Origin of the sequence: Micromonospora sp. NPDC005298 (assembly GCF_040607375.1) — a bacterium.
Taxonomy (GTDB): Bacteria; Actinomycetota; Actinomycetes; order Mycobacteriales; family Micromonosporaceae; genus Micromonospora.
Genome location: NZ_JBEXGP010000004.1, coordinates 226,811 through 282,421 on the forward strand (window position 1 = coordinate 226,811; position 55,611 = coordinate 282,421).

General features: G+C 73.3%; 56 protein-coding genes (1 of these 56 running past the window's edge). 25 read left to right on the plus strand and 31 right to left on the minus strand.

The genetic code is table 11. The features are described from left to right. Positions 1–317, plus strand: the 3' portion of a protein-coding gene (locus tag ABZS77_RS11695; RefSeq protein ID WP_354821035.1) for a VOC family protein. It extends 88 nt beyond the left edge of the window; only the last 317 of its 405 coding nucleotides appear in the window; the start codon falls outside the window, past its left edge; its stop codon occupies positions 315–317. Here ABZS77_RS11695 and ABZS77_RS11700 read toward each other — a convergent pair. The 3 genes from ABZS77_RS11700 to ABZS77_RS11710 all read right to left on the minus strand — a co-directional run bounded on the left by ABZS77_RS11700 (position 314) and on the right by ABZS77_RS11710 (position 3,640). Further along, on the minus strand, positions 314–1,372 hold the full coding sequence (locus tag ABZS77_RS11700) for a GNAT family N-acetyltransferase (RefSeq protein ID WP_354821038.1): 1,059 nt from the start codon (positions 1,370–1,372) through the stop codon (positions 314–316). The two genes, ABZS77_RS11695 and ABZS77_RS11700, sit on opposite strands and share 4 nt — an antisense overlap. 106 nt (positions 1,373–1,478) lie before the next feature. Beyond that, positions 1,479–2,876: a DM9 repeat-containing protein gene (locus tag ABZS77_RS11705; RefSeq protein ID WP_354821041.1), complete on the minus strand. Its 1,398-nt coding sequence runs from the start codon at positions 2,874–2,876 to the stop codon at positions 1,479–1,481. 62 nt (positions 2,877–2,938) lie between these two features. Further along, positions 2,939–3,640 (minus strand): amino acid-binding protein, encoded by a 702-nt coding sequence (locus tag ABZS77_RS11710; protein WP_354821044.1) that lies wholly within the window; start codon positions 3,638–3,640, stop codon positions 2,939–2,941. Between the two features lie 145 nt (positions 3,641–3,785). Here ABZS77_RS11710 and ABZS77_RS11715 point away from each other — a divergent pair, with 145 nt between their 5' ends. Continuing rightward, the gene (locus ABZS77_RS11715; protein ID WP_354821047.1) at positions 3,786–4,856 is read left to right on the plus strand and encodes a phosphotransferase family protein; all 1,071 of its coding nucleotides are present in this window, start codon (positions 3,786–3,788) and stop codon (positions 4,854–4,856) included. Beyond that, positions 4,856–6,076, plus strand: coding sequence for an acyl-CoA dehydrogenase family protein (locus ABZS77_RS11720; protein WP_354821050.1), 1,221 nt, complete (start codon positions 4,856–4,858; stop codon positions 6,074–6,076). Before ABZS77_RS11715 ends, ABZS77_RS11720 begins: the two co-directional genes overlap by 1 nt. Positions 6,077–6,280: 204 nt before the next feature. Here ABZS77_RS11720 and ABZS77_RS11725 read toward each other — a convergent pair whose 3' ends face one another. From ABZS77_RS11725 to ABZS77_RS11750, 6 genes are all read right to left on the minus strand, one after another. Continuing rightward, complete coding sequence (locus ABZS77_RS11725) at positions 6,281–7,327, minus strand: LacI family DNA-binding transcriptional regulator (RefSeq protein WP_354821053.1); 1,047 nt, start codon at positions 7,325–7,327, stop codon at positions 6,281–6,283. Between the two features lie 82 nt (positions 7,328–7,409). Further along, the gene (locus tag ABZS77_RS11730; RefSeq protein ID WP_354821056.1) at positions 7,410–8,834 is read right to left on the minus strand and encodes a GH1 family beta-glucosidase; all 1,425 of its coding nucleotides are present in this window, start codon (positions 8,832–8,834) and stop codon (positions 7,410–7,412) included. Further along, a complete protein-coding gene (locus ABZS77_RS11735) occupies positions 8,831–9,676 on the minus strand; it encodes a carbohydrate ABC transporter permease (RefSeq protein ID WP_354821312.1) in 846 nt (281 codons plus the stop codon). Before ABZS77_RS11735 ends, ABZS77_RS11730 begins: the two co-directional genes overlap by 4 nt. A gap of 70 nt (positions 9,677–9,746) precedes the next feature. Further along, the gene (locus ABZS77_RS11740; RefSeq protein ID WP_354821059.1) at positions 9,747–10,733 is read right to left on the minus strand and encodes a sugar ABC transporter permease; all 987 of its coding nucleotides are present in this window, start codon (positions 10,731–10,733) and stop codon (positions 9,747–9,749) included. A gap of 115 nt (positions 10,734–10,848) precedes the next feature. After that, the gene (locus ABZS77_RS11745) at positions 10,849–12,159 is read right to left on the minus strand and encodes an extracellular solute-binding protein (RefSeq protein ID WP_354821061.1); all 1,311 of its coding nucleotides are present in this window, start codon (positions 12,157–12,159) and stop codon (positions 10,849–10,851) included. A gap of 266 nt (positions 12,160–12,425) precedes the next feature. Next, positions 12,426–12,980 (minus strand): plasmid pRiA4b ORF-3 family protein, encoded by a 555-nt coding sequence (locus ABZS77_RS11750; RefSeq protein ID WP_354821064.1) that lies wholly within the window; start codon positions 12,978–12,980, stop codon positions 12,426–12,428. 150 nt (positions 12,981–13,130) lie between these two features. Between ABZS77_RS11750 and ABZS77_RS11755 the strand changes: the two genes are divergently transcribed. From ABZS77_RS11755 to ABZS77_RS11800, 10 genes are all read left to right on the plus strand, one after another. Beyond that, a complete protein-coding gene (locus ABZS77_RS11755) occupies positions 13,131–13,877 on the plus strand; it encodes a pyrimidine reductase family protein (protein ID WP_354821067.1) in 747 nt (248 codons plus the stop codon). A 148-nt stretch (positions 13,878–14,025) separates the two neighbouring features. Next, on the plus strand, positions 14,026–15,777 hold the full coding sequence (locus tag ABZS77_RS11760; protein WP_354821070.1) for an ATP-binding protein: 1,752 nt from the start codon (positions 14,026–14,028) through the stop codon (positions 15,775–15,777). Positions 15,778–15,797: 20 nt separating this feature from the next. After that, positions 15,798–16,946, plus strand: a complete 1,149-nt coding sequence (locus ABZS77_RS11765; RefSeq protein ID WP_354821073.1) for an exonuclease SbcCD subunit D — start codon at positions 15,798–15,800, stop codon at positions 16,944–16,946. Beyond that, complete coding sequence (locus tag ABZS77_RS11770) at positions 16,946–19,420, plus strand: SMC family ATPase (RefSeq protein WP_354821076.1); 2,475 nt, start codon at positions 16,946–16,948, stop codon at positions 19,418–19,420. Before ABZS77_RS11765 ends, ABZS77_RS11770 begins: the two co-directional genes overlap by 1 nt. After that, the gene (locus ABZS77_RS11775) at positions 19,417–20,379 is read left to right on the plus strand and encodes a hypothetical protein (RefSeq protein WP_354821079.1); all 963 of its coding nucleotides are present in this window, start codon (positions 19,417–19,419) and stop codon (positions 20,377–20,379) included. Before ABZS77_RS11770 ends, ABZS77_RS11775 begins: the two co-directional genes overlap by 4 nt. A 14-nt stretch (positions 20,380–20,393) precedes the next feature. After that, complete coding sequence (locus ABZS77_RS11780) at positions 20,394–21,251, plus strand: fused MFS/spermidine synthase (protein WP_354821082.1); 858 nt, start codon at positions 20,394–20,396, stop codon at positions 21,249–21,251. Between the two features lie 113 nt (positions 21,252–21,364). Next, positions 21,365–22,057, plus strand: coding sequence for a sigma-70 family RNA polymerase sigma factor (locus tag ABZS77_RS11785; RefSeq protein ID WP_354821085.1), 693 nt, complete (start codon positions 21,365–21,367; stop codon positions 22,055–22,057). Then, complete coding sequence (locus tag ABZS77_RS11790; protein ID WP_354821088.1) at positions 22,054–22,836, plus strand: zf-HC2 domain-containing protein; 783 nt, start codon at positions 22,054–22,056, stop codon at positions 22,834–22,836. Before ABZS77_RS11785 ends, ABZS77_RS11790 begins: the two co-directional genes overlap by 4 nt. Positions 22,837–23,041: 205 nt before the next feature. Next, on the plus strand, positions 23,042–23,689 hold the full coding sequence (locus ABZS77_RS11795) for a hypothetical protein (RefSeq protein ID WP_354821091.1): 648 nt from the start codon (positions 23,042–23,044) through the stop codon (positions 23,687–23,689). A gap of 113 nt (positions 23,690–23,802) precedes the next feature. Continuing rightward, positions 23,803–24,723, plus strand: a complete 921-nt coding sequence (locus tag ABZS77_RS11800) for a DNA-3-methyladenine glycosylase 2 family protein (protein ID WP_354821094.1) — start codon at positions 23,803–23,805, stop codon at positions 24,721–24,723. Positions 24,724–24,742: 19 nt separating this feature from the next. Here the strand turns inward: ABZS77_RS11800 and ABZS77_RS11805 are convergent, their stop codons facing one another. Next, the gene (locus ABZS77_RS11805) at positions 24,743–25,240 is read right to left on the minus strand and encodes a DUF1990 domain-containing protein (protein WP_354821097.1); all 498 of its coding nucleotides are present in this window, start codon (positions 25,238–25,240) and stop codon (positions 24,743–24,745) included. A gap of 95 nt (positions 25,241–25,335) precedes the next feature. Between ABZS77_RS11805 and ABZS77_RS11810 the strand changes: the two genes are divergently transcribed. Continuing rightward, positions 25,336–25,830, plus strand: a complete 495-nt coding sequence (locus tag ABZS77_RS11810) for a GNAT family N-acetyltransferase (RefSeq protein WP_354821100.1) — start codon at positions 25,336–25,338, stop codon at positions 25,828–25,830. Here the strand turns inward: ABZS77_RS11810 and ABZS77_RS11815 are convergent. Both ABZS77_RS11815 and ABZS77_RS11820 read right to left on the minus strand, forming a co-directional pair. Continuing rightward, positions 25,805–26,227, minus strand: coding sequence for an SRPBCC family protein (locus tag ABZS77_RS11815; RefSeq protein WP_354821102.1), 423 nt, complete (start codon positions 26,225–26,227; stop codon positions 25,805–25,807). The genes ABZS77_RS11810 and ABZS77_RS11815 overlap by 26 nt on opposite strands. Before the next feature lie 94 nt (positions 26,228–26,321). Then, the gene (locus tag ABZS77_RS11820) at positions 26,322–26,534 is read right to left on the minus strand and encodes a hypothetical protein (protein WP_099851492.1); all 213 of its coding nucleotides are present in this window, start codon (positions 26,532–26,534) and stop codon (positions 26,322–26,324) included. A gap of 135 nt (positions 26,535–26,669) precedes the next feature. On the opposite strand from ABZS77_RS11820, the gene ABZS77_RS11825 reads away from it, so the two are divergent. Together ABZS77_RS11825 and ABZS77_RS11830 are read left to right on the plus strand one after the other, a co-directional pair. Continuing rightward, positions 26,670–27,776, plus strand: a complete 1,107-nt coding sequence (locus ABZS77_RS11825; protein WP_354821105.1) for an ATP-dependent DNA ligase — start codon at positions 26,670–26,672, stop codon at positions 27,774–27,776. A 62-nt stretch (positions 27,777–27,838) separates the two neighbouring features. Beyond that, entirely contained in the window at positions 27,839–29,356 is a 1,518-nt protein-coding gene (locus ABZS77_RS11830) for an alpha/beta hydrolase (protein WP_354821315.1), read from the plus strand. On the opposite strand, the gene ABZS77_RS11835 is transcribed toward ABZS77_RS11830, so the two are convergent. Continuing rightward, positions 29,283–29,795, minus strand: a complete 513-nt coding sequence (locus ABZS77_RS11835) for a potassium channel family protein (protein ID WP_354821108.1) — start codon at positions 29,793–29,795, stop codon at positions 29,283–29,285. The genes ABZS77_RS11830 and ABZS77_RS11835 overlap by 74 nt on opposite strands. A gap of 73 nt (positions 29,796–29,868) precedes the next feature. Here ABZS77_RS11835 and ABZS77_RS11840 point away from each other — a divergent pair, with 73 nt between their 5' ends. Then, positions 29,869–30,321, plus strand: a complete 453-nt coding sequence (locus ABZS77_RS11840; RefSeq protein WP_354821111.1) for a GNAT family N-acetyltransferase — start codon at positions 29,869–29,871, stop codon at positions 30,319–30,321. 34 nt (positions 30,322–30,355) lie between these two features. Here the strand turns inward: ABZS77_RS11840 and ABZS77_RS11845 are convergent, their stop codons facing one another. Further along, positions 30,356–31,633, minus strand: a complete 1,278-nt coding sequence (locus tag ABZS77_RS11845; protein WP_354821114.1) for a YncE family protein — start codon at positions 31,631–31,633, stop codon at positions 30,356–30,358. 171 nt (positions 31,634–31,804) lie between these two features. Here ABZS77_RS11845 and ABZS77_RS11850 point away from each other — a divergent pair, with 171 nt between their 5' ends. Continuing rightward, a complete protein-coding gene (locus ABZS77_RS11850; RefSeq protein WP_354821117.1) occupies positions 31,805–32,953 on the plus strand; it encodes a helix-turn-helix domain-containing protein in 1,149 nt (382 codons plus the stop codon). Between the two features lie 42 nt (positions 32,954–32,995). Here the strand turns inward: ABZS77_RS11850 and ABZS77_RS11855 are convergent, their stop codons facing one another. From ABZS77_RS11855 to ABZS77_RS11890, 8 genes are all read right to left on the minus strand, one after another. Then, complete coding sequence (locus tag ABZS77_RS11855) at positions 32,996–33,721, minus strand: ABC transporter ATP-binding protein (RefSeq protein WP_354821318.1); 726 nt, start codon at positions 33,719–33,721, stop codon at positions 32,996–32,998. An 11-nt stretch (positions 33,722–33,732) separates the two neighbouring features. Further along, positions 33,733–34,728, minus strand: a complete 996-nt coding sequence (locus tag ABZS77_RS11860) for an ABC transporter ATP-binding protein (protein ID WP_354821120.1) — start codon at positions 34,726–34,728, stop codon at positions 33,733–33,735. Between the two features lies 1 nt (position 34,729). Then, a complete protein-coding gene (locus ABZS77_RS11865; protein WP_354821123.1) occupies positions 34,730–37,438 on the minus strand; it encodes an FtsX-like permease family protein in 2,709 nt (902 codons plus the stop codon). Beyond that, entirely contained in the window at positions 37,435–40,620 is a 3,186-nt protein-coding gene (locus tag ABZS77_RS11870) for an ABC transporter permease (protein ID WP_354821126.1), read from the minus strand. The genes ABZS77_RS11865 and ABZS77_RS11870 overlap by 4 nt, the downstream gene beginning before the upstream one ends. Positions 40,621–40,728: 108 nt before the next feature. After that, entirely contained in the window at positions 40,729–40,884 is a 156-nt protein-coding gene (locus tag ABZS77_RS11875) for a hypothetical protein (protein ID WP_354821129.1), read from the minus strand. Beyond that, positions 40,881–41,096, minus strand: a complete 216-nt coding sequence (locus ABZS77_RS11880; RefSeq protein ID WP_030336216.1) for a helix-turn-helix transcriptional regulator — start codon at positions 41,094–41,096, stop codon at positions 40,881–40,883. The genes ABZS77_RS11875 and ABZS77_RS11880 overlap by 4 nt, the downstream gene beginning before the upstream one ends. Next, positions 41,096–41,575 carry a DUF2975 domain-containing protein gene (locus ABZS77_RS11885; protein WP_354821132.1) on the minus strand — a complete coding sequence of 160 codons (480 nt, stop codon included), beginning with the start codon at positions 41,573–41,575 and terminating at the stop codon, positions 41,096–41,098. The genes ABZS77_RS11880 and ABZS77_RS11885 overlap by 1 nt, the downstream gene beginning before the upstream one ends. 31 nt (positions 41,576–41,606) lie before the next feature. Beyond that, the gene (locus ABZS77_RS11890) at positions 41,607–42,233 is read right to left on the minus strand and encodes a YdeI/OmpD-associated family protein (protein WP_354821135.1); all 627 of its coding nucleotides are present in this window, start codon (positions 42,231–42,233) and stop codon (positions 41,607–41,609) included. 162 nt (positions 42,234–42,395) lie between these two features. On the opposite strand from ABZS77_RS11890, the gene ABZS77_RS11895 reads away from it, so the two are divergent. Beyond that, entirely contained in the window at positions 42,396–42,779 is a 384-nt protein-coding gene (locus ABZS77_RS11895) for a nuclear transport factor 2 family protein (protein ID WP_354821138.1), read from the plus strand. Between the two features lie 4 nt (positions 42,780–42,783). Here ABZS77_RS11895 and ABZS77_RS11900 read toward each other — a convergent pair whose 3' ends face one another. After that, entirely contained in the window at positions 42,784–44,034 is a 1,251-nt protein-coding gene (locus ABZS77_RS11900) for a DUF222 domain-containing protein (protein WP_354821141.1), read from the minus strand. Between the two features lie 63 nt (positions 44,035–44,097). Next, the gene (gene ligD, locus ABZS77_RS11905) at positions 44,098–45,129 is read right to left on the minus strand and encodes a non-homologous end-joining DNA ligase (RefSeq protein ID WP_354821144.1); all 1,032 of its coding nucleotides are present in this window, start codon (positions 45,127–45,129) and stop codon (positions 44,098–44,100) included. A gap of 47 nt (positions 45,130–45,176) precedes the next feature. Between ligD and msrB the strand changes: the two genes are divergently transcribed. Continuing rightward, positions 45,177–45,581 carry a peptide-methionine (R)-S-oxide reductase MsrB gene (gene msrB, locus ABZS77_RS11910; protein ID WP_088990835.1) on the plus strand — a complete coding sequence of 135 codons (405 nt, stop codon included), beginning with the start codon at positions 45,177–45,179 and terminating at the stop codon, positions 45,579–45,581. Here msrB and ABZS77_RS11915 read toward each other — a convergent pair. The 3 genes from ABZS77_RS11915 to ABZS77_RS11925 all read right to left on the minus strand — a co-directional run bounded on the left by ABZS77_RS11915 (position 45,547) and on the right by ABZS77_RS11925 (position 47,357). Further along, on the minus strand, positions 45,547–46,158 hold the full coding sequence (locus ABZS77_RS11915) for a DUF305 domain-containing protein (RefSeq protein ID WP_354821147.1): 612 nt from the start codon (positions 46,156–46,158) through the stop codon (positions 45,547–45,549). The genes msrB and ABZS77_RS11915 overlap by 35 nt on opposite strands. A gap of 63 nt (positions 46,159–46,221) precedes the next feature. Further along, the gene (locus ABZS77_RS11920; protein ID WP_354821150.1) at positions 46,222–46,974 is read right to left on the minus strand and encodes a lytic polysaccharide monooxygenase; all 753 of its coding nucleotides are present in this window, start codon (positions 46,972–46,974) and stop codon (positions 46,222–46,224) included. Between the two features lie 107 nt (positions 46,975–47,081). Beyond that, positions 47,082–47,357 (minus strand): isoamylase early set domain-containing protein, encoded by a 276-nt coding sequence (locus ABZS77_RS11925; protein ID WP_354821153.1) that lies wholly within the window; start codon positions 47,355–47,357, stop codon positions 47,082–47,084. Between the two features lie 157 nt (positions 47,358–47,514). Here ABZS77_RS11925 and ABZS77_RS11930 point away from each other — a divergent pair, with 157 nt between their 5' ends. From ABZS77_RS11930 to ABZS77_RS11945, 4 genes are all read left to right on the plus strand, one after another. Beyond that, positions 47,515–47,775 carry a Prokaryotic metallothionein gene (locus ABZS77_RS11930; RefSeq protein ID WP_354821160.1) on the plus strand — a complete coding sequence of 87 codons (261 nt, stop codon included), beginning with the start codon at positions 47,515–47,517 and terminating at the stop codon, positions 47,773–47,775. A 178-nt stretch (positions 47,776–47,953) separates the two neighbouring features. Then, positions 47,954–48,892, plus strand: coding sequence for a DMT family transporter (locus tag ABZS77_RS11935; RefSeq protein WP_354821163.1), 939 nt, complete (start codon positions 47,954–47,956; stop codon positions 48,890–48,892). Positions 48,893–48,916: 24 nt separating this feature from the next. After that, the gene (locus ABZS77_RS11940; RefSeq protein WP_354821166.1) at positions 48,917–49,372 is read left to right on the plus strand and encodes a GNAT family N-acetyltransferase; all 456 of its coding nucleotides are present in this window, start codon (positions 48,917–48,919) and stop codon (positions 49,370–49,372) included. Positions 49,373–49,491: 119 nt separating this feature from the next. Further along, the gene (locus tag ABZS77_RS11945) at positions 49,492–50,595 is read left to right on the plus strand and encodes a lytic polysaccharide monooxygenase (RefSeq protein WP_354821169.1); all 1,104 of its coding nucleotides are present in this window, start codon (positions 49,492–49,494) and stop codon (positions 50,593–50,595) included. Between the two features lie 51 nt (positions 50,596–50,646). On the opposite strand, the gene hemQ is transcribed toward ABZS77_RS11945, so the two are convergent. Genes hemQ through hemE form a run of 3 tightly spaced genes read right to left on the minus strand, consistent with a single transcriptional unit; the run spans position 50,647 to position 53,912 of the window. Continuing rightward, positions 50,647–51,348, minus strand: coding sequence for a hydrogen peroxide-dependent heme synthase (gene hemQ / locus ABZS77_RS11950; protein WP_354821172.1), 702 nt, complete (start codon positions 51,346–51,348; stop codon positions 50,647–50,649). Further along, the gene (gene hemG / locus ABZS77_RS11955) at positions 51,345–52,754 is read right to left on the minus strand and encodes a protoporphyrinogen oxidase (protein WP_354821175.1); all 1,410 of its coding nucleotides are present in this window, start codon (positions 52,752–52,754) and stop codon (positions 51,345–51,347) included. Before hemG ends, hemQ begins: the two co-directional genes overlap by 4 nt. A gap of 6 nt (positions 52,755–52,760) precedes the next feature. Further along, positions 52,761–53,912, minus strand: a complete 1,152-nt coding sequence (gene hemE, locus ABZS77_RS11960) for a uroporphyrinogen decarboxylase (protein ID WP_354821178.1) — start codon at positions 53,910–53,912, stop codon at positions 52,761–52,763. Positions 53,913–54,039: 127 nt separating this feature from the next. On the opposite strand from hemE, the gene ABZS77_RS11965 reads away from it, so the two are divergent. After that, entirely contained in the window at positions 54,040–54,612 is a 573-nt protein-coding gene (locus tag ABZS77_RS11965) for a DUF3000 domain-containing protein (protein ID WP_354821181.1), read from the plus strand. 29 nt (positions 54,613–54,641) lie between these two features. Here ABZS77_RS11965 and ABZS77_RS11970 read toward each other — a convergent pair whose 3' ends face one another. Next, positions 54,642–55,502: a hypothetical protein gene (locus ABZS77_RS11970; RefSeq protein WP_354821184.1), complete on the minus strand. Its 861-nt coding sequence runs from the start codon at positions 55,500–55,502 to the stop codon at positions 54,642–54,644. Positions 55,503–55,611 lie beyond the last annotated feature (109 nt).

Sequence of the window (55,611 nt, forward strand, 5' to 3'; positions counted from 1 at the left end):
GCCCGCCCCGCCACCCCGGCGACGAGTGGATCGTGCTGGAGCCGCCGCCCGGGATGCCCGGCGCGGCCATCGCGATGGACCTCAGCGACAGCCCGGTCGAGGAGTTTCCCCGCGTCCACCTCGACCTGGACGCCGGCGAACGCACCCTCGACGAGGAGGTCGACAGGCTCCTGGCCCTCGGCGCCCGACAGGTCGACTGGCGGCACTACCCGACCGATCCACTCCCGACCGAGCCGCCGTACGTGGTGCTCGCCGACCCGGAGGGCAACCGGTTCTGCGTGTCCGGCCGCCGCAAACCAGCCGAGGGCCCTCGCTAGACCCCCGGTACCGTCACGGTGGCCGGGGCGGTGAGGGGCACGGTGAGGCTGAGCAGGGTGCCGTCGCGGTCCGTGACCGTAGGCCGATCCAGCCGACGTAGGGTACGCAGCATCGGGGCGTTCTCGGCCTGCACGTGCAGCACGAGCGCCGCGTAGCCGGCCACGTCGGCGTGCCGGGCCAGCCGGCGCAGGAGCGCCGACCCGAGCCCACGGCGCTGCCAGTCGTCGCGCACCAGCAACGCCACCTCGGCCTCGTCGCCCTCGCCGAGCAGGTTGGCCATGGCGACCACCGACTCCGACGCACCGTCGACGCCGGTGGCCGTGGCGACGAGCGCCAACCCGCGCCCCGGCTCCAACAGTCGACGCAGCCGGGCCGGCCGCGGCACCGCGGCACCGCTGAGGTACCGCCGCTGCCGGCTCCGCGGGGAACAGCCCTCGTGCAGCTCCAGCACGCCCGACAGGTCGTCCACGCAGGCCGGCCGGACGGCCACCTCGGCGCCGTCGGGCAGCACCAGGGTGACCTGCTCGGCGGCGCGCCGCGCCACGGTGGCGGCCAACTCGACAAGGGCCTGCGCCCGGGCGTACTCCGCAGGGGTGAACGCGGGCGCCGCCCGGCGCAGCGCGAACGATCCGCCCGCCGGGTCGGCCAACGACATGGTGGCGCCGGTGACGCCCCGCTCGACGCCTGTCGACGCCGGACGCCAGCTGACCGAGTCGGCGCCGAGCAGCGTCCGCAGCGCCTCGCCCGTCGCGTCCGGGTCACGCACCAGCCGGTTGGCCAACCCGAGCACCCGGGTCGGCTGGTCGATCAGGCCGCGCGCCTCGCTGCGCGCCACCCAGCAGTCCCGCCCGCGACCCCGCTCGACCGCCGCGATCAGCTCGGCCTCGTCGAGCGTGTCAGGTGCGTCGACCAGGAAGTCGTCCACCGCGCCCCGCTCGGTCGGCTGCACCTGCACGGTGAGGATGTTGACCCCGCGCAGCGCGAGGCTCGCGGTGAGCACCGACAGGTAGCCCGGCCGGTCGTCCACGGTCGCTCGGATCCGCCACAACGTCATGGTTGGCTCCCTTCCCCGGGTACCACCCTCGTCCCCCGCTGTTGCCGCCCGATTGCCCGGCGGTGACGGGTTGCGCTCAGGCCGATGTCCCCGCCCGGGTCCGTCGCTACGCGGGACGGCCGCGGTAGCCGATGGGGCCCTCCCCGACCCGCTGGTAGGTGCCCAGGAATCCACGGTCGCCGAAGGCGACAGTGCCGTTGTTGCCCCGCAGGTGTCGCCAGGCCAGCCTGGTGGCCGGGCGGCCGGCCACGTCCACCGCGACGAGCAGGTCGCCCGAACGGTGCCACCCACCGGCCCAGCCCTCCTGGGTGGAGAAGCGCCGCGCCTCCTTGGCGACGGTGCCGCGTTGGGTCAGCCGGCCACGGAACTCCGTCGGCTCCCCACCCGGCTGCCGCCGCCAGCCGTAGAAGGCGGCCTGCCGCTTCTCGAACGTGATCGCGTACTCGGCGCCGGACTCGTCGGCCCAGGCCACCTGTTCGAGGACGTCCTGCTCCCCGCGGTCGATGAAGATGGTGATGTCGCCGGCCTCGCTGGCGTACCGCAGCACCGGCTCGGCGATCGCCTGCCGTTCGAGGGCCAGCCCCGCCTGGTCGTGTGCGTGCATCGGGTCGATCGTCACCCGGTACAGCCACAGCATGCTGCGGGCGTCGACACCGCTCTCGATGCGCAGCGTGTTCCGGCCGGCCGTCAACTCCTCGGCCGGAACCGCGAAGACCAGCCGTTGCGGGAGCCCACCGCCATTGGGGATCCGCAGCCGGTCGGCCAGCGGCTCGCCGTTGAGGCGCACCGTGAGCGGGGCGTACCCGGGCGCCCGGGAGAGCATCGACGCGAGCGCCCGGATGGCGACGCAGGCCTCGCCGACGACGGCCGGGTCGGGCACGTCGAACTCCAGCTCGACCGATCCGCCGGCGCCGATGGCCAGGTGGTCGCTGGCGGTCGAGGAACGGTCGACGCCGGTGATCGTGACGTTCCCGACGCGGGGCGGCTCGGGACCGAAGTCGGCGTAGGTGGGGTCCATCTGGATCCCGGGCCGCCGCCCGCGCACCGGCGCCGCAGCCGGCGGCCGCAGCAGCACCTCGTAGGACCGGACGGTACGTTCGGCGTCGCCGTGCCCGATGTTGGCGGCGCCGAAGGCCCGCCGCACCTTGCCGATGCGCAGGCTGCCCGCCGCAACCGCCGCGCGAGCGACGTAGAGCGGTTCGCCGTCACTCTCACGGCCCGCCAGCAGCGCGTCCGCGGGCACCGCGCCACCGGACGCGATGCCCCAGACGCCGCGGTCCATCAGCACCTCGTACTCGTCGACGCGGACCACCTCCCCGGCCCAGGTGGTCCGGGCCGCGCCGAAGGCCGGACGGACCTGGCCCGGGTGCACGCCGCCGCGCATCCGGACGCGGCACGCCCACAGCGGCTCACCGTCCGCCTCGTACCCGTGCGGTACCGCGCCGGCCGGGATCGAGCCGTCGCGGGCTGCCTCCCAGCGATATCCATCGAAAGCGACATCCATTCCGGAGAGGCTAGATCAACAGGCTCGGGCCTCACGGACCGCCGACCCCGGCGGGTGGCGGCTCAGGGGTTGGCGCTGACCGGCGGCGCGCCGACCAGGTCCAGCCGGTCCCCGAGGATCACCGCGCAGGCCCGGACGAGCTGGCTGAGCCGGTCCACCTCGGTGCTGTGGAACGCGGCGGCGTGCAGCGTGTCGCTGTACTCGCGGGCCACCACCAGCACGAGGCCGGCCCGGCCGAACGGCGCCACCGCGTGGTGGGTGCCGTCGGGGGTGGTCATCGACCGGCCCCGCAGGGGGGTCACCTCCGGCAACCGCAGGGGTACGGGAGCGCGCCAGCTCGCGTGCCCGACGGTGGCTCCGCCACCCCCGCTGCGCGAGGCCCAGTCCAGTGGGACCACGGCGGCCACCGCCCAGTCGGCCGCCAGCAGGCCGGGCACCGCGTCGACCAGGGTGGCCAGCCCGTCGGCCGGGTTCGCCGCGACCTGGGCCAGCAGCTCCGCGTCCTGACCGGTGGTGGTGGGCGCGCCGATCGCCCGCCACACGCCGTCCACCCGTACGCCGGGGATCGCCGCGAGACCGGCCAGCAGCCGCTCCACCCGTGCGGCGCCCGGCCAGACCACCGTGAAGTCGTCCACCGCGCGCCCGCCGAGCCGCTCCAGGACCACCACCTGGACGATGTCCGCGCCGGAGACGCCGAGCGTGCGGGCGACCTGGCCGAGGGTGCCCGGACGGTCCGGCAGGGTGACCCGAACTCGCAGCAACATGTCTGTCCCTCCGCTCGGCGGGCCGGCGAGGGCCGGCAGGCTGGTCACAGCCTGGCCGTTGACCATTTCGTCCCTGTTGCAGGGGCATGTCCCGAGCGGAAAATCCGACCTTGACAACGTGAGCGGGCTGCCATCAACTAGTCGGATGACTGATCCGGCCGTCGACGCACTCCGGCCCGGAGCAGTCCCGGCCGGCCTGGACCTGGCCCGGCTCGCCGACCACCTCGCGGAGCACCGGCCCGAGCTTGCCGCCGGGCCACTGCGGGCCGAGCTGATCGCCGGCGGCAAGTCCAACCTCACCTACCTGCTGCACGCCGGCGACCGGGAGGTCGTGCTGCGCCGACCGCCGCTCGGGCACGTCCTGGCGACCGCACACGACATGGCCCGCGAGTTCCGGGTCATCTCGGCGCTCGCGCCGACCGAGGTGCCGGTCCCGGCGGCGCTGCTGCTCTGCGCCGACCCCGAGGTGATCGGCGCCCCGTTCTACCTGATGGAACGCGTCGATGGGGAGGTCTTCCGCACCCGCGCGCAGACCGACCCGCTCGGCGACGAGCGTCGCCGGGCCCTCGCCATGGCGATGATGGACACCCTCGCCGCGCTGCACACCGTCGACCCGGCCGCCGTCGGGCTGAGCGACTTCGGCCGCCCCGACGGTTACCTGGCCCGGCAGGTACGCCGCTGGGCCGGTCAACTCGACCGCTCCCGCAGCCGCCCACTGCCCGGCATCGACGAGCTGCGCGACCTGCTCGCCGCGACCGCGCCGGAGGGCGCGAACGCCGGCCGGATCGTGCACGGCGACTACCGGCTCGACAACCTCCTCGCCTCGGCCGACCCGGTGGCCGTGCACGCGGTGCTCGACTGGGAGATGGCCACCCTCGGCGACCCCCTCGCCGACCTCGGGCTGCTCCTGACGTACTGGGACGTGCTCGGCGGCAGCGAGGCGACCGCCGGCAACCCCGTCGCCGACGGCCTCGGCCCGCGCGCCGGCTTCCCCACCGGCACCGAACTGATCGACAGGTACGCCGGGCGCAGCGACGTCGACGTCGGGCCGATGCACTGGCACGTGGCGCTCGGCTGTTTCAAGCTCGCGGTCATCTGCGAGGGCATCCACTACCGGCACACCCTGGGGCAGACCCTCGGTGCGGGTTTCGACCGGATCGGCGACATGGTGGCACCGCTGGTCGAGCACGGGCTGACCGCCGCCAGGGAGCGGTGATGGACTTCTCATACGACAGCCGGACCGAGGAGCTGCGCGACGAGCTGACCCGGTTCCTGACCGAGCACGTCTACCCGGCCGAGGCGGTGCACGCCGAGCAGGTGGCCGCCGGTGACCCGTGGTCGCGTACCCCGGTGCTGGCCGAGTTGAAGGCCGAGGCCCGCAAGCGCGGCCTGTGGAACCTCTTCCTGCCCGACCCGCGCTACGGCGCCGGCCTGACGAACCTCCAGTACGCTCCCCTGGCCGAGCTGACCGGACGCAGCCCGCACCTCGCGCCGGAGGCGGTCAACTGCGCGGCACCGGACACCGGCAACATGGAGCTGCTTGCCGAGTTCGGCTCGGAGGCGCAGCAGAAGCGCTGGCTGATGCCACTGCTGGAGGGTGAGATCCGCTCCGCTTTCTGCATGACCGAGCCGGACGTGGCGTCGTCCGACGCCACGAACATCGCCACCCGGATCACCCGCGACGGCGACGAGTACGTGATCAACGGGCGGAAGTGGTGGTCGTCCGGGGCGATGGACCCGCGCTGCGAGATCTTCATCGTGATGGGCAAGACCGATCCGGACGCCGACCGGCACCGCCAGCAGAGCATGGTGCTGGTCCCCCGGGACGCACCCGGGGTGGAGGTCCGCCGGGGCATGACGGTGTTCGGCTACACCGACGGCTCCCACGGCGGGCACGCCGAGATCGACTTCACCGACGTGCGGGTGCCGGCGGAGAACCTGATCGGCGCCGAGGGCACCGGCTTCGCCATCGCCCAGGCGCGGCTCGGCCCGGGCCGGATCCACCACTGCATGCGGCTGATCGGAATGGCCGAACGGGCTCTGGAGCTGCTCTGCCGCCGGGCCAACGAGCGGATCGCGTTCGGCCGGCCCCTCGCCGAGCAGGGCGTCGTCCGGGAGTGGATCGCAGAGTCCCGGGTCCGCATCGAGCAGGCCCGCCTGCTGGTACTCAAGACGGCCTGGCTGATGGACACCGTCGGCAACAAGGGCGCGCACACCGAGATCCAGGCCATCAAGATCGGTACGCCGGCGATGGCGGAGTGGGTGATCGACAAGGCCATCCAGGGGTACGGCGGCGCCGGCGTCAGCCAGGACACCCCGCTGGCCGCCCTCTGGGCGCAGACCCGAACGCTGCGCCTGGCCGACGGCCCCGACGAGGTCCACCGCAACTCCCTGGCCAAGCGCGAACTCCGCCGCTGGGCCCCCACCCCCGCCTGACGCGCACCGGGTGCCGGGCAGCACCGGTGATCGTGCTCGATCCTGGATGTAGTGGCCTCCGGACGCTCGCAACACCACTACAACAAGGATCGAGCGCGATCTTGCGCACTCCACCCCGACGATCATGACATTGACGGCGCCGCGTGTCCGAAATGTCGTCACCGACCTCGCGACACCCAGGCGGGCCGGGGGTGGCGGTGTGGGTCAGGCGGAGGCTCGGTGGACCAGTTGGGTGTCCAGGAGGATGTGCGGGGCGGGGAGGTCCTCGCCGCGGATGCGGGCCACCAGCAGGCGGGCCATCTGCCGGCCCATCTCCTCCACCGGCTGGAAGACCGTGGTCAGCGGCGGTTCGGCCTGCCGGGCGATCGTCGCGTCGTCGAAGCCGATCACCGCGACGTCCTCGGGCACCCGCCGGCCGGCCTCGCGCAGGGTACGTAGCGCGCCGAACGCCATCAGGTCGGACGCCACGAAGACCGCGTCCAGGTCGGGGCAGGCGTCCAGGAGCCGCCGCATGGCGCTCGCGCCGCTGCCCTCGCTGAAGTCGCCGTACGCGATCAGGTCGGGGTTGACACCACCCCCGGTGGCCTTGACGGCCTCGGTGTAGCCGGCCAACCGGGCGAGGCCGGCGCCCATGTCCTGCGGCCCGGCGATGGTGGCGATGCGTCGCCGCCCCCGCCCCGTCAGGTACTCCACCGCCTGTCGGGCCCCGCCAACGTTGTCCACGTCGACGAACCAGGCCGGCTGGGCGCCGGGTTGCAGCATCCGGGCGGGCCGACCGCCGAGCACGGCGGGCAGGCCGCGCTCTTCCAGCAGGGTCGGCAGCGGGTCGGAGTCGTGCAGGGACAGCAGCAGGACGCCGTCGACGTGCTGGTTGGTCAGGTGGTGCTCGACCCGTTCCCGTTCCACCGGCGACTGGGCCATGGCCAGCCAGAGCTGCATGGGTGTCTCGAGCAGCGCGGAGCTGATGCCCCGCACGATCGAGGCGAAGAACGGCTCGGTGAAGACCCGCTCGCCGGATTCGGACACCACCAGGGCGACGGAGTCGGTCCGCTGGGTGACGAGCGCTCGGGCGGCCCGGTTCGGCACGTACCCCAGCTCGGCGATGGCCTGTTGGACGGCGGCCCGGGCCTCCGGGCTGACCTGGGGCGAGCCGTTGACGACGCGGGACACCGTGCCCCGGCCGACGCCGGCGCGCGCCGCGACCGCGTCAAGGGTCGGGCGCCCGAGCGACCGGGTGCGCTGCGTTGTCATCGTCTGCTCCTCCGACGGCGGGCGGACCCGGCGCCACCAGCGGTGGGTGGACACCAGGACCGCCCTGATGGCTGGCCCGAGCCTATTGTGCGGCCAGACCGTTGCGTCGGATCACCGAGGCGTACCACCTGGCGCTGGACTTGGGAATGCGGACCTGGGTGTCGTAATCGACATGGATCATGCCGAATCGCTTGGTGTAACCCCACGCCCACTCGAAATTATCCATCAACGACCAGGCGAAGTATCCCCGCAGGGGCACCCCCGCGTTGATCGCCTCGTGCGCTGCGCGCAGGTGGCCGTCGAAGTAGGCGAGCCGGTCGCCGTCGTCGACCTGCCCGTCGACGACCGCGTCCACGAAGGCGGAGCCGTTCTCGGTGACGTACAGCGGCAGGTCGGTGTAGTCGTCGTGCACCCGGCGCAGCGTCTCGGTCAGACCGGGGGCGTCGATCTCCCAGCCCATGTCGGTGACCGGGAAGCCCCGGGTGACGAAGCGGACGTCCTCGCTGCCCGGCCAGCACGAGGGGGCCGGGTCGACCTCGGCGCCCTCGACCGGCGCGGCGACGACGTGCCTGCTGTAGTAGTTGACGCCGACCATGTCCAGTGGCGTGGCGATGGTCGCCAGGTCACCGTCGCGCACGTGGTCGAAGTCGGTCACCGTGCGCAGGTCGGCCACCAGGTCCGACGGGTACGACCCGCGCAGCAGCGGGTCGAGGAAGAAGCGGTTGGCCAACCCGTCGATGCGCCGGGCCGCGTCCACGTCCGCCGGCGCGTCAGTGGCCGGGTCGACCGGGTAGAGGTTGACCGTCACACCCACCTCGGCGTCCGGCCGGGTGGCCCGCAGAGCCTGCACGGCCAGGCCGTGGCCGAGCATCAGGTGGTGCCCGGCCCGGACCGCGTCGGCGCCGTCGGTACGACCCGGCGCGTGCACGCCCGAGCCGTAGCCGAGGAACGCCGAGCACCACGGCTCGTTGAGCGTGGTCCAGTAGCGCACCCGGTCGCCGAGCGCGTCGGCGACGAGCGTCGTGTAGTCCGCGAACCGCGCGGCGGTTTCCCGGGTCGGCCAGCCACCGGCGTCCTCCAGCGGCTGCGGCAGGTCCCAGTGGTAGAGGGTCAGCCACGGCTCGATGCCCTTGGCCAGCAGCTCGTCGACGAGCCGCCGGTAGAAGTCCAGGCCGCGCTGGTTGGCCGCACCGGTGCCGCCGGGCTGCACCCGCGGCCAGGAGACCGAGAAACGGTACGACTTCAGGCCCAGCTCGGCCATCAGCGCGACGTCGTCGCCGAGCCGGTGGTAGTGGTCGCAGGCCACGTCGCCGGTGTGCCCGGCGACGACCCGGCCGTCGGTGTGGCTGAAGGTGTCCCAGATGGACGGGGTGCGGCCGTCCTCGGCCGCCGCCCCCTCGATCTGGTACGCGGCGGTCGCGGCCCCCCACAGGAAGCCGGGTGGAAAGGTCAACCCGGGCCGGTCGTCGAGGACACCGACGGCGGGCGGGCTGGCGGGGTTGCTCACGACTTGACGGCACCTTCCATGATCCCGCCGATGATCTGGCGGCCGAACAGGACGAACACGATGAACAGCGGAAGGGTGGCGATCAACGTACCCGCGAAGATCTGGGAGTTGTCCGCGAAGTAGGCGGTGTTCAGACTGCGCAGCGAGATCTGCACGGTCGGGTTGGCCGGGTCGGCCAGCACCACGAACGGCCAGAAGAACTGGTTCCACTGCTCCATGAAGGTGAGCAGGCCGAGGACCGCCGCCGCCGGTCGCAGCGCCGGCACGACCACGTGCCAGTAGACGCGCCAGGTGGAGCAACCGTCGACGCGGGCCGCCTCGATCAGTTCGTTGGGCACGGCCTGTTCGGCGTACTGGCGCATCATGAAGATGCCGAACCCGCCGATCAGGAACGGCACGGTCACCGACGGCATGGTGTTCAGCCATTCCAGCTTGGCCATCAGGATGTACAACGGCAGCACGCCGAGTTGGATCGGGATCATCATCGAGGCGAGGATGATGAGCAGCAGCGCGTTCTTGCCCCGGAACTTCAGTTTCGCGAACGCGAACCCGGCGAGCGAGCCGAAGAAGACGGTCGCCACGGTGATCGTGCCGGACACGAGGAACGAGTTCATCAGGCCCTTGACGATGTTCGCGTCGCCGTTGTCGAGGACCCGCTGGATGTTCTCGCCCAGCTTGCCGCCGGGCAGGAACGGCGGCGGCCAGGAGTTGGCCGCGTCGCTGGTCCGCGAGGCGATGACGATCATCCAGTAGAACGGGAAGAGCGACAGGATCACGCCGAAGACGAGCCCGACCCAGGTCAGGGGGCTGGCCGTCCAGAGCTTCTCCGCCCGGTGGCGGATGCCGGTACGCCCGGTCGGCGGCAGCGCCGCCGGTGGTCGCAGAGTGGTCATGGTCATGGGTGCGCCACCCTCACTTGTCGGAGCTGATTCGGCGGGCCAGCAGGTAGTTGAGCAGCGAGACGGATGCGATCAGCACGAAGAGCACCAGTGCGACGGCGCCCGCGTACCCCCACCGGAACCGCTGGTTCATCACGTCCAGCAGGTACATCGTGATCGTCTGGAACTGCCCCTCCGAGCCACCGGAGAGTGCGCCCGAACCGCTGGTGAACATGAGCGGCTCGGTGAAGAGCTGCAGACCGCCGATCGTCGAGATGATCAGCGTGAAGATGATGGTGGGGCGCAGCTGGGGAATGGTGATCGACCAGAACTGGCGGCGCCGGGAGGCGCCGTCGAGCGCTGCGGCCTCGTACATGTCCTTGCTGATCGACTGCATGGCGGCGAGGTAGATCAGGGCGTTGTAGCCCACCCACCGCCAGTCGACCATCGTGGAGATGGCGAACCAGGAGGCGAACCGGTTGGCCCGCCAGTCGATGGGGCCCAGGCCGACCAGGTCGAGCAGCCAGTTCACCAGGCCGAACTCCCGGGCGTAGATCATCGAGAAGATGAGGGCCACCACGGCGGTCGAGGTGATGATCGGCATGGCGATGGCCAGCCGGAAGAACATCTGCCCACGGATACGCCGGTTCAGGGCGTTCGCCAGCAGCAGGGCGATGATCAGCTGCGGAACGGTGGACATGAGGAACATCCCGAAGGTGTTCACCACGGCGTTCCAGAACTGCGGGTCGTTCGTGAACAGCTCGACGAAGTTGTCCACCCCGACGAAGCTGATCGTGGCGTTCAGCGGTGACCTGTCGGTCATCGCGATCCAGAACGTGTAGATGATCGGGTAGACGCCGAAGATCGCGAAGAGCACGAAGAACGGCAGGACGAAGACGTACGGGGTCAGGCGCAGGTCGAGCCGGTTCAGTAGCCGGCCACGTTGCGAGGAGTGCCGCGGGGCGGGCCGCGACCCGCGGGGCGGTGCGGCCGGCGGCGCGGTGGTCTTCAGAGAGCTCATGAACGGTCCTTCACACTTGGCGGCGCCGTCGCGGGCGCCGCGGCAGGGCGTTCCGACGCGGGTTCACGGGTGGTGCCGGAGTCCCGGCACCACCCGTGAGCGCGTCGACAGCCGGTTACTTGCCTGCTGCCCCGCCGTTCTTCACCGCGTCCTGCCAGGCCGCGTCGGCGGCCTTGCCCTGCTCGACGCTGCGCAGCGCGTTTTCGACCGCGTCGCGGACCGCCTGGTTCTTCGGGCCGAGGTAGACCGGCTTCAGCTCCTTCGCGCCGGCGGCGAAGATCTTGCCGATCGGCGCCCCGTTGAAGTACTCGTTGGTCGCGGCGAGCACGGCCGGGTCCTCGAGGGCCTGCGGCGACGAGGGCAGGTTACCGACCTTCTTGAACGCCTCGGTCTGGCTCTTGGCGGTGGTCAGGAACTTGGCCAGCTCGGCGGCCTCCTTCTGGTGCTTGCTGGACTTCGGCACCGCCAGCCAGGAGCCGCCCCAGTTGCCACCGTTGCCGGGCGCCTTGGCCACGTCCCACTTGCCGGCGGCCGCGTCACCGGCCTGCCCCTTGATGACACCGGTCATCCACGCCGGGCAGCCGATGGTGGCGAAGCTGCCGTTCTTGAAGCCTGCGTTCCACTCGTTGGAGAAGCTCTTGAGGTTGTTCGACAGACCGGCGGCGGTCATCTTGGTGGTCAGCTCGAACGCGGCCCGCACGTCCGGGTTCTCACCGATGGTGAGCTTGTTGCTCTTGTCGAAGTAGGTGTAGCCCGTGCCCGCGCCGGCCTTCTGCATCAGCACGATGTTGTAGAAGTTCGTGGCCGAGTCGACGAACTTGTGCTTCTTGTCGGCGGCGACGAACTTCTGGCCCTGGGCGATGAACTCCTCCCAGGTCGGCCAGAGGGCCCCGACCTGCTCGCGGTCGGTCGGCAGGCCGGCGGCCTTGAAGAGGTCGCTGCGGTAGCAGACGGCCATGCCGCCGACGTCGGTGCCGAGGCCGAGGACCTTGCCGTCGGGGGTGAGGCCACCCTCCCACTTCCAGGGCAGGAAGTTGCCCTTGAGGTCGTTGGCGCCGTGGTCGGCCAGGTTCACGAACTTGTCGGCCTGCGCGAAGAACTGCACGATCGTGCCCTCTTCGAGGGCGACGACGTCGCCGGCGCCCGCGCCGGCGGTGATCTGCTGCGTCAGCCGGGTGTTGTAGTCGCCCAGGCCCAGGCCCTTGCCGCGCTCCTGGATGGTGACGTTCGGGTGCTCCGACTGGTACTGCTTGTACAGGTCTTCGTACCCGAAGCCCTGGTCGCCGAAGACGTCAACGACCAGAGTGACCTTGCCGCCGTCCGAACCGGACGACGAGTCGCTGTCGCCGCAGGCGGTCGCCGCGGCGAGCACGGCGACGGACGCGAGCGCGACCGCCGCAAAGCGGCGACGTGAGGTGACGCTCATCCTGACCCCTCTCAAGTGGTGAGGCTTGGTGTCGTGTGTGGCGGGGGATGCTGCAACGCCCCTGCTGTCGCCCTGCCGTTGGCCGGGGCGTCGTGGGGGGAGCTGTGAAGGAGATGTCCGCCACTCCCCCGGGAGCGCTCCCATGAGATTGCCGGGGTGCCCCCGGGGTGTCAATAGACCGATGGGAGCGTTCCCAGATCGTTACCGCCCTGTTTCGGCCGCACACACGGGGCGACCGTTTCCTGGTCGGGACGGGCCGGACCCGGTCAGCAGAAGCGGCGCAGCAACGTGGTCGTACGGCCGGGGTCGAAGCGGGACGGGTCGTAACCGACACCCGCCCAGTCGCGTAGCAGGGCGTACCGCGGGTCCGCCAGGACGTCCGGATCGTCGAGCGCGGCCAGCAGCGCCCGATGGCCCGCCGGGCCGCCGATCCCCTCCGGCGGGCCGGCCCGCTCACCGTCCAGGCAGACCGGATACCGCTCCTGCGGGTCCGCGGTCAGCACGTCCTCGACGACCAGGTCGTGCTCCCACCAGTCACCGAAGTCGTACGTGTAGGAGAACCGGCTGCCCTTGGCGAGCACCGCGTCCAGCCGGACGTCCAGCTCGTCGTCGAGCGCCAGCTCCCCGTCCGGGTCGGGCTCGCCGTACTGCACGGCGCCGATCTCGAACGAGTGCAGGTGGCAGTCCCGCCAACCCATGGCGTGCTGCACCACCCGGTGCAGCCGGTCCAGCGTGTAGCCGGCCGGCACGAGCACCCGCCGCCACACCGGCGGACGGACCCCGGCGAGGGACATCTTCAGCTGGAAGATCTGACGCGGCATGCTGTCCTGTCCTCCCGCGGCATAGGCTGCCAGCATGATCTGCCGAGCGTGCCGGGCGCGGCGACACGACGACTGCCCGGGCCGGAACTGGTGCGACTGCCAGCACCGTACCGCCCGGCCGACCCCTCCCGTCACTGGTCCGGCCGGCGAATGACGGTCGGAATCCCGATTCGGCGGCTCTGGCCCGAGCCGTCGACCGAACCGCTCGACGACACCACGCTGACCAGCCTGTACGCCCGCGCGGAGCAGCCCCGGCTGCGGGTCAACTTCGTCTCCAGCCTGGACGGCGCGGTCACCGTCGACGGCTACTCGGCCGGGCTCTCCGGCGAGCCGGACAAGCGGGTCTTCGGCCTGCTGCGGATGGTCTGTGACGCCCTCGTCGTGGCCGCCGGCACGCTGCGCCACGAGGGGTACCGCGCGGTCCGCCTCAGCGAGGCCCGCCGCGCCTGGCGTCGGGACAACGGGCTGGCCGCGTACCCCACGCTCGTAGTCGTCTCCGGCTCCCTCGACCTGGACCCGGCGCAGGCGGCCTTCGCCGACGCGCCGGTCCGCCCGATCGTGCTCACCCACGCCGACGCCGACCCGCCGCCCGGCCTGACCGACGTCGCCGACCTGCTGCGCTGCGGCACCGACCAGGTCGACCTCGCCGCCGGCCTCGCCGAGCTGCACGCTCGCGGCCTGACCCAACTGCTCTGCGAGGGCGGCCCGCACCTGCTCGGCGCGCTCACCGCCGCCGACCTGGTCGACGAACTGTGCCTCACCGTCGCGCCGCTGCTCGCCGGCGCCGGACCGGGCCGGATCACCGCCGGCGACACCAGCCCGCCCCGACACCTGCCGCTGCGGCACGTGCTCGCCGCCGCCGACGGCGTCCTCCTGCTCCGCCACGCCCGCGGGTGACGGGCCGTCAACCGGTCGCATACCAAGCGTCGCGAGTGTGACGGCGCATCGTGTCGTCCGCCGCGTCGCGTGGCGACCTGTCGTACTCCTCGGGCAGGATGCACGTCATGCGCGCCGACCGTGATGCCCGGGCGACCCGGGTCGCCCGATGACCGACCCCGACCTCGACAGCCCTGGCGAGGCGGTCGGGCGGGTGCTGGGCACCGCCGACGCGACCCCGTTGCAGTTCTGGACGGCCGTGGCGCCCGGCAGCTACCTCCAGCTCGACGACGTGGTGGTCACCCGACGGGAGCTGCCCGAGCGGGAGCCGGTGACGATCGCCGGGGTGGTCACCCAGGTCCGCGCCCGCCACGAGGGCGCGCAGTTCGACTCCGACGTGTTCGCCATCGCCGACGGCACGCTGCCCGCGCAGGTGCAGGAGGCGGCCGAGATCACCACCACGCGTGTCGACCCGGAGCTGTACGTGCCGCCGACCCCTGGCGCGGTGGTGCACCGGGCCGAGGGCGACGCCCGGGCACGCGCGCTGCACTTCGACCGGATGGAACGGCGCATCCCGATGGGCATGGGCCGCGACGGTGTGCCGGTCTACCTCAACGCCGACTTCCTCGACGGCAGCCGGGGCGCGCACGTGTCCATCTCCGGCATCTCCGGGGTGGCCACCAAGACCAGCTTCGCCACCTTCCTGCTCTACTCGGTGTTCCGCTCCGGGGTGCTCGGCGGCGACGCGGTGAACGCCAAGGCGCTGATCTTCAACGTCAAGGGTGAGGACCTGCTGTTCCTCGACCACCCGAACACCCGCCTGGACGAGCCCACCCGCGCGGCGTACGCGAAGCTCGGGTTGAGCGCCGGGGCCTTCCCCGACGTGCGGGTGTACGCCCCGCCGCGCCCCGGCGACTCGTCGGGCACCCCCGACGTGAGCAGCCGGCTCACCGGCGTCGACTCGTTCTACTGGACGCTCGCCGAGTTCTGCGCCGACCGGCTGCTGCCGTACGTGTTCGCCGACGCCGACGACGAGCGCCAGCAGTACACGATGGTGGTCCACTCGGTCACCGCCCACCTGGCCCGTCACGCCCAGCCGGCCGACGGCGGGGTGAGCATCGACGGGGTGCGCCTCGGCTCGTACGGCGACCTGGTCGACCACATCGTCGATGCGCTCAACGACGACGAGACCCGCTCGGAGTGGGCGGGCAGCGCGGTGGGTCTGGGCACCGTCAACGCGTTCGCGCGGCGACTGATCGGCAGTAAGAAGGACCTGGCGAGGTTGATCCGGGGCGACCTGGCCACCCGCCGCCCGCACTCGATCAACACCAGCGAGTCGGCGCAGGTGACAGTCGTCGACCTGCACAACCTGCCGGACCGCGCGCAACGGTTCGTCGTCGGTGTGACGCTCAAGAGCGAGTTCGAGCGCAAGGAGAAGTCGGGCACGGCCAAGCCGCTGCTCTTCGTCGTCCTCGACGAGCTCAACAAGTACGCCCCCCGGGAGGGTTCCTCCCCCATCAAGGAGGTCCTGCTGGACATCGCCGAGCGGGGCCGCTCGCTGGGCGTGATCCTGATCGGCGCGCAGCAGACGGCGAGCGAGGTGGAACGCCGCATCGTCACCAACTCGGCGATCCGGGTGGTCGGCCGGCTCGACCCGGCCGAGGCGTCCCGCCCGGAGTACGGCTTCCTGCCCCCGGCGCAGCGGCAGCGGGCGCTGCTGGCCAAGCCGGGCACCATGTTCGTCAACCAGCCGGACATCCCGGTGCCGCTCTGCCTGGAGTTCCCGTTCCCGGCGTGGGCGACCCGGGTCTCCGAGGCGGGCCGGGCACCATCGGAGACGCTGCGTTCGATCACCCAGTCCGCCGACCCGTTCGCCGTGGTGGGGTCCGGCGGCGGCACCGACGACGACATCCCGTTCTAGGTAGGGGCACCGGAACAGTCATGAAGATCCTGCACACGTCCGACTGGCACGTGGGGAAGGTGCTCAAGGGGCAGTCCCGGGCCGAGGAGCACAAGGCCGTGCTGGCCGGCGTGATCGACATCGCCCGCGCCGAGCAGCCGGATCTGGTGATCGTCGCCGGTGACCTCTACGACACCGCCGCGCCCACCTCGGAGGCGACACGTCTGGTCACCCGGGCGTTGACGGCGCTGCGGCGTACCGGCGCGGACGTGGTGGCGATCGGCGGCAACCACGACAACGGTCCGGCGCTCGACGCGTTGCGCCCGTGGGCCGACGCCGCGGGCATCACCCTGCGCGGTGGGGTGCGGGAAAACCCGGACGAGCACGTCATCGACGGCACCACGGCCGGCGGGGAGCGGTGGCGGCTCGCCGCGCTGCCGTTCCTGTCCCAGCGGTACGCGGTGCGCGCGCTGGAGATGTACGAGCTGACCGCCGCCGAGACCAACCAGACGTACGCCGACCACCTGGGTCGGGTGCTGGGGCGGCTCACCGAGGGCTTCACCGAACCGGACCGGGTGCACCTGGTCACCGCGCACCTGACGGTGACCGGCGCGGCCACCGGCGGCGGTGAACGCGACGCGCACACGGTGCTCGGGTACGCCGTTCCGGCCACGGTCTTCCCGGCGACCGCGCACTACGTGGCGCTGGGTCACCTGCACCGGGCGCAGCGCGTCGAGGGCCCGTGCCCGGTGCGCTACAGCGGCAGCCCCCTCGCCGTCGACTTCGGCGAACAGGAGAACGTCCCGTCGGTGACGATCGTCGAGGTGACGGCCAGCACCGCCGCGCGGGTGCGGGAGGTGCCGGTGACCGCGGCGAGCGCGCTGCGGACGGTGCGGGGCACCCTGGCCCAGCTCGCCGAGATCGAGGCGCCGGACGCCTGGCTGCGGGTGTTCGTGCGGGAGCAGCCGCGCGCCGGCCTGCGCGAGGAGGTCCAGGAGCTGCTGCCCCGGGCGTTGGAGATCCGGATCGACCCGGAGCTGGTGGCCGCGGCGGGCAGTGGCACGCGCATCGCGCAGCGGTCCGGGCGGTCGCCGCGGGAGCTGTTCGCCGACTACCTGGACAGCCGGGGCCACGCCGACGAGGGTGTCCGGGAACTCTTCGACGAGCTCTTCGAGGAGGTCGATCACTGATGCGTCCGATGCGGCTGGACATGGCCGGGTTCACGGTCTTCCGCGACGAGACCACTGTCGACTTCACCGACGCGGACTTCTTCGCCCTGATCGGCCCGACGGGTTCGGGCAAGTCCACGGTGCTGGACGCCATCTGTTTCGCCCTCTACGGCACGGTGCCCCGGTGGGGTGGCACCCGGGGGTTGGCGAACGCCCTCGCGCCGTCGGCGGTCGAGGCCCGGGTGCGGCTGGTCTTCGAGTCCGGCGGCGCCCGGTACGTGGCGACCCGGGTGGTCCGCCGGGACGGCCGGGGCAACGTGAAGACCGCGAACGCCGGGTTGCAGCTGATGCCTGCCGGTTTCGACGTGACCAAACTGGACACCGGGTTGAGCCCTGACGATCTCGGTGAGGTGGTGGCCGGCACCCCCGCCGAGATGGAGCAGGCGGTGCTGGAGGCGGTGGGGCTGCCGTACGAGCAGTTCACCAGCTGTGTGGTGCTGCCGCAGGGGCAGTTCGCCGACTTCCTGCACGCCAAGCCGGCGACGCGGCAGCAGATCCTGGTCAACCTGCTCGGCCTGGGTGTCTACGAGGACGTGCAGAAGCGGGCGACGGCGCGCGCGGCGCAGGCCGAGGCCCGCTTGGAGGCGGTCGACCAGGTGCTCGCCGGGATGACCGGTGTGGACGACGAGGCGCTGGCCGAGGCCGACGCCCGGGTCGACCGGATGGTGGAGCTGGCCGAGGCGGTGACCGAGGCGGTGCCACGCCTGGCGGCGGCCCGGTCCGCCGCCCGGGAGGCCGCGGCGACGCTCACCGCACTCGACGACGAGCTGACCGTGCTGGCCGAGGTGCGGGCGCCGGGCGGGGTGGCCGAGGTGGCGCTCGCGGTGACGGCGGCGCGGGCCGAGGCGGAGGCGGCGGCCACCGCCGTGTCGCTGGCCGAGGAGCGCGAGGAGAAGCTGCGCGGGGAGCTGGCCGGCGCCGGCGACGAGAGCGCGCTGCGGCTGCTGCTGCGGGCGTACGACGATCGGGACCGGCTGACCGACGAGGCCGAGACGGTCCGGGCGGCGGTGCGCGCGGCGGACGAGGAGCACGCCACGGCGGTGGCGGCGCTGACGGCTGCCCGCGCGGACGCCGAGCGGGCCGACGCCGAGTTGGAGGCGGCCTTCCGGGCGCACGAGGAGGCGAAGGCCACCGACCTGGCGGTGAGCCTGCGGGTGCACCTGCATCCGGGTGCGCCCTGCCCGGTGTGTGAGCAGCCGGTGGCCGACGTTCCGGCGGTGCCGGCGGATTCGGCGGTGGCCGCGGCGACGGCGGCCGGCAAGGCGGCGCGGGCCGCCACCAAGGCCGCGCAGGCGGCGGTGCAGCAGCGCGACGCGGCGGCACGGGACCTGGAGCGGCTGCTGGTGCAGGCCCGCGCCCGGCAGGAGCAGGTGGACGCCCGACTCGCCGAGTTGGCCGGGCAGCTCGCCGGCGCGGCGGAGCCGGCGGTGCTGCGCCGGGAGTTGGCCGAGCACGCCCGGCTGCGGGGCGCGTTGGAGGAGGCCGCCGCCGCGGTACGGGCCGGCCGGGACACCGCCCGGCGGGCCCGGGGCGGGGTGGACGCCGCCGAGGAGCGTCTCCGCGCGGCGTGGCGGGGCTTCGACGGCACGCGGGACGGGTTGGCCCGGTTCGGTCCACCGGCGACGGACCGCGACGACGTGGCCGCCTCGTGGGCGGCGTTGACCTCCTGGGCGGCCGCCGAGGCGGAACGGCGGCGCGCCGACCGGGCGGGCCGGGCGGCGGCCGTCGCCGAGGCCGAGGCGGTGGCCGCAGCGGTGCAGCGGCAGATCGCCGACCGCTTCGCCGTCGCCGAGGTGCCCGTCGGCGACGACCCGGTGCATGCCGCGACGGTGGCCGTGGAGAGGGCCGAGGCCGACCGGCGCCGGCTGCGGGAGCGCCGCGAGCAGGCCGGGACGCTCCGCGAGCAGCGCGTCGGCCATGAGCGGGAGGCGCAGGTCGCGCGCGCCCTCGCCGGGCACCTGCGCGCCAACAACTTCGAGCGGTGGCTGCTGGCCGAGGCGTTGGACCTGCTGGTCGACGGGGCGTCGGGGATCCTGCGGGAGCTGTCCGCCGGGCAGTACGAGCTGGTGCACGACAAGGGCGAGTTCTTCGTGGTCGACCACCACGACGCGGGGCTGCGGCGGGGGGTGCGCACCCTCTCCGGTGGTGAGACGTTCCAGGCGTCGCTGGCGTTGGCGTTGGCCCTCTCCGAGCAGTTGGCCGGCATGTCGACCACTGCGGCGAGCCTGGAGTCGATCGTCCTGGACGAGGGTTTCGGCACGTTGGACGCCGCCACGCTGGACACGGTGGCGGCGACCCTGGAAAACCTGGCCGCCCGGGGCGACCGGATGGTCGGCGTGGTCACCCACGTGTCGGCGCTGGCCGAACGAATCCCGGTGCGCTTCGAGGTGCGCAAGGACGCCCGGTCCGCGCGGGTCGAGCGGACCGGCCGGTGAGCGACGCGGCGTTCTTCGTCGACTCCTGGGATCCGGCGTACGGGGCGTCGTTCGAGGCGTCGACCGCCGGGCCGGCCGCGCCGAGCAGCGCGCAGGTCGACGCGGACGTGGAAGTGCCGGCGGTGGACTGGCGGGCGATCGGGGTACGCCCCGGGGTGCGGGCGCCCGACGTGGTGCTGCTCGTCGACGGGGTACGGCGGATCGACGCGAGCATCTGGACGGCCGAGGACGACGGTGGGTCGTTCCCCGGGTTGGCCGCCTCGTACGCGGCCGGGGTGGTCCGCTGTGACCTGGGGCGGGGTGCGGCGCAGTTGGCGGGTACCCGGGTCGGTCGGGGGTTGTTCACGGCGAGCCCGTCGGCGCAGGACGTGGTGGCGGGCGCGATCCGGTACCCGGTGCACCGGGTGGGTGGCACCGGTGAGTTGGCGAAGCTGCCGGCCGCCGTGCAGGGTCCGCTGACGGCCCTCGAGGTGGCGGTCTCGGACGCGGCCCGCATCGACGGTGACCTGCTGGTGGTGGACGGCCCGTTGCGCAGTCGCCGGCAGTTGCCGCGCACCCTCGGGTACATCAAGACCCAGCACAGCCAGTACCTGGACGCCCGGTTGACGGCCGTGGTGACCGCGCTGCGGTCGGGCGAGCGTTCGCCGGTGTTCCGGCTGGGCACCGCCTGGGGTGGCTGGTCGTGGTATCTGCGGCTGCCGGTGGCGGTGGGGGCGCCGTGGGCGGGCATCGTGCGGGTGGAGTGTTCGGCCGACCTGCCGGTCGAGGCGGCGATCGAGTTGGCCGACCTGTCGCTGGTCACCCTGCCCCGGTTCGCCTCGACGCCGTACAAGGATCCGCGGGCTCCGCAGAATCTGATTCCGATCGCGGGGCTGGAACGCCGGCTGCGCGCCCTGCTCGGTGACTCCCGGCTGCTGCACCGCGCGTTGACCGCCGCGGCCCGCGCCGCGGCCCGTTGAGTCGGACGCCTGTCGTGGGTCGTAAGCGGGCGGGTGACCGGGTGGTCGAGCAGGTGGACACCGGGCTGGCCGAGTTGGTGCCGTCACCGGACCGGGCCGGTTCGTGGACGTTGCTGTTGGACGGCGCGCCGCAGTCGCACGTCGACCTGACCGATCCGACCCATCTGGAGTTCGAGTACGTCCGGCGGCTGGCCGCGGCGGTGGATCTGGTCGCGCCGGCGGGTGAGCCGTTGCGGGTGCTGCATCTGGGCGGTGGCGCGTTGACGCTGCCCCGGTACGTGTCGGCGACCCGGCCCGGCTCCACCCAGCGGGTGTCCGAGGTGGACGGCGCACTGGTGGAGCTGGTCCGGCGAGCGTTGCCCTGGCCGACGGACGCGCGGCTGCGGGTGCGGGTCGAAGACGCCCGTGCCGTGCTGGCGTCCACCCGGGACGCCAGTTACGACGTGGTGGTCGCGGACGTCTTCGCCGGTGCCCGCACCCCGGCGCACCTCACCTCGGTGGAGTACGCGGCGGAGGTGGCCCGGGTACTGCGGCCGGCGGGTTGGTACCTGGCGAACCTGGCCGACGGCCCGCCACTGCGGCACGCCCGGGGGCAGGTCGCCACGGTCCGGTCGGTGCTGCCACGGGCCTGCCTGATCGGGGACGCGGCGGTGCTGCGGGGCCGCCGGTACGGCAATCTGGTGCTGGTGGCGGGGCGTACGACACCTCCGGTGCCGGAGTTGACGCGGCGGGCGGCCGGGGACTGGTTCCCCGGGCGGGTGGTCGCCGGTGACGAGTTGGACCGTTTCGCCGGTGGTGCGGCCGTGGTGCGGGACGCCGACGCCACCGGTTCGGATCCGCCGCCGCCGGGCCTGTTCTCCGTACGCCGCTGACCGTCGCGCGGAAGTTTTTTCGCGCATCGTTGATCCGCTCGGGGCGGCGCTGCGTACCACCGGGCGGCCCACCTCGTGGGCCGGCGTTGGTCACGGACATCCCGGAGGTCTGCATGCATGCGGTGGCGGCCGGTTGGCATGGCGACGCGGTACGTGCGGACTGGATGTCCGCGCGGTCCTCGTCACGGCCGACCTCGTCTGCCCGTGGGGTCGACGCCCGCGCGGCTGCTCGCCAGAATGGTCCGGTGACGCCGCGACCGGCGCCCGGACGCCACCAGGCGACGTCAACCGAGGCGAGCCACTCCGACCAGTTGATCCGGCTGCTCTACGCGGAGCACGCCGGTCCGTTGCTGATGTTCGTCATGCGGCTCACCGGGGGGGACCGGCAGCGCGCGGAGGACATCGTGCAGGAGACGCTGCTGCGGGCCTGGCGCAACGCGCACCGCCTCGGTGCGCAGGGGCAGGGTTCGATGCGGCCCTGGTTGGTCACGGTGGCCCGTCGGATCGCCATCGACGAGCACCGCAGCCAGGAGGCCCGCCCGCCGGAGACGTACGACCGGGACCTGACGGCGTTCGCCGAGGCGGACAGCACGGACCGGGTGCTGCGCACGATGACTGTGGCGGACGCGCTGCGTACGCTGAGTCAGTCGCATCGGGAGATCCTGGTGGCGACGTACTTCCGGGGGCGGACGGTCCCCGAGGCCGCCGAGGAGTTGGGGCTTCCTCTCGGCACCGCGAAGTCACGGGTCTACTACGCGCTGCGCGCGCTGCGCACGGCTCTGCAGGAGCGGGGGGTGACAGAATGAGCCGGCCAGACCACATGGACGTCGCCGCGTACGCGCTCGGCGTGCTCGACGAGCAGGACACCGAGCGGTTCGAGGAGCATCTCGCCGCCTGCTGGGCGTGCGCGGCCGAGTTGGAGACGATGGTGCCGGTGGTCGGGCTGCTCTCCGACATCGACGGCGAGACGATGATGGCGTTGGAGCAGACCGCGACGGATCCGGCGCTGCTGGACCGGACGTTGGGCGCTGTTCGTGCCGACCGTCGGCGCACCCGGTTTCGTCAGTTGCTCGCGACCGCCGCGGCGGTGGTGGTGTTCGGCGGGTTGACCGGTTACGGGTTCGTCAGCGTGGCCGGCGACGAGGCGCCGGGGGTCCTCGCCGATCCGACGGCGACGGCGGCGGTGAACGACCCGCCGACGAGTGTGGCGACGGCGCCGCCGAGCGGCCCGGGTGTGGGCGGCACCGAGGAGGAGGGTGACCAGGTCGACGCGACCGACCCGACCACCGGTGTGCAGACGACGATGTTCCTGGTGAAACGGGACTACGGCACCCGGATCAATTTCAGCCTCCGCAAGTTGCCCGGTCCGCGTGTCTGCCGGCTGGTGGTGGTACGGAAGAACGCCGACACCGAGGTGATTTCGACGTGGTCGGTTCCGGAGGGTGGCTACGGCACGAACACCAGGCCGCAGGGTCTGGAGTTGAGTGCCTCCACGGCGGCGCCGACGAACGACATCAAGCAGATCCAGGTGCAGTCGGTGGACGCCAACGGGGTGGCGAGTCCCCTGGTCACGGTGCCCATGTAGGGTCGCTCGACACGTCGGCGCCGGTCATTGTCACAATGGCCGGCGCCGATTTTCGTGTCACCGGTAAAGGTCCCTTACGGGGGCGTACGAACGGCAGCCCCGATCGGTTCAATCAATCGAAGTGAAATTGACCACTGTTGCTACTTCAACCTTGACAGCCTTACCGCCGTACCTATGGGTGAACTGCCAAGAATGAGGAGGGCACGTGGCACAGATGAAGCGGACCGTCATCGTCGCGAGCGCGATGGTCGCACTAACGGCCTGCGCTCCCGCGGGTTACGACGGGGCGAACCCGGGCGCGGCTGAGCCGGTCGCCGTCGCCGCGGCCGAGCCCACCGCATCGGCGGAACCCGAGGCGTCGGCGGCGCCCGAGGCGCCGGTCGCCGACGCGCCGCCCGCGAACGTCGACCTGACCGAGCAGTTGATCGGCAAGAACGTCGCCCGGATGGGCAAGGTCGTCACCGACCAGGACGGCTGGATCCTGTACCGCTTCGACAAGGACACCGCCGACCCGCCGGCGTCGAACTGCGTCGACAAGTGCGCCGAGGTGTGGCCCCCCGCGCTGACCGACGGCAACCCGCAGCTCACCGGCGTCTCGGACGACAAGGTCGGCAGCGTGACCCGGCAGGACGGCACCCGCCAGCTCACCGTCGGCGGCTGGCCGGTGTACCGCTACATCGGCGACAAGAAGCCCGGCCAGTGGAAGGGCCAGGCCGTCGGCGGCACCTGGTTCGTGGTCCAGCCGGACGGCAAGAAGAACCTGAGCTGCCTGCCCAAGGGCACCCCGAAGGCGGTCGCGCCGCCGGCGGACAGCGGGTCGAACGACGCCGGAGGCTCGGGCTACTCGTACTGAGCCAACGGGACGCGGGTGGTCGGTCGCAGCCGGGAGGCGCGGCCGGCCATCGTCGTACCGGGGGACGGACCGGCGGTGCCGGCCTACGCCCCCGGACCTGGCAGAGTGGCGGCGTGACCGGAACCGAGCCCGCCGCGACGCGGGTGCTGCACCCGCCGGCCGGCTACCGGCTGGCGGCGTCGGTCCGCGCGCTCACCTTCAGCCCGTACGACCCGTGCGCGCGGGTCGCCGCCGGCACCTTCTGGTGGGCGACCCGCACCCCGCTGGGGCCGGGCACCCTGGCTCTGCGGCCCGACGGTGGCGCTCTGCTCGCCGAGGGTTACGGGCCGGGCGCCGAGCACGTCCTGGCCCGGGCCGACGCGATCGCCGGTCTCCGCGACGACCAGAGCGGCTTCGCCGAGCTGGCGGCGGCACATCCGCTGGTCGCCCGGCTGGCCCGGGAGCACCGAGGGCTGCGGATGCCGGCGACCGGGCAGGTCTTTCCCCGGTTGCTGCGCGCGGTCTTCGAGCAGAAGGTCACCGGCAAGGAGGCGTACCGGGCGTACGCGGCCACCGTGCGGCACTTCCGCGAGCCCGCGCCCGGTCCCCTGCAACCGCTGCTGCTGCCGCCCGAGCCGGCGGCGGTCGCGGCGACCCCGTACTGGGTGTTCCATCCGTTCGGCGTGGAGCAGCGGCGCGCGGACACGCTGCGCCGCGCCGCCGCGCTCGCGGACCGGTTGGAGCGCTGCGTCGACGCGGCCGAGGCGACCCGCCGGTTGACCGCCATCGCGGGGATCGGGCCGTGGACGGCCGCCGAGGTGGTCCGGATCGCGTACGGCGACCCGGACGCGGTGAGCGTCGGTGACTTCCACGTCCCCAACACGGTGGCCTGGGCCCTGGCCGGTGAACCGCGTGGGGACGACGCCCGGATGCTGGCCCTGCTGGAGCCGTTCCGGGGTCACCGGGGCCGGGTGTGCGTACTGTTGGAGGCCGCCGGCATCCAGGCGCCGAAGTACGGGCCGCGCGCCCCGATCCGCTCCTTCGCCAGGTACTGAGCGCCGGCGGCGATCAGCGCTAGGCGCAGAGTCGGCGCAGGGTGCGACCGAGCCACCAGGCGTACGCGTGCTGCACCGCCTGGACGGCCGGGCCGGCGGCGCGGGTGAACCAGCGGTCGGCGAGGCTGAACGCGCGTACCTCGAACCAGACCGCGCCGGTGTCGTCCCGGCCGACCACGAACGCCTCCTCGCCCCGCTCCGGATGGCCGGGCAGGGTGCCGTAGCCGAAGCCGGCGAGTGTTGGCGAATCCTCGCTCCAGACCACCCGGCAGGGTCCCCAGAGGCGGGCCGGGCCGACACCGAGCCCGGCCGTCACCAGTACGCCGGCGGTGGCGCGCGGGGAGTCGGTGCGCATCCGGACCCCGGCGGCGCGGTGCAGCCGCCAGCTCAGCACCGCCTCGGCCACGCTCGCGAAGGAGCCGGCCGGCAGCGGGGTCCGGTGGCGCAGGTGGTGGTATCCGCCGGGCAGCGGGCCGCGCCGGGTCTCCCCCACCTCCGGGTAGGTCAGCTCGGCCACCGCTCCCCCTCGCCGTCGTCCGGACCCCACGAGGGTACGGCCGGTGCGGGCGGGCCGCTCATCGACGAGGTGGACGGCTGTGGTGTGCTGCCCGGATGAGCATCGAGGCGCGCATCGTCCCGGCCGGCGTTCCGGACGCCGGCGAGATCCTCACCGTGCAGCGGGCCGCGTACGTCACCGAGGCGCAGCACTACCGCGACCCGTTCCTCCCGCCGTTGACCGAGACGGTGGACGAGGTCGTGGCGGCGTTGGCCGGCCCGACGATCGTGCTCGCCGCACGGCTGGGTCACCGGCTGGTCGGGTCGGTGCGGGCCCACCTGGACGGGGACACCGCGCGGATCGGCCGGCTGTCGGTGGCGCCGGACCAGCAGGGGCGGGGAGTCGGGGCGCGACTGCTCGCGGCGATCGAGGACGCCTGCGCGGGCCGGGTCGCCCGGTTCACCCTGTTCACCGGCGCGGACAGCGCCACCAACCTGCGGCTGTACGAGCGGCACGGCTACCGGATCACGGCGCACCGGCCGGACCCGAACGGCGTCCCGCTGGTCGTGCTGGAGAAGCCGGCGGTCAGGCCCGCTCGCACCGACGCCTGAGCCCGTCGGCCTCGGTGCGCAGGTAGCGGCGCAGCAGCCCGCCGTACAGCCAGCCGACCGGCCCCGCCAGCGGCCCGGTCTGGACGATCGCCAGCTCGACCCGGGTCCGTCCGTCGGGCAGCGGCAGCAGCCGGTGCTCGCCAGCGGTCCGCACCCCGGGGGTCGCCGAGACCCAGGTGAACTCCCGTCCCTCGGTCAGCTCGGTGACCCGCCACACCGCCGGCCGCAGCCGGGGCTGGGTCAGTCGGGCGGTCGCGCCGACGGCCAGTGGACCCGACTCGCCCCGCTGGACCCGACGCACCGACGCCGTCCACTCCGGCCAGCGCCGTACGTCGGTGAGCACCGCCCAGACCTGCTCGGTGGTGGCGGCGATCTCCGTACCGGCCTCGAACCGCATCGTGTCTCCTCCCCGGCGGCGCCGGACGGCGCCACCGGCAAGGACGACGAGGCAGGCGGGTGGATCGTGACCACCGGGTGCCGGGCGGTCGGGGTCAGGCGGCTTCGCGCAGGTCGGCGAGGCTCAGCGGGGTACGACGGCGCAGCAGTTCCTCAAGCTCGGGCACCGAACCGACCTCGCCGAGCACGTTCCGGCCGCCGCCGAACCGCTCGGGGTAGCGGCGGGTCAGCCGGTACCGGTAGCGGCCGCGGATCAACTCGACGCTGACCCGCCACCGCCCGCAGCAGTCGCAGACCCACTCGGACACCCCGCGAAAGTAGCTCTGAGCTGCGGTTATCTGATTCGCCCGACGGGGACGAGCGGCACGGCGGCGGACACGGCGCCCGCTCACCCCCGGTGATCTGCCTCACGGCTGTCGGTGCCGTCTGATTGACTGGTCGCCGTGGACCTGCCGATCAACCCTCCGGTCGAGCCGATGCTGGCCAAGAGCGTCGCCAAGCTGCCCACCACCCCCGGGGTGACCTACGAGCCCAAGTGGGACGGGTTCCGGTGCATCGTGTTCCGCGACGGCGACGAGGTCGAGTTGGCCAGTCGGGGCGGCAAGTCGATGACCCGCTACTTCCCCGAGGTGGTCGAGCAGGCGCTGCGGCAGTTGCCCGAGCGGTGCGCCGTCGACGGTGAGCTGATCGTGATCCGCCGGGACGGCCCGGGTGGCCAGCCGCGGCTCGACTTCGAGCTGCTCGGCCAGCGCATCCACCCGGCCGCGTCCCGGGTCAAGCTGCTGGCCGAGTCCACGCCCGCCGACTTCGTCGCGTTCGATCTGCTGGCCATCGGTGACGAGGCGCTGCTCGACCAGCCCTATCCCCGCCGCCGGGAGCGGTTGGTCGAGGCGCTGGCCGGGGTGCGACCGCCCGTGCACGTCACGCAGGTCACCACCGATCCCGATACGGCCCGCCGCTGGTTCGACGTCTTCGAGGGCGCCGGGCTGGACGGGTTGATCGTCAAGCCGGCCGACCTGCCGTACGAGCCGGGCAAGCGGCTGATGTTCAAGGTCAAGCACTCCCGCACCGCCGACGTGGTGGTGGCGGGTTTCCGCTGGCACAAGTCCGGTCCGGTGGTCGGCTCGCTGCTGCTCGGCATCTACGACGACGCGGGGGTGCTGCACCACGTGGGGGTGAGCGCGTCGTTCAGCATGGCCCGCCGGGCCGAGCTGCTCGACGAGTTGGCCCCCTACCGGGACACCGGCGGTGAGCACCCGTGGGTGCACGGCGACCACGAGCGCGGCCAACGCATCCCGGGTGGGGTGAGCCGGTGGACCGGCACGAAGAACCTGGAGTGGGAGCCGCTGCGCCCGGAGCTGGTGCTCGAGGTGGGTTACGACGCCATGGAGGGTGAGCGGTTCCGGCACACCGCGCAGTTCGTCCGGTGGCGGCCGGACCGCGATCCCCGTTCCTGCCGCTACGACCAGCTCGACCGTCCGGTCCGCTTCGACGTGGACCAGGTGCTGCGCGGCGATCCGGCGGCCACCGTCGATCGGGCCACCCCGTGACCCGCGCCGCCGACCGGGCGCGGCGCGTCCGGCGTACCCTCGTCGCCTTCGGCGTCGCGGCGCTGCTCACCGCCGGCTGCACCCTGCCGGCGTTCGCGCCGCGCACCGAGGTGGAGGGCGCGGCCGCGCCGACGGGCAGCACACCGACCTGGCGGGCCTGCCCGGAGGTCGCCGACGAGCTGGTCGGGCGCGGCGCACCGGACATGCGGTACGAGTGCACCAGGATCGCGGTTCCCCGCGACTGGGGCACCGGTGGCGGCGCGACGGCCGGCCCGGGTGCCGGGCAGACCTTCGAGATAGCCCTGCTGCGCGCCCGCTCGACGAAGCAGCGCGACCGGATCGGCTCGCTCGTCATCAACCCGGGCGGCCCCGGCGCGTCAGGCGTCGACACCGCCGTCTACCTGTCCTTCGGCACCCAGTTCGGCGGGTTGCCGCCCTCGGTCACCGAACGCTTCGACATCGTCGGCTTCGACCCGCGCGGGGTGGCCCGCTCCAGCCCGGTCAAGTGCATCTCCGACACCGACCTGGACGCCAGCTTCGGCTACGACCCGGATCCGGCGAGCCAGTCGGCGTTCGACGGTTTCGTCGGGCTGAGCCAGCGGATCGGGCGTGGCTGCGGCGACCGGTACGGCGACCAGTTGCCGCTGTACGGCAGCGAGCAGGCCGCCCGCGACATGGACGCGGTACGCGCCGCCGTCGGTGACGACAAGTTGACCTACCTGGGCTACTCGTACGGCACCCTGCTCGGTGCCATCTACGCGCAGCTGTACCCGCAGCGGGTGCGCGCGCTGGTGCTCGACGGCGCGGTCGATCCGCAGCAGCGGCTGGTGGCCGGGTCGGAGAGCCAGGCCCGTGGCTTCGAACGGGCCTTCGACAACTTCGCCCGCTGGTGCACGGCGAACGCCGGGCGCTGCCCGATCGCCCCCGACGCGCGCGCCGCAGTCACGTCGGCCATCGACAAGGCCAAGGTGTCACCGGTACGCGGCGACGACGGGCGGGAGGCCACCGCCGGGTGGGTGTTCTACGCGGTCATCTCCTCGCTGTACACGGAGTCCGGGTGGCAGGAGCTGGCCCGGGCGATCGACCGGCTGGCCGAGGGTGACCCGAAGGACGTGTTCCGGCTCGCCGACTCGTACGCCGGGCGGGAGAGCGACGGGCACTACTCGAACCTGTTCGACGCCAACCTGGCCGTCAACTGCGCGGACGAGACGGAGAAGCCGAGCAGGGAGCAGATCCGCCAGTTGCAGTCCCAGTGGCGCGCGAAGTTTCCGCTGTTCGGGCCGGCGCTCGCGGTCGGCATGCTGAGCTGCGTGGAGTGGCCGGGCGGGCGTGACCCGTACCCGACGGGGAAGGCGAACGGCGCGTCGCCGATCGTGGTGGTCGGCACCACCGGCGACCCGGCGACGCCGTACGAGCAGACTCCGCGGCTCGCCTCCATGTTGGGAGTCGGCCGGGTGCTCACCTGGGAGGGTGAGGGGCACACCGCCTATCCGCAGACGTCCTGCGTCACCGACGCGGTCGACGCGTACCTGATCGACCTGACCGTCCCCCGCGAGGGCCTGCGCTGCCCGGCCCGCTGACCGACTGGGTCGGCGGCAGCGGTGGCACCTCGATCCCCTGCCGGGCGGCCAACTCCTCCAGCAGCGCACGCATCCGGCGCACGTCGTTCTTGAGCTGCTCCTGCTCCTCGTGCACGAACGCGTCGTCGTCGACGATGAGCCGGCTCGCGAAGTGCGCGGTGATCAGCGGGATGACCAGCAGCACCATGGTGGAGATGAGCAGCGCGGCGAGCGTACGACCCGCCCAGGTCGTCGGCGAGATGTCGCCGTACCCGACGGTCGAGGCGGTGACCACCGCCCACCAGACGGCGTCCGCCGGGCTGCGCTGCTCGACCTCCCCGTAGATGACCCCGGCCACCACGATCATCAGCAGGTACGAGGTGATCAGCGTGCGGGGCGAGTTCGCGAACCACACCAACGCCCGGTAGATCCACCGAAACGGCAGCAGCAAGGCTTCCATGCCGCCCATGCTGCCCCGTGGCGGCAACCGCCGCCGACCCATCAGTCGGCGTCGCTGTGCCACGCTCATCGGCATGACCGACATGACCTTCCGGGAGGCGGTCCGGGCCGACCTGCCCGCCGTCATCGCCCTGCTCGCCGACGACGTCCTGGGCAAGGCCCGCGACTTCACCGAGGTGGACGAGGCCTACGAGAGGGCGTTCGCGGACATCAGCGCGGACCCGCGCAACCAGCTGATCGTGGCCGAGCAGGACGCCGAGCTGGTCGGCTGCCTCCAGATCACCTACATCCCCGGGCTCGGCCGGCACGGTGCCGAGCGGTCGCTGATCGAGTCGGTCCGGGTCCGCTCCGACCGGCGCGGGCAGGGGTTGGGCCGGGAGCTGATGACCTGGGCGATCGACCAGGCCCGGCAGCGCGGCTGCGCCCTGGTGCAGCTCACCACCGACAAGACCCGCGCGGACGCGCACCGCTTCTACATCGGCCTCGGCTTCGTGGCCAGCCACGAGGGCATGAAGTTGGCACTCTGACGCCCTGCCCCCAGCCCGGGGATGTGGTCGTCGGTCAGCCTGCGGCTGGCGCCGTCCAGCCGACCGGCAGGTGCCCGACGCGGACCCGCTGCGGGTGGTCGCCGACCGGGACGCTTGTCACCTTCTGCCCGGTGGCGAAGTTGATCGCGGTGACCTGGTCCGCGCCGGATTCGGAGATCACGCAGTCCCGGCCGTCCCCGCTGACCGTGGCCCAGTACGGCTTGCTGGCCGGCACGAGCGGGCCCGGGTTCAGGGTGGCCCGGTCCATGACGGTGGTGTAGTCGTCCATGGTGCCGGCGACGCAGAGCCGGGTGCCGTCCGGGCTGATCGACAGGCCGTGGTGCCGAGAGTCGTTGACCCAGGTGGTGCGGTCCTCGCTGGTGGCGGGGTTCTTCGGCAGCGTGGCTACCCGGGTGATCCGGTCGGTGGCCACGTCGTACTCGATCAGGCCGTTGAAGAAGGACACCTGGAAGTAGAGCTTGCCGCCGTCCGGGGTGAACACGGCCGGGCGCACGGCGTCGGAGAGGTCACGCCGGCCTGCGGCGTCCAGGCGGTCACGCATGTCGATCACCTTGACCACCTGGTACGTGCTGGCGTCCGCAATCGTGATCTTGCGGTCTCCCTTGGTGAAGTCGAGCCAGGGCGCGTCCAGGTCGGTGTTGACCTCGCCGATGGACGAGTTCCACAGTCGACCGTCGGCTGTGAAGATGTTCTCGTGCGGCTTGTCGCCGGTGCCGAACGAGCCGAGCTGCGTTCCGGTGCGGATGTCCAGCACGTGCACGGTGTTCGAGGTGGACGCGGAGACCGCGACCCGGGTGCCGTCGGGCGAGATGGCCATGTGGTCGGCGCGGTAGCCGGAGACCGGGAACCGCCAGCGGATCGCACCGGTGGCCAGGTCGACCGAGACCACGTCGGCGAAGCTGGGCCGAGACACCACAAGCGCGGCGCGGTCCGGGGTGGTGTACATGTCGTCGATCAACTGGTCGTGCCCCTCCCCCGGCCCCTGCCGGATGCCGAGGAAGAACGCCAGCTTGATCGGGTTGAGGTAGATCTCGCGCAGTCGCGCGGCACGGTCCGGGATCACGTTGATCCGGCCGAGCTTCGCGTAGTCGCCGCGGGACCGGATGACGTCGGCGGTGCCGTCCCAGTTGTTGCCGACGAACATCACCTCCTGGAGGGCGACTGCGGCGGCCGCCGGCCTGGGCGCCGACACCAGCGGGGTGGGCGCGACGAGCGCGAGCGCGGCCAGCACGGCGAGGCCGGCGCGGCGGCGGCGGCGGGAGCGGGACGGGTGGGGTGGCACGGGGGTCATGGACGCCTCCTGACAGCAGGCAGGACATTGATGTTTCTCGGTGCCTCGATCGGTGTTACCTTGCGGTAACAACCAGGAGAGCAACCGGCCGGTCGCCACGACTAGGGACCGGGTGCCAACGCGCGACCGGTCCGGTTGTGCCGCGGCGACAACGGGAGGCGGCGGGCGCCGATGACCCGGACCGGAAAGGCCCCCACGTTCGGCGGGCTGCTGCGCGACCTGGCCGCCGACGCGGCAGTCGTGGACGAGGTGGCGCGGGCCGCCCGCGCGGACTCCCCGGAGGTGGCCCGCCTCCCCGCCGGCGAGGTCCGCCGGCAGGTGGTCCTGCTGCTCACCAGTGGCCTCGGCGCGCTGGAACGCCACGAGGACCCCGCCGGGCGGGACTTCACCGAGGCCCGCCGACTCGGCGCCGACCGGGCGGCGCAGGGCATCTCCGTCGCCGGCCTGCTGGGCGGCGTGCAGGCCGGCCGGGACCGGGCGGTCGAACTCGTGGTCCGACACGGGCGGGCGGCCGGCATCGCCGACGAGGTGCTGCTGGAGGGGCTGCTCACCATCGGCCGGTACGCCGCGGCGGTGGAGCGGGCGGTGGTGGCCGGACACCGGGCCGCCGAGCGGGAGCTCATCGGTACCGGCGCGGCGGCCCGGGCACGCCTGCTGCGCCTGCTCCTGCTCGACGGACCCACCGGCACGTCACCTGCCGAGCTGACCCGGTTCGGCCTGCGGCCGGACGGGCGCTACCACTGTCTGGTCGGCACCGAGCCCGACCCGGCGCGGACGCACGCCCTGCACCGGCAGCTCATCCGGCACGGCGGCCTGCTCGGCACCGTCGAGGACCGGTTGGCCGGCCTGCTGCCGCGGTGTCCGGGCACCGTGCCGGTCGACCTGCTGGTGCTGGTGGCGCCTGCGCAACCGCTGGAGCGGGCCCCGGCGATGTACCCGCTCTGCCTGGCGGCGCTGCGGACCGCGGCGCGGCGGCGGCTGCGCGGTCTGCGCCGGGTGACCGACCTGGCCGGGGAGACGGCGCTGGCCGCCCAGCCGGCCCTGGCCGAGCTGCTGCGGGGCGCGCTGCTCGGCGCGCTGGACCCGGCCGACGAGTTCCACCGGGAGCTGGCCACCACGGCGCTCGCCTGGCTCGACCACGGCCAGCGGCTGGACCAGACCGCCGCCGCCCTGCACGTGCACCCGAACACGGTCCGCTACCGGTTGCGCCGGCTCCGGGAGGTGACCGGCGGGCCGCCGGTCGACGAGGGGGCACGGTCCACGGTGCCGGAGATCATCCACTGGTGGTGGGCTCTGCGGAGCTGGCTGGACGGCTGCTGAGAGGGTGCGCACCGGCGTGGGCGGGGCGGCGATCGGGCCCCGTCAGACGTCGACCAGGCGACCGTCGCGCAGCACGAGCACCCGGTCGGCGAGGTCGATCAGGGCCGGGTCGTGCGTCGCCACCAGGGCCGTCATGCCACGGGCGTGCACCACCGCGCGCAGCAGGTCCATGATGGAGCGTCCGGTCTCCGAGTCGAGCTGGCCGGTGGGTTCGTCGGCGATGAGCAGGTCCGGTTCGTTGGCGAGCGCCCGGGCGACCGCCACGCGTTGCTGCTGCCCGCCGGACAACTCGTACGGCCGCTGCGCCGCGTGCCCACCCAGTCCGACCAGCTCCAGCAGCACCGCCACCCGCTGTTCCCGCTCGGCGGCCGGCACCTGCGCCAGCCGCAACGGCACACCCACGTTCTCGGCGGCGGACAGGATCGGCACCAGCCCGAAGGTCTGGAACACGAACCCGACGGTGCCCCGGCGCAGCCGCAGCAGCTCGGCCTCCCCCGCCGCGGTGACGTCGTGCCCGGCCACCACCACCTGACCACTGTCCGGCCGGTCGAGACCGCCGATGATGTTCAGCAGTGTGGTCTTGCCCGCCCCGGAGCGGCCCCGGATGGCGACGAGTTCACCACGCTCGGCGCTGAACGAGACGTCCCGTACCGCGTGCACCGCGTGCTCGCCCCGCCCGAAGCTCCGGCTGACACCGCTGACCCGCACCACCTCGACCGGTGAGGTCGTGGATCCAGCGCCGTACCCGGCCGCTCCGGTCACCACCATGTCCCGACGGCTCACGCCCGTGCCTCCCGTTCCTCCGAAGCCCGGTCGCCGGGCCGTACCTGCACATGGTCGGGCTCCAGATCGAGCCGGACCCGTTCCTTGAGCGACAACGCGTCGACGAACGCGGCCGGTAGCTGCATCCGACCGTTGCGGTCGAGCACCGCGTACTCCTCGCTGACCAGTTCGGTGTTGCCGTCCGCGCCGACGCGCGCGGTCCGGCGTACCTCCGAGGCGGTCCGACCGTCGCGGATCGCGACGGTCCGGCGGACCTGCGTGGCCACGGCCTGGTCGTGCGTGACGACGACGATCGTCACGCCCAGCTCGGCGTTGATGGTGCGCAGCGCCGCGAAGACGTCCGCGCCGGTCGCCTCGTCCAGTTCGCCTGTCGGCTCGTCGGCGAAGAGCACCTCCGGGTCGTTCGCCACCGCCACGGCCACCGCGACCCGCTGCTGCTCACCGCCGCTGAGCTGCCCGGGCCGCCGGTCCGCGCAGTAGCCCACGCCGACCAGGTCGAGCAGTTCGCGGGCCCGCTGCCGGCGGGACCGACCGCCGCGCTTGCCGGCGAGCTGCATCGGCAGCTCGACGTTCTCCAGGGCGCTGAGGTACGGCAGCAGGTTGCGGCCGGTCTGCTGCCAGACGAACCCGACCAGCTCCCGCCGGTAGCTAAGCCGCCGCTTGGCGGACAGCGAGAGCAGGTCGTAGTCGGCCACCCGGGCGATGCCGGCGGTCGGCGTGTCCAGGCCGGACAGGATGTTGAGCAGCGTCGACTTGCCCGAACCGGAGGCGCCGACGATCGCCACCAGCTCCCCCCGGTCGATGACCAGGTCGAGCCCCTGCAGGGCGACCACCTCCACCCCCTCGGTCTTGAAGATGCGCACCAGGCCGTCGCAGACGATGTGTCCGCGCAGCCGGTCCTGCCCGCCGGCTCGCTCGGCGGCGCGTTGCGCGGCCCGGTGTTGCAGGGCGGTCAGGTCGGGTACCACGGCATTCTGGGCGGTAGCGGTCATCTCAGCTCTCCTCTCCGAGCCGGAGCACCTCACCGAGGCGCAGCCGGCGGTTGTTCAGGGCCTCGACGGCGACCGCGAAGCCGAGGGCGACCGCCCCGAGCGCGAACACCGCGGCGACCAGACCGGGCTCGAAAGCCACCCGGACCGGTGTGCCACTGGTGAACGCGGACAGGCCGAGCACCGGGTTGAGCAGCAACGGAAGCGCCGCGCCGACGAGCGCGCCGGTCAGCACCGACACCCCGACCAGCGGGGCCAACTCGACAAGTAGCAGCCCGCGCCACTGCCGGCGGGACAGCCCGAGGGTGCGCAGCCGGGACAGCACCTGCCCCCGGGCCCGCGCGCCGGCCAGGACGGTGAACGCGATGGCCAGCAACCCGAGCACGGTGCCGCCGGTGGCGCCGGCCACGAAACCGAAGGCCAGGACACCGTTCGCGCCGCCGGTGCCGAGGTCCCGTCGTACCTGCTCCCGGGTGTCGACCGCGACACCGATGGGGCGTTCCTTACCGGTCACCGCCCCGGCGGTCTGGTACCGCATCTGGCCCTCGTCACCGGCCAGGCGCAGCGCCTCGGTGTCCAGCCGGTCCCCGGCGACCAGCAGGCTGGTCGGCACGGGCGTGGTGACCCGCGACGGCAACGCCTGCCAGGGCAGGATCACGAACCGGCCGCTGTTCCCCGCCAGCAGCGGAAAGGCCTCCTGGGTGCCGGCCACCCGGAACTCGTACCGTTCGCCCTGCACGGAGACGAATGCCGAGCCGTCCAGCCCGGCCTTGGCCAGGTCCGCGGCGACCGCCGGGGAGACGATCGCCGGCAGCGGCCCCGACGCCGGCTGCGCGGAGCGCAACGCGTCCGGCACCGCGAGGTCCACACCGGACTCCCGACTCACCATGCCCAGGCCCGGACCGTCGACCAGCAGCACGTTCGTCTGCCCGATCCGCGCGTCGGTGCCGAGTTCGTCGGTGGCCAGCCGCTGATCCGCTTCGCTGAGCACCCGCGTGACGGCCCGGACCCCGGGCAGGCCACCCAGCGCGTCGACGGTGTCCGGGGCGAACCGTTCGCCCCGGATCACCGCGTCGGCGGGAACGAGCCGCTCGGCGGCCCGGTCCCGACTCGCGTCGACACCGGCGGCGACGACCGCGCAGAACGCCGCCGTGCCGATCGCCAGCACCACCACGACCAGCGGCGCGGCGACCGTCGACCGGCCGGCCCGCGCCGTGCCGAGGAAGGCCACACTGCCGCGCGTCCGCGCCGCCAGGCGGCTGACCAGCAACAACGGCCAGGGGTACGCGCGCAGCGCGAGCACCGCCGCGGCGATCGCGAGGAGCACCGGCACCGACACCAGCAGCGGGTCCACCTCGCCGAGGGTGAGGCCGCGTCGGCGCAGCAGCACCGCGGCGAGAACGGCGAGCACCAGCAGGGAGACCTCGACGGTGATCCGGCGTGCCGACGGGCGCACCCGCACCAGGTCACGCCGGGCCGCCCCGCCGGCAGGTACGGCAAGTGTCGCCAGGGGCAGCGCCAGGGTGACGAGCACCGCCACCGTCGCGGCGTACGGGGCGGTCGGGTCGGGGGTGCCCGGGAAGAGGGTGCCGAGGAACCAGCCGAGTACGGCGGCGACCGGCACCACCAGCAGCGACTCGGCCAGGCTGCGCCGGGCCCCGGCGGTGGCCGCGCCACCGCGCGCCCGCAGCAACGCGAACTCCGAGCGGCGCCGTCGAATGGCGAGGATGGCCGCGAGCACGATCAGCCCGGCCAGGGTCGCCAGCACACCCGCCCCGATCACCGCCAGCAGGGTTCGGGCGGCGTTCACCTGGGCGGCGAACGCGCGCAACGGGACGTCGACGCCCACGGTCAGCGCCAGACCCGGCGGGACGGCGCGCTGCATCTGCTGCAGGCCGTCGATCATCTGGTCCAGGTGGCGTGCGTCGATCCGATCGGTGCCCAACCGGTACCGCCACTCGGACTGCACCGGCCAACCGTCCACGGCCCGCTTGTTCAGCGCCGACTGGGCCACCACACCGACGACGACCAGTGGTTCGCCGTCGCCGAGTGGTTCGGTGATCCGCAGCATCGAGGGCAGTCCGTCCCATGCCCCGTTGGCGCGGTCGACGGGGCGGAACAACCCGGACACCAGCACCGGGACGGGATCGAGCAGGTTGCCCTTGGGATCGGTGTCGCCCATCAGCAGTCGACTGCCGGCGCGCAGGTTGAGCTTCGCGGCCACGTCCGCGTCCAGCGCCACCTCGACGGGCCGGCTGGGAACGTACGTCTCGCTGGGCCAGGCGCCCTCGACGAGGGTGCCGGCGTCCTGGATGCCCGGCATGGCCCGCAGGCCCAGGTCGACGAGCAGCTTGCGCGCCGCGAGGTCCGGTCCCTTGACGCGGACCGGCGCGAGGTCCACCCGGTGCCACCGCTCGGTGACCGACGAGCGGACCGGTGCGGGCATCTTCCCGGCCAGCATGTCGAACTGCTCCCGGGCTCCGCCCGTCGCCGTCTTCGTCGACGTGGCGGGCGCCACGGTGGAGATGTAGGTGATGTCCCGGCGGGCGGCCGGCTCGCTGGTGAGCTGGGCGCGCAGCCCCTGCTCGGCGAGCCGGTTGACGAGCCGGGGCACCCCGCTGATGAGCAGCGTGACCACCAGGGTCAGCACCGCCAGGAGCAGGAACTGCCCGCCGTACGCCCGGACCCGCCGGACGGCAGCGCCGACGCTCATCGTTCTCCCCCGATTCGCAGCTGCACCGCCGCCACCCGCTGTCGGATGCCGGCGGCGATGAACGCGCTGAAGGCGAGCGCCGCCAGCAGCAGACCGACCGCGGTCAGGCCGATCGGCAACCACGGCAACGCGAACGTCGGCGCGGGGACCGGTCGGCCGGCGGCCGGGGTGAGGATGACGAGCGGGGCCATGGTGGCCCCGACCGCGGCGCCGAGAAGCAGTCCCACGGCCACGCCGATCCCGGCGAGGAACGTCTGTTCGGCAAGCAGCGCCCGGGCCAGCAGCCGAGGTGTGGCGCCGAGGGTGTGCAGCACCGCGAACTCGCCGAGCCGGCGGCGGGCGGTCGCCCACACGTCCACCATGAGGCCGACGAGGGCGAGCAGCACCGCGCCGAGGGCGGCGGCGAGCATTCCGGTACGCGAACCACGCCAGTACGGATCGTCGGCGGCCGCCTCGATCGTCTTCTGCCGGTCGAGCACTGTCACGCCGGGCAGTTCGGCGGCGGCCCGGGCGGCTGCCGACGCGTCGTCGGTTCCGACCCACCATTCCGGGATGGCGCGCATCGTGCCGCCGGTGCGCAGCAGTTCGTCGGCGGCGGCGGGCAGGTCGAGCAGGACGCCCTCGCCCGTGGTGGTGGGTACGGCGTCCACCTCGCCGACGAGGCGGACCCGCAGCGTCGCCCCGGAGAGCGTCAGGTCGACGGTGTCGCCGACGCCCATGCTCAGCGCGTCGCGTACGCCGGGGGTCATCAGCACCGCGACGGGCGTGTCGCCCCCGGCGGGCACGATGGCGAAGCGGGTGGGCGGCTGGTACGCGTACTGGCCGCCGACGATCAGCTCCACCGGGTTGTCGGCGGCGACACCGGTGGCGGTCGAGCGGGCCGGCTTCGGTGACCCGCCGACGGCGGTCGCCGCCCACGCGCCGGTCAACTCGGCCGGCTGGGTGGTGCCGTCCGCGGCCATCAGTTGGAGCCCGTCCACCCGGAGGCCGTAGGAGTCGCCGGCGGCGACGCCGCCGTCGGCCTCGAAGCCGGAGAGCCGGAGCCGGGTGGCACCCACGTCGGGCAGTTGCACGGTGAACCGCGCAGCACTGCCGTCGCTGGGGGCGTCGACGGCCGGTAGCCGGAACGCGAGTCCGTCCGCGCTCGTCAGCAGCAGCGCCACCGCGATCCGGTGCGGCCGGACGGCGCCGTCGACGGGTGTGCGCACGGTCCCGGTCACGGCCCGGGTGCCGGCGGGCAGCTCGACGCCCGCTGGCGCGCCGCGGGCGCTCGTCATCCGCCGGTACTGCTCGGACGTGGAGTCGTCGTTGAGCCGGTCGGCGAGTCGGACGACGCCTGCCGCGCTGGCCGGGTCGACGCCGACGACCGTCACGGGCAGGTCCTCGCGGCCGACCCGCACCTCGTCACGCCATGCGGGCAGCGCCCGGCGTACGCCCGGCAGCGCGGCGAGTTCACCGGCCCGGGTCAGCGGGGCGGCTCCGGCCCGCTCGGTCACCCGCAGGTCGGCTCCGACCGTGTGGCCGGCCTGCTCGACCTGTGAGCGCTCCCCCGTGCTGATCAGCGACCAGGCCAGGGTGCTGCCGCCGACCGCGAGGGCGAGCAGCAGCACCGGCCCGGCGTGCGGACGCCGACCGGCCTGCCACATGCCGAACATGGTGGCCGTCCAGGGACGTCGGTCGACGAACCGTTCGGCGAACCGGGTGAGCGGCGGGAGCACCCGCAGTGCCAGCACCGCGCCGGCCAGCACACCGAGGGTGGGGGCGGCGATGAGCAGCGGGTCGAGCCCGAGCCGGCCGTTCGACCCGGCCAGCGGTGAGGCGTACCGGCGCAGCTGCACCCAGGCGAGCACGGCGAGCGCCACGAGTACCAGGTCGACGCTGGCCCGCTGGACACTCGCCGACCGGTTCGGGCGGGACCGTGCGGCCATGTCGGCCACGTACGTGCCGGCCCCGCGCAGCGTCGGCGCGACCATTGCCACCAGGCAACCGATCGCGGTGGTCAGGGCCGCCGCCCAGACCAGGACGGTGTTCCCGCCCGCGGCGGAGAGTTCCGCCGACCCGCCGGGCCGGACGAACCGCAGCGCCTCCACGGCGATCAGCGGCCCGAGCAGGGCGGCCGGGGCGACCACGAGGGTGGCCTCGCGGGCGGCGAGACCGGCCAACTGCCGGCGGGCGGCGCCCCGGGCGCGCAGCAGCGCGGTCTGCGGGCGGCGGTCCTCGTGCAGCAGCGCGGCGACCAGCACCAGCGCGTACCCGCCGAGCACCAGGATGAGCAGCAGCGGGGTGGCCAGCGAGGAGCGGCCCACCAGATCGGCGCGGGCGATCCGGTCCAGCAGCCCTTCCATCTTGGTCGCGGTCTGCGCGGAGGAACCCAGTTGGGCGGCCTCCGGCACGGCTGTGCCGGCCGCGGCGAGTGCCTTGCGAACGGCTGGCAGGTCAGCGGTGTCGACGTCGCCGAGAGCCGGTTCGGCGAGCCAGGACGCCGACACCGCGCCGGGGAAGGTGGCCTCGAAGTCCGCCGGGTCGAGCGTGAACGGCCCGTACGACGTGGCGGAGCCGACGCTGCCCGTGCCCACACCGGGGGCGAGCAGCCAGTACGCGTCGCTCGGGTCGCGGGGCCGCCAGGTGCCGGCGAGCACCAGTTGGCTGGCCCGCTCGGTGGCGCGGTCGCGCAGTGGGATCCGTTCGCCGACGCTCAGGCCCAGCGCGCCGGCGACGCGTTCCGGAAGGCTCACCTGGACCGGGTTCGCGCCCGGGCTGGGCCACGCTCCGCTGGTCAGCTCGGCGTTTCCGGCCAGGTCGTCGAGGGTGGCCAGGTTCGCGAAGATCGGATCGTCGTCCGGTCGTAGGGCCGGCCCGAGGTCCCCGGTCAGCTCCCGGCCGGTGCCGTACCTGGCGACGGCGACCGTGACCGGCACCCCGGCGAGGCCGTCGGTGAACTCGTCGCGGACCGCCCTGTCCCGGGTGGCGAACTCGGCGGTATCGCGTCCGGCGGACCCGCTGACCAGCAGACCGCGTTCCTCGGCCGGCGCGGCGGTGACCAGCGCCCGTTGTCCGGCGTCCACCGCCCGTCGGTTGTAGTCGGACAGACCGGTGACCAACGCGACGGCGACCAGCGCGGCGATCACCGCGGCAACCAGCAGCCCTCTCGCCTCGCGGGCCCGCCTCCACACCAGCTTCATCCGACGCCTCCCCTGGCCCTGGCGGGCCGACGACCTTCAAGACAGGCCATCTACAGGGAAAGGTTCGCGCCCGTTACATGATCGTTACTCCGGGGGTGGGCGGCGTGGTCATCTCTCGCGTCGCGCCGACCGTACGGCGAACGCCACGGCGCCCACGACGAGCACGGCGCCGATGAGCTGAAGGCCGGGTGAGTCGTCGGCTCCGCCGTACACGACGGCGACGACACCGAGGGCGACGGCGAGGATGGCCACGACGTACCTCACGGGGTCTCCTCCTCGACCCATTCGAGCAGGTCGCCAGGTTGGCAGTCGAGCACCCGGCACATGGCCTCCAGGGTGCTGAACCGCACCGCCTTGGCGCGCCCGTTCTTCAGGACCGCGACGTTGGCCGGGGTGAGCCCGACGCGCTCGGCGAACTCCCCGACGCTCATCTTGCGCTTGGCCAGTTCGACGTCGATGCGGACGACGATGGGCATCAGATCACCGCTTCCATGTCGGTGCGCAGCGTGGTGGCCTGCCGCAGCAGCGCGCGCATCACCACCATGAGGAGCCCGAGCACGGTGACGCCCACGGTGAGCAGGAACAGCAGCACCGGCAGCCCCGGGTCGTCGGCGTTGAAGCCGACGTAGAGGAAGACACCCACGAGCACCACCCACGCGGCGGCGATGGCCCAGACGATCGCGTCCACCCACTTCAGGGACGCCTCGGTGAAGATCCGGTCGTTCTTGACCAGGTTGAGCAGCTGCCAGGTCGCCACGATCACCACCTGGACGCAGAGCACCCAGAACACCGTGACGGCGGTGGCCGGCCAGCGGAGGTACGCGTCCTGCGGCGACTCCTGGGCCATGTGTGCGAACTGCCCGGGCAGCGAGAGGGTCTGGAACATGACCAGGACCCCGAACAGCACCACGAGGAAGATTCGGAGAGCGGCAACCGCTCGATGCTCTGTCACCATGCATCGAGTTTCGCTCGTTAGCTATCGAAAGTCAATCGGTACCGTCGGGTGTCGGCGCGGCCTCTGCCGGCGCGGCCTTCTGCGGGTAGATCGTCTCGTGGCGGGCCAGCATGGCGACGAACTCGACGATCTTCCGCTCGCGGGTCTGCGCCCGCTTCACGGCGTTGAGGCGGTGGATGAGGGCGAACCGGTTGGTGCTGGTGAGCACGTCGAACATGGCCTGGGCGGCCGGTTCGGCGGCGATGGCGGCGAGCAGGTCGTCAGGCACCTCGGCCTCGGACGGCGGGGCGTAGGCCGCCGCCCAGCGCCCGTCCGCCTTCGCGGCTTCCACCGCGGCGCGACCGGAGGGCTGCATCAGCCCCTGCGCCTCCAGCCGGGCCACGTGCTCGACGTTGCGCTGAGACCAGGAACTACGGGACCGGCGAGGGGTGAACCGGATCCAGGAACTCTCCAGATCGCGTTTGCGGGCCTGCCCGTCGATCCAGCCGAAGCACAGGCCCTCGTCGACCGCCTGCTGCCAGGTCAGCGTGGTGACCGTGCCGCCCTTGCGGGTCAGGGCGAGCCACACGCCGGGCGACGTGCTGTGGTTGGCCGACAACCACGCGCGCAACGCCTCGGCGTCCGCGACGATCAACTCATCCAGCTCCGCGCTGCCCATGCCGGCAGGTTAACCGCGCACCCCGACAGAACGCCCCGACCGGCCGACCGTGGCCCGGCCTTCGCCCCGACCCTCGGCCCCTCCCCGCTCCCACGTCCCCGCCCCGGCCTCCGATCCGCGTCCGACATCGACTGTCGGTGCCCGGCGGTAGCGTCCGTCGCCGTGGACGACACCGCCGCGACCCGGCAGACCGCGCACGAGTACGTCGATCGCCTCCAGGGCCGGGACTGGCCCGGGTTGGCCGGCCTGCTCACCGACGACGTCGTCTACGAGATGCCGCAGACCCGCGAGCGCATCCGCGGCCGGGACACGTTCCTGCGGTTCAACATCGACTATCCCGGCGACTGGCATCTGCGGGCGCGGCGGGTGGTCGCGGACGACCGGACGGCCGCCCTGTGGCTCGACGTCCGGGTCGGCGCCGAGCAACAGGACGCGTGCGTCTGGATCGAGATCGCCCACAGTGGACTCATCGCCCGAATCGTCGACTACTGGCCCGCGCCGTACGACCCGCCGCCGGGCCGCGAACACCTCACCGAGCGGTACTGACGGCCTACGTCCGACGGTGGTAGTGGTTGCGGCGGGGAACCCGCGCGGGGTCGAGCCAGGCCGGCGGCACGAATTCCGGGTGCCCGTCGCCGCCGAGCCGGACGGCCCAGTCACTCTGGTGGACGTGGCGGTGATGGTGGCCGCAGAGCAGCACGGCGTTGTCGAGGGTGGTCGGGCCGCCGTCGGCCCAGTGCCGGATGTGGTGGGCGGCGCACCAGCGCGGCGGACGGTCGCAGCCGGGAAACGCGCAACCGCCGTCGCGTAACACCAGGGCACGGCGCAGCGGGCCGGCGATGAGGCGGCGTTGCCGGCCGACGTCGAGTGGCCGGCTGGCACCGCCGAGCACGGCGGGCAGGATGGCGGCGTCGCAGGCGAGCTGGCGCACCGTGTCGGGGGTGAGCCGCAGACCGGTGTCGAGCGCGCCGGCACCGAGCTGTCGGGTCAACCCGTCGTAGCCGGTGGTGACGACGATCTGGGCGGGCTCGCCGCCGCTCTCGGGCAGCTCGCCGGTGCGCAGGGCAAGCCGGCACACATCGACGAGGGCGTCATGGCGGCGCTGCCCGGGGCAGCGGGCGTCGTCGGGGCCGGAGGGCGCGCTGAGCGGGTCGATGACGGCGCGCAGCAGCGCGGCGGCCTCCGCGTCGAGCGTGCCGCTGAGCCGGAGCCGCCCGCCGGCCCGCTCGGAGATCGTGACGTGCCGGTCGCGCGCGGCCCGGGCCTCCTCGGCGGCCAGGGCCGCCGCCGTGGCGGCGTCGGCGAGATCGGGTGCGACGTGGTCGAGAATCCGGGTGCCCATCCGGCGCAGCAGGATCGGGTCGAACTGCCCGGCCCACTCGACAAGCACGCCGACTGCCTTGTCGGCGACCTCGGCACCGGCGACCGCCGACACCGTGGCGGCCGTGTCGACGATGACCCGGGCCTGCTCGACACTTACCGCACCACCGGCCAGGGCGTCCCGGACGGCGGGCGGGGTGGCGTCGAGCGAGGCGGCGAGACCGACAAGCCGACGGGCGTCGGACATGTCGAGCCGCAGGCGGTGGCGCAGCCACACGGCCGTCGACGACGCGCCCCGCGCGACCGCGACACCCCGACCGTCGACCTCCCGCACGAGCGCCAACCGCACCGCCGCCAGCCGCTGCTGGAGCCGGTGCGTGACGTCGAGCGCCGCGATCAGATCGTGCTCGGAGAGGGCCCACGCGGCAGCCTCGGTGCAGGTCGCCACCACACCCTCCGCCCGCGCCAGCTCATCGATCACACCCGGAACTTAGAACAGGTGTACGACAGTTCTGCGGCTACCCCCAGGGGCCGCTCGAGTCGCTCAGCTGTCCTCGGGGGAACGCTTGGCGCGGCTGGGCTGCACCCGCTTGGGCTCGCCGGGCATCTTCGGGTGGTCGGGCGGGTACGGCAGGTCGCCCTGGCCGGCGGCGGCGTCGCGGTCGGCCCACTCAAGCAGGGGCGTGATGTCCCACGGGGCGTCGTCGATGCCGGCGTGCGGGTCGCCGCGTTCGGTGAGCCGGGCCGGGACGGTCCGCAGGTCGAAGTCGTCCGGGTCGACGTCGGGCAGCTCGTCCCAGGTGACCGGGGTGGAGACGGTGGCTCGGGCGTTCGCCCGCAGGGAGTACGCGCAGGCGATCGTCCGGTCTCGGGCCATCTGGTTGAAGTCGACGAAGACCCGGGTGCCGCGTTCCTCCTTCCACCAGGCGGTGGTCACCAGGTCGGGGGTGCGGCGTTCCACCTCGCGGGCCAGTGCGATGGTGGCGCGGCGCACCTCGGTGAACGTCCAGCGGGGCTGGATGCGCAGGTAGACGTGCACGCCCCGGCCACCGGAGGTCTTCGGCCAGCCGGTCGCGCCCAGCTCGTCGAGGACGGCCCGGACCTCGCCGGCGGCCCGGGCCGCGTCGGCGAAGTCGGTGCCGGTCTGCGGGTCGAGGTCGATGCGCAGTTCGTCGGGGCGGTCGGCGTCGGCGGCGCGTACCGGCCAGGGGTGGAACACGATGGTGCCCATCTGTGCGGCCCACGCGACGTGCGCCAGGTCGACGGGGCAGAGTTCCGCGGCGGTGCGGCCGCTCGGGAAGGTGATCTGGGCGGTCGTCACCCACGGCGGCACGCCCCGGGTGGGCACCCGCTTCTGGAAGAACGTCTCGCCCTCGATGCCCTCGGGGAAGCGTTGCAGCGTGGTGGGCCGGTCCCGCAGGGCGCGCATGATGCCGTCGCCGACCGCGAGGTAGTAGTGGAAGACGTCGGCCTTGGTGAAGCCCCGCTGGGGGAAGATCACCCGGTCCGGACTGCTCAGCCGTACGCTGTGGCCGGCCACCTCGATCTCGGTGACCGTCGCCTTGGTGCCCGCCATCTCGCGACCATATGCCACGCCCCCGACGTTCGACGTACCGTGGACGGGTGAGTCTTGACGACAACGAGCTGCCCCGCACCGAGGACGAGTGGCGGGTCCGGTTGACCCCCGAGGAGTTCCACGTCCTGCGGGAGGCCGGCACCGAACGCCCGTGGACCGGCGAGTACGTGGACACCAAGACGCAGGGCGTCTACCACTGCCGCGCCTGCGGTCTGGAACTCTTCTCCAGCGACACCAAGTTCGACTCGCACTGCGGGTGGCCGAGCTTCGACGACGCCATCCCGGGCCGGGTCAAGGAGATCGAGGACCGCAGCCTCGGCATGGCGCGTACGGAGATCCGCTGCGCCCGCTGCGACAGCCACCTCGGGCACGTGTTCCACGGCGAGGGCTTCACCCCGAAGGACACCCGGCACTGCGTCAACTCGATCTCGGTCCGCCTGGAGCCTCGCTGACCTGAGCCTCGTACCCTCTGAGCAGCTCGACCTCGGCGGTCCGGGACTGCTCGATCCGCCGCGCCAGGTCGCGGACCCTTTCGCTGCGGCCGACGTCGACCTGGGCGCGGGCCAGGTCGGCGGCGGCCCGCTGGTGGTCGGCGAGGACGTCGCGCAGCACCCGGTCGACGTCCGTGTCCGGCGCGGCCCGCAGCCGGTCCAGTGCGGCGTCGTCGCCGTGCCCCTCGTGGTGGTGGGCGGTGGCGCTGGCGCCGGGTCCGGTGGTGGGCAGCCAGCCCCGCATGTCGGCCAGCTCGTCGGTCTCGGTGGCCTCGATGGCGGCGGCGAGGGTCCGCAGCGTGTCGTCGCGCACCCGGTCGCGGGCGGTTCGGACGATCTGCAGGGTGCGTTCGCTGTGCCCGACCATCGTGCCGAGGAACACCACGTCGATCCCGCTCATCTCGTCGCCGGCGCCCACGTCCCCGGCCGCCGCCGACGCGGCCGGGGACGCGGGCGGTCCGGCCGGCGTCGGCGACGCGGCACAGGCGCCGGTGAACAGCAGCGCCGCGAGCAGGGACACCAGAGGGGTACGCGGCATGCCGGTGCTCCGATCACGCGGGGGCGGTGGCACGGGTGCGTCCGTCGGCCGCACCCGCGCCGGTCAGACCTGTTCCCAGAGCGCCGGGACGTTCGGCGGCTCCCAGCCGGGGATGGCGGTGTGCGCCTGCCGGCAGCGGTACGTGAGCCCGCCGTAGGTGACCTGGTCGCCGACCTGGTACGCCCGGCCCGCGGTCCAACTGCCACCCGGCGCGGGCGGGGTCGTCGGCGTGGCCGTCGGGGTGGGTCGGGGGGTGGGTGAGCCCGTCGGCGTCGGCGTGGGGGTGGGGGTCGGGTTCGACCCGCCGCCGCCGATCTGGACGTCGATGCAGGAGTAGAAGGCGTTCGCGGTGTCGGAGATGTTCCACACCGCGAGGATCTTCTGACGCCCGGAGAAGCCGCCCAGGTTGACGGTGTGCGACACCGTCGCGCCCGGCTGCTGACCGTTGCCGTTGACGACGCCGACGCGGGTGTTGCCGATCCAGTACTCCCAGTTGCTGGTGGCGTGGCGGGCGGTGTTGACCCAGGTGAAGGTCAGCGAGGAGCCGACCGAGGCGGCCGGCCAGCCACGGTTGTCGTCGTTGAGGACGGCGAACTGGGCGATGCCCGCGTTGCAGCTCTTGAGACCCTTGGGCCCTTCGACGCTCTGCGGCTCGTACCTGATCTGCCCGCAGTCGGGCACCCGGCCCTGCGCGCAGAGGGCCTGCCGGCTGGGCGGGGCGGAGACGTAGCCGTGCGCCTGCGCGGGGGCGGCGACGGTGAGAGTGGCGGCGACGGCGCCCGTCGCCACCAGCGGGACGGTGATTCTTCGACGCATCGGGCAGCTCCTTCTCCAGGTGCGGTGAGGTGCCCCCAACGTAATTTAAACTTTGTTAACAGTAAAGAGCCTGGTCGATAAATCCATCGACGATGGCGAGTTTCCGGTCAGAGTCGGAGCAGGCCGCCCCGGTCGTCGACCTCGTCGGCCGACTCGTCATCCAGCCAGACGCCGCCGTCGGCGAGGTAGCGGAAGCGGTACTCCCCGGGCGGGAGCTTCACCGTCACCGTCCGGGTGCCGTCGCGGCGGGCCACCAACTCGTGCCGGCCGGGCTCCCAGTCGTTGAAGCAGCCCACCACGCTGACCGGGCCCGGTGGGGCGTCCCGGGGCAGGCAGAAGGTGACCCGGGTCTGGTTGCCGAAGAGTCTGTTGCGCTTGATCACGGTGATCCCTCCGGGGGTTGCGGCGGTCCACCCGGCACAACGGACGACACGCCGGCGCCGACACGCCGCCCGGCGGGCTGAACGCCGACATTTCGCCCCGAACGGGACCAACCTGGGGAAATCTGTAGTCACGTGTCCTGATACGGAGGGTTTCGTCATGGCGACCTGCGAGGTCTGCGGCAACGACTACTGGATGACGTTCGAGGTGCACACCGTCAGCGGCGACGTGCACACCTTCGACTCGTTCGAGTGCGCGATCCACCGGATGGCACCCATCTGCGAGCACTGCCAGATCAAGATCGTCGGGCACGGCGTCGAGGTGAACGGCCGCTTCTTCTGCTGCGGGCACTGCGCCCGGTCGGTCGAGGGCGCCGAGGGCGCCGAGATCCGCGACGCGGTGGGCGCGCGCCCCGTCTGACGCGCCACCCTGCGGTACGGTCGTCCGGTGCAGCCATTCCCGGGCGTCCTGCCCCCGCCGCGCTCCTGAGCGGAGCGCCGCGCCTCCGCCGAGCGGGTGACTGACCCCACTCGGCCGCCCTGCCGCACGCGCTCCGTCGACGTCGTCCCGTCAACGGCTCACCCTTCGGAGCGCATCCGTGTCCACCTCCCGTACCGCGCGCCCGCGCACGCCGGCCACCCGCCACGCCCGCACGGGCCTCATCCAGATCACCGTCACCGGAGTGCTGTGGGGCACCACAGGCGTGGCGGTGCAACTCCTGCGCGAGAGCACCGGGCTCAGTCCGGTGAGCATCGGCTTCCACCGTCTCGCGATCGCCGCGCTCGTCCTGCTGGCGTGCACCGCCTGTCGACTCGGCGCCACCGTGGCCGCCCTGCGCGCGGCACCCGTACCGCTGCTGCTCACCGGCGTCGGCCTCGGCCTGTACCAGGCGCTCTACTTCGCCGCCGTGGCGCTCGCCGGGGTGAGCGTGGCCACCGTGGTCAGCCTGGGCCTGGCACCGGTGCTCGCCGCCGCCTGGGAGTCGCTGCGGGCCCGCCGGACCCCCGACCCGCTGCGCCTCGCGACGCTGGTCACGGCTGTGGTCGGCCTCGCCCTGATCACCGGGGCGACGGCGGACCCCACCGCCGCGGCGCCCGCGCCGCTGCTCGGCCTGCTCGCGGCCGCCGGGTCCGGCCTGGGGTACGCGGTGACGACCCTGATCAGCGGGCAGGTCTCACGGCGCACCGCTCCGATGGCGCTCACCACCATCTCGACAGTGGTCGGCGCGCTGACCCTGCTGCCGCTGGCCCTGGTCGCCGGTCCCACCGTCCCGGTCCGCCCCGACACGCTGGCGCTGCTGCTGCACCTGGGCGTGGTCACCACCGCCGTGGCGTACGCGCTGTTCTACGCCGGACTGCGCACCACGCCGGGCAGCGTCGCCGCCGTGCTGACCCTGCTCGAACCGCTCACCGCGGCGGCGCTGGCCGTGACGCTGCTGCACGAGCCGCTCCCGCCGCCGGTCATCGTCGGCGGCGTACTGCTGCTCACCGCCGTCGCCGCCACCTACCTGGCGCCGACCCGGGCGGCCTCCCCGTGAACGGGCCCGGCCTACCATCGGTGGGTGCCCCAGCAGACCACCCAGATCCACACGGCCGCCTTCGGCGACCTGACCGCCCGCACCTTCCACGACCTGCTCAAGCTGCGCATCGACGTGTTCGTGGTCGAGCAGGACTGCCCGTACCCCGAGCTCGACGGACGGGACGTGGAGCCGGGCACCCGGCACCTCTGGCTGACCGACGGCGACGCGCCGCTGGCGTACCTGCGGATCCTCGCCGACCCGGACGGCACCGCCCGGATCGGCCGCGTGGTGGTGGCCCCGGCGGCGCGCGGCGGCGGACACGCCGGTCGGCTGATGACGGCGGCGCTGGAGGTGGTGGGCAACCAGCCCTGCGTGCTGGAGGCGCAGTCACACCTGGTCGGCTTCTACGGCCGGCACGGCTTCGCCGTCAGCGGCCCGGAGTACGTCGAGGACGGCATCCCGCACACCCCGATGCGCCGCACCGCCATTGACGGCTGACGATCTGCCTGGCATCGTGCCGGGTAGAGCCATCGCGGGAGCCAGCGAGTAGGCACGGGAGCGGGCATCTCCCGGCAGTCCGGGCGTCGTCGTCCGTACCTCATCCCCCCGGGGGCTCCATGTCCACTCTCGCCCGATCACCACGCGCGCTCCGGCCGTTCGCCGTCGCGGCGGCCGCCACGCTCCTGCTGACCACCGCGATCACCGTCGTGCTGGGCGGTCAGCCCGCCTCGGCGCACGGCTCGGTCGTCGACCCGCCCTCGCGCAACTACAGCTGCTGGCAACGCTGGGGCAGCGACTTCCAGAATCCGCGGATGGCCACCGAGGACCCGATGTGCTGGCAGGCCTGGCAGGCCGACCCGGCCGCCATGTGGAACTGGAACGGCCTGTTCCGTGAGGGCGTCGCCGGCAACCACCAGGGCGTCATCCCGAACGGCCAGCTGTGCAGCGGCGGGCGCACCCAGAGCCCCCGCTACAACGCGCTCGACACCGTCGGCGCGTGGAAGACCACCCCGGTGGCGAACAACTTCCGGCTGCGCTTCTTCGACCAGGCCAGCCACGGCGCCGACTACATCCGGGTCTACGTGACCAAGCAGGGCTTCAACTCGGCCACCCAGCCGCTCGGCTGGAACGACCTGGAGCTGGCCGGCCAGATCGGCAACACCCCCGCCTCGCAGTGGAACCCGGACACCGGCGGTGTCTCGATCCAGATCCCGGTCAGCGCACCGGGACGCACCGGGCGGCACATCGTCTACACCATCTGGCAGGCCAGCCACCTGGACCAGTCGTACTACCTGTGCAGTGACGTGGACTTCGGAGGAGGGACCGGCACCCCGCCGCCCACCACACCGCCGCCGACGACCCCGCCGCCCACCACGCCGCCGCCCACCACTCCCCCGCCCACCACGCCGCCGCCGGCCGGGGCGTGCACGGCGACCTACCAGATCACCGGCCAGTGGGCCGGCGGCTTCCAGGCGGACGTGAAGGTCACCGCCGGCGGTTCACCCACCCGCGGGTGGTCGGTGAGCTGGAACTACGCCAACGGCCAGCAGGTCGCCTCGTCGTGGAACGCGACGGTCAGCACCAACGGCACGCAGGTCACCGCCCGCAACGTCAGCCACAACGGCACACTTGCCGCCGGAGCGAGCACCACATTCGGTTTCCTCGGCTCGTGGAACGGCAGCAACCCGGTTCCGCTGGTCTCCTGCACGACGACCAGTTGATCCCCGCCCGGCGCCGTACCCGGGCGGGGGTGCGGCGCCGGACGGCGGGGGTCAGACCAGGCAGTTGACGATCTCGGCGACCGAGCGGCGGCGGCCCGTGTAGAACGGAACCTCCTCGCGGACGTGCCGGCGGGCGCTGGAGGCGCGCAGGTCCCGCATCAGGTCCACGATCCGGTGCAGCTCGTCCCCCTCGAACGCGAGCATCCACTCGTAGTCGCCCAACGCGAACGACGCGACCGTGTTGGCCCGTACGTCCGGGTAGCCGCGGGCCATCTTGCCGTGCTCGGCCAGCATCTCCCGCCGCTCGGCGTCGGGCAGCAGGTACCACTCGTAGGAGCGGACGAACGGGTACACGCAGATGTAGGGGCGGGCCTCCTCGCCGGCCAGGAACGCCGGGATGTGGCTCTTGTTGAACTCCGCCGGCCGGTGCAGCGCCATCTGCGACCACACCGGGGTCAGCGCCCGGCCCAGCGTGGTGCGGCGGAACCGCAGGTACGCGTCCTGGAGCGCGTCGCTGGACGCGGAGTGCCACCAGATCATCACGTCCGCGTCGGCGCGCAGCCCGGAGACGTCGTACACGCCCCGGACCACCACGTCCTTGCCGGCCAGCTCGTCGAAGAGGGACTCGACCTCGCCGGTGACGTTGTCCCGCAGCGACGGCAGCGGGGCGCTGGCCCGGAACACCGACCACATGGTGTAGCGGATGCTGTCGTTCAGCTCCCGCAACCGGGCCGCGTTGGTCTGCTCGGTCATCTCGCCGATCCTCCCAGTGCTGTGATGATCTCGTCGGCCGCCGTCTCGCCGGAGCGGACGCAGACCGGGATGCCGACGCCGTCGTAGCCGGCGCCGGCGAGGACCAGTGTGGGGTGTTCGGCCCGCAACGCCGTCCGCGCCGCCGCGACCCGGTCGGCGTGCCCCGGGGTGTACTGCGGCAGCGCGCCACCCCACCGCTGCACGTGCCCGTCGACCGGTGTGGGCAGCGGGGTGTCCAGCACCGCCGACAGCTCCCGGTGCACGGTGGCCGCCAGGTCCGCGTCCGGGCGCTGGAGCTGCGCCTCCTCGCCGTAGCGGCCCACCGAGGCGCGGACCATCGCCAGCCCGTCCGGCCGGCGCAGGTGCCCCCACTTGGTGGTGAAGAACGTCGCCGCCTTGATCAGCAGACCCTCGGTGCTGGGCACGAGGAAGCCGGACAGCTCGGGCAGTCGCGGCTGCGGCAGCGCCAGGGTGACCAACGCGACGCTCGCGTAGTCCAGCTCGCCGACACCCGCCGCCACCACCGGGGCCGGGCCGGCGAGCAGTCGGGCGGCCGGTCGCGCCGGCACCGCCAGCACCACGGCGTCCACGTCCACCAGTTCGGGATCGCGGCTCGGGCCGACCGTGAGCCGCCAGCCCGCGCCGGTCGGGGTCACCTCGCGCACGGCGGCGTCGCGCCGTACCGTCGCGCCGCTCGCCGTCACCGCCGCCTCGACCAGGGTGCTCAGCCCGCCGGTCAGGGTGCCGAAGACCGGGGCGCCGGGGGCACGCGGCGCGGCGGCCTGCGCGGCCCGCACCGCGCCGACCAGGGTGTGCTCCACCCGTGCCGCGCGGGCCAGCGCCGGCATCGTCGTGACCAGGGAGAGATCGTCGGCGCGGCCCGCGTACACGCCGCCCAGCATCGGGTCGACCAACCGGTCGACCACCTCGTCGCCGAAGCGGGCCCGGACCAGCGCGCCCACCGAGACGTCCGCGTCCGGCCCGACGAGCGGCCGACCGCCGTCGGTGTCGGCGTCCGCGGCCGGCCGGGCGACAGTGGCCACCCGATCCAGATCCCCGGGTACGCCCACCAGGGTGCCGCCCGGGACGGGGCGCAGCCCCCCGTCGACGACGAGCGCGGCCTGCCCGACGGTGGGGTGCACGATCCGGTCCGCCAGCCCGAGCCGGCGGATCAGGGTCACCGCCGCGCTCTCGGCCCCGGCCGGGTCGCGCATCAGGAACGACTCGGCGCCGAACTCGACAGGCGCACCGGCCAACGCTCCGGTGCGCAGCTTGCCGCCGAGCGCGCCGGACTGCTCGTACACCGTGATCTCGGTGCCCTCGGGGGCGCGGTCGCGCAACCGGACCGCGGCGGCCAGCCCGGCGATCCCGCCGCCCACCACCGCCACCCGCCAGGGCTGCCGCATCACCGCTCAGCCCCGGTCGGCCCGGCGGCTGGAGAGCTCGTGCACCAGCGCGACCACGCGGGTCAGCACATCCGGGTCGGTCTCCGGCAGCACGCCGTGACCGAGGTTGAACACATGCCCGGGCGCCGCCCGGCCCTGCTCCAGGATCCGGCGCACCTCGGCCTCCACCACCGGCCACGGCGCGAGCAGCACGCACGGGTCCAGGTTGCCCTGGACCGCCTTGTCCGCGCCGATCCGGCCGGTGGCCACGTCCAGCGGGGTACGCCAGTCGACGCCCACCACGTCCGCGCCGGCCTCACCCATGGCGCCGAGCAGCTCGGCGGTGCCCACCCCGAAGTGGATCCGCGGCACCCCGGCGGGCGACCGCTCCGGCTCGGCGCGTCTGTCGCCGCGCCCCGACCCGGAGCAGTCGTCAGCCAGCCCGCTCAGCACGGCCGTCGAGTGCGGCAGCACGTAGCGGCGGTAGTCCGCCTCGGAGAGCGCGCCGGCCCACGAGTCGAACAGCTGCACGGCCGAGACCCCCGCCTCGATCTGCACCCGCAGGAACGCCAGCGTCACCTCGGCCAGCCGGCCGCAGAGCGCGTGCCACAGCTCCTCGTCGCCGTACATCAGGGCCTTGGTCTTCGCGTGGGTCCGCGACGGCCCGCCCTCGACCAGGTAGCTGGCCAGGGTGAACGGCGCCCCGGCGAAACCGATCAGCGGCGTGTCGCCCAGCTCGACCACCAACTGCCGGACGGCCTCGTCCACGTACGAGACGTCGTCGCGGGTGATCGGGTGGATCCGCCGCACGTCGGCGGCGGTACGGATCGGCTCGGCGACCACCGGCCCGGTGCCCGGCACGATGTCCAGGTCGATCCCGGCCGCGGCGACCGGCACCACGATGTCGCTGAACAGGATGGCCGCGTCCACGCCGTGGCGGCGTACCGGCTGGAGGGTGATCTCGGTGACCAGCTCCGGCCGGCGGCAGGACTCCAGCATCGGCACACTCGCCCGGATCTCCCGGTACTCGGGCAGGGAGCGGCCGGCCTGGCGCATGAACCAGACGGGCGTGTGCGGGCCGGGACGGCGCCGGCAGGCCCGGATGAAGGGCGAGTCGGCCGGTCCGCCGGGGCGTGGGTCTCCGTCTCGGGCGGCAGTGCCCGTGGCTTGCGTGGTCATCGCCGCAATCGTGCCACGCCCCCCACCCCCGGCCCGCCTGGGGTGAAAGGAAAGACACCTTCCCTAACGGCTCCGGGCGTCGGCGCGCCGCCGAACCGGCTGACCGACGGCGGCATAGGCTGCCGACATGGCCCCCCCGATCGCGCTCCCGGAGACCTTCGCCCGCGCGGTCGCCGGGCTGCGGTCCGCGGCGCCCCGACCGGAGATCACCCTCGAGGAGGTCGGCGCCCCCCAGCGCCTCGCCCCGTACGCGTTCGCGCTCTCCGCGGCCGTGCTGCGCGACGGCGACGAGGTGGCCACCGGGCGGTTGATCCTGCTGCACGACCCGGTCGGGCACGAGGCGTGGCAGGGCACCCTGCGGCTGGTCACCTACGTGACCGCCGAGCTGGAGGTCGACCTGGCCGCGGATCCACTGCTACCCGGGGTCGGCTGGACGTGGCTCACCGACGCGCTCGACGCCCACGACGCCGGTCACCGGGCGATCGGCGGGACGGTCACCCAGACCATGTCGACCCGGTTCGGTGACCTGGCCGGCCCGCCGACCGCCGGTGACATCGAGATCCGCGCGTCGTGGACGCCGATCGACGACGACCTGGCCCCCCACCTGCTCGGCTGGTGCGCGCTGCTCGCCTCGACGGCCGGCCTGCCCCCACCCGGGGTGACCGCCCTGTCCGACCGCCGCCCGGCCACCACCGCCTGAAACACCGGCGGCGGCGGGCGGCGCGACTGTCAGAGGTAGTTCTCGGCCTCGTCGCAGACCTTGTCCAGGCCCTTCATGGCCGAGTCGTACGCGCCCTTGTTGCCGGCCGCCGCCGCACCCAGCGCGGTGGTCAGCTTGTCCAGGCAGCTCGCGATGACCTTCTTCTGCCGGGCCTGCTCGTCGCGGTCGTTACGGGTGCCGGTCAGGTCCTGCTGGGTGTTGTCCAGCTTGTCCTGCATGGCCTGCAGGTCGGTCTTCAGCTTGCCGATCTCGGTGGTGTTGGCCGCGATGGTGCCGTCGCGCTGGCTGACCTGACCGGTGAGGCGCTTCTCGGTCCGGTTCAGCTCGCTGTTCTTCGTCACGAACAGCCCGGTCATCACCCCGCTGACGACGAAGAGCAGCGCGGCCACCACGGCCAGCACCAGCACGGTGCGGCTGCGACCGGCCGGCGGCGGCGGGCCGTACGGCGGCGTCCCGGGCGGGGCCGACATCGGCTGCCCGTACGCCGCACCGGAGACCGGCGGCCCGGAGACCTGCCCGGCGTACGGCGGAGCGCTGGCCGGGTAGCCGGACGCGGCCGGCGGGGCGCTGTACGGCGCCGACGAGGGCTGCGGGGCGGCGTACGCCGGGTACTGCGGCGTGGACTGACCAGGCTGGTACTGACCCGGCGTGTGCTGACCAGGCGTGTGCTGACCCGGCGCCTGCTGGCCCGGCGTGTACTGACCAGGCGCCTGCTGGCCCGGCGTGTACTGCGGCGGCACCGGCTGGCCGGCCGGGTACTGGACGGTGGCCTCGCCGCCGGCCGGGTAGCGCACGGTCGGGTCGCCGCTGGGCGGCGGTGTCGGGGTGGCCGGCGGATACCCGTCCGACCCGTTCGGTGGCTGGGACATGTCTGTTCCTCCAGGTGAGCGGGCCCCACGCCGGTGGGCGCGCGGACCGGGTACAGCGGCGGGGTCGCCCGGGTCGAGGACCCGGCCGGGATCAGGGGCGGCAGGTGCG

Coding starts and splice junctions, on each gene's coding strand:
- ABZS77_RS11700 (WP_354821038.1), bottom strand. CDS start 1,372: ATGACGTTGTGGCGGATCCGAGCGACCGTGGACGACCGGCCGGGCTAC.
- ABZS77_RS11705 (WP_354821041.1), bottom strand. CDS start 2,876: ATGGATGTCGCTTTCGATGGATATCGCTGGGAGGCAGCCCGCGACGGC.
- ABZS77_RS11710 (WP_354821044.1), bottom strand. CDS start 3,640: ATGTTGCTGCGAGTTCGGGTCACCCTGCCGGACCGTCCGGGCACCCTC.
- ABZS77_RS11715 (WP_354821047.1), top strand. CDS start 3,786: ATGACTGATCCGGCCGTCGACGCACTCCGGCCCGGAGCAGTCCCGGCC.
- ABZS77_RS11720 (WP_354821050.1), top strand. CDS start 4,856: ATGGACTTCTCATACGACAGCCGGACCGAGGAGCTGCGCGACGAGCTG.
- ABZS77_RS11725 (WP_354821053.1), bottom strand. CDS start 7,327: ATGACAACGCAGCGCACCCGGTCGCTCGGGCGCCCGACCCTTGACGCG.
- ABZS77_RS11740 (WP_354821059.1), bottom strand. CDS start 10,733: ATGAGCTCTCTGAAGACCACCGCGCCGCCGGCCGCACCGCCCCGCGGG.
- ABZS77_RS11745 (WP_354821061.1), bottom strand. CDS start 12,159: ATGAGCGTCACCTCACGTCGCCGCTTTGCGGCGGTCGCGCTCGCGTCC.
- ABZS77_RS11750 (WP_354821064.1), bottom strand. CDS start 12,980: ATGCCGCGTCAGATCTTCCAGCTGAAGATGTCCCTCGCCGGGGTCCGT.
- ABZS77_RS11755 (WP_354821067.1), top strand. CDS start 13,131: ATGACGGTCGGAATCCCGATTCGGCGGCTCTGGCCCGAGCCGTCGACC.
- ABZS77_RS11760 (WP_354821070.1), top strand. CDS start 14,026: ATGACCGACCCCGACCTCGACAGCCCTGGCGAGGCGGTCGGGCGGGTG.
- ABZS77_RS11765 (WP_354821073.1), top strand. CDS start 15,798: ATGAAGATCCTGCACACGTCCGACTGGCACGTGGGGAAGGTGCTCAAG.
- ABZS77_RS11770 (WP_354821076.1), top strand. CDS start 16,946: ATGCGTCCGATGCGGCTGGACATGGCCGGGTTCACGGTCTTCCGCGAC.
- ABZS77_RS11785 (WP_354821085.1), top strand. CDS start 21,365: ATGCATGCGGTGGCGGCCGGTTGGCATGGCGACGCGGTACGTGCGGAC.
- ABZS77_RS11790 (WP_354821088.1), top strand. CDS start 22,054: ATGAGCCGGCCAGACCACATGGACGTCGCCGCGTACGCGCTCGGCGTG.
- ABZS77_RS11810 (WP_354821100.1), top strand. CDS start 25,336: ATGAGCATCGAGGCGCGCATCGTCCCGGCCGGCGTTCCGGACGCCGGC.
- ABZS77_RS11815 (WP_354821102.1), bottom strand. CDS start 26,227: ATGCGGTTCGAGGCCGGTACGGAGATCGCCGCCACCACCGAGCAGGTC.
- ABZS77_RS11835 (WP_354821108.1), bottom strand. CDS start 29,795: ATGGAAGCCTTGCTGCTGCCGTTTCGGTGGATCTACCGGGCGTTGGTG.
- ABZS77_RS11840 (WP_354821111.1), top strand. CDS start 29,869: ATGACCGACATGACCTTCCGGGAGGCGGTCCGGGCCGACCTGCCCGCC.
- ABZS77_RS11845 (WP_354821114.1), bottom strand. CDS start 31,633: ATGACCCCCGTGCCACCCCACCCGTCCCGCTCCCGCCGCCGCCGCCGC.
- ABZS77_RS11850 (WP_354821117.1), top strand. CDS start 31,805: ATGACCCGGACCGGAAAGGCCCCCACGTTCGGCGGGCTGCTGCGCGAC.
- ABZS77_RS11855 (WP_354821318.1), bottom strand. CDS start 33,721: ATGGTGGTGACCGGAGCGGCCGGGTACGGCGCTGGATCCACGACCTCA.
- ABZS77_RS11860 (WP_354821120.1), bottom strand. CDS start 34,728: ATGACCGCTACCGCCCAGAATGCCGTGGTACCCGACCTGACCGCCCTG.
- ABZS77_RS11865 (WP_354821123.1), bottom strand. CDS start 37,438: ATGAGCGTCGGCGCTGCCGTCCGGCGGGTCCGGGCGTACGGCGGGCAG.
- ABZS77_RS11870 (WP_354821126.1), bottom strand. CDS start 40,620: ATGAAGCTGGTGTGGAGGCGGGCCCGCGAGGCGAGAGGGCTGCTGGTT.
- ABZS77_RS11880 (WP_030336216.1), bottom strand. CDS start 41,096: ATGCCCATCGTCGTCCGCATCGACGTCGAACTGGCCAAGCGCAAGATG.
- ABZS77_RS11885 (WP_354821132.1), bottom strand. CDS start 41,575: ATGGTGACAGAGCATCGAGCGGTTGCCGCTCTCCGAATCTTCCTCGTG.
- ABZS77_RS11890 (WP_354821135.1), bottom strand. CDS start 42,233: ATGGGCAGCGCGGAGCTGGATGAGTTGATCGTCGCGGACGCCGAGGCG.
- ligD (WP_354821144.1), bottom strand. CDS start 45,129: ATGGCGGGCACCAAGGCGACGGTCACCGAGATCGAGGTGGCCGGCCAC.
- ABZS77_RS11915 (WP_354821147.1), bottom strand. CDS start 46,158: ATGCCGCGTACCCCTCTGGTGTCCCTGCTCGCGGCGCTGCTGTTCACC.
- ABZS77_RS11920 (WP_354821150.1), bottom strand. CDS start 46,974: ATGCGTCGAAGAATCACCGTCCCGCTGGTGGCGACGGGCGCCGTCGCC.
- ABZS77_RS11930 (WP_354821160.1), top strand. CDS start 47,515: ATGGCGACCTGCGAGGTCTGCGGCAACGACTACTGGATGACGTTCGAG.
- ABZS77_RS11945 (WP_354821169.1), top strand. CDS start 49,492: ATGTCCACTCTCGCCCGATCACCACGCGCGCTCCGGCCGTTCGCCGTC.
- hemQ (WP_354821172.1), bottom strand. CDS start 51,348: ATGACCGAGCAGACCAACGCGGCCCGGTTGCGGGAGCTGAACGACAGC.
- hemG (WP_354821175.1), bottom strand. CDS start 52,754: ATGCGGCAGCCCTGGCGGGTGGCGGTGGTGGGCGGCGGGATCGCCGGG.
- hemE (WP_354821178.1), bottom strand. CDS start 53,912: ATGACCACGCAAGCCACGGGCACTGCCGCCCGAGACGGAGACCCACGC.
- ABZS77_RS11965 (WP_354821181.1), top strand. CDS start 54,040: ATGGCCCCCCCGATCGCGCTCCCGGAGACCTTCGCCCGCGCGGTCGCC.
- ABZS77_RS11970 (WP_354821184.1), bottom strand. CDS start 55,502: ATGTCCCAGCCACCGAACGGGTCGGACGGGTATCCGCCGGCCACCCCG.